62 protein-coding genes and 2 pseudogenes (2 of these 64 cut by a window edge) are annotated in these 53,204 nt (G+C 63.9%); 32 read left to right on the top strand and 32 right to left on the bottom strand.

Going from position 1 to position 53,204, the window contains the following annotated elements:
- Together BRAD3257_RS29115 and BRAD3257_RS29110 are read right to left on the bottom strand one after the other, a co-directional pair.
- Positions 1–91: the beginning of a DUF6496 domain-containing protein gene (locus tag BRAD3257_RS29115; RefSeq protein ID WP_122404733.1), read on the bottom strand. Its footprint begins 185 nt before the window's first position; only the first 91 of its 276 coding nucleotides appear in the window; the start codon lies at positions 89–91; its stop codon lies beyond the left edge, outside the window.
- Positions 92–179: 88 nt separating this feature from the next.
- Positions 180–374: a DUF3072 domain-containing protein gene (locus BRAD3257_RS29110; RefSeq protein ID WP_122404732.1), complete on the bottom strand. Its 195-nt coding sequence runs from the start codon at positions 372–374 to the stop codon at positions 180–182.
- A 118-nt stretch (positions 375–492) separates the two neighbouring features.
- On the opposite strand from BRAD3257_RS29110, the gene BRAD3257_RS29105 reads away from it, so the two are divergent.
- Entirely contained in the window at positions 493–714 is a 222-nt protein-coding gene (locus BRAD3257_RS29105; protein ID WP_122404731.1) for a hypothetical protein, read from the top strand.
- A 188-nt stretch (positions 715–902) separates the two neighbouring features.
- On the opposite strand, the gene BRAD3257_RS29100 is transcribed toward BRAD3257_RS29105, so the two are convergent.
- A complete protein-coding gene (locus tag BRAD3257_RS29100) occupies positions 903–1,145 on the bottom strand; it encodes a hypothetical protein (protein ID WP_122404730.1) in 243 nt (80 codons plus the stop codon).
- A gap of 93 nt (positions 1,146–1,238) precedes the next feature.
- Positions 1,239–1,496 carry a hypothetical protein gene (locus tag BRAD3257_RS29095; protein WP_122404729.1) on the bottom strand — a complete coding sequence of 86 codons (258 nt, stop codon included), beginning with the start codon at positions 1,494–1,496 and terminating at the stop codon, positions 1,239–1,241.
- A gap of 141 nt (positions 1,497–1,637) precedes the next feature.
- On the opposite strand from BRAD3257_RS29095, the gene BRAD3257_RS29090 reads away from it, so the two are divergent.
- Positions 1,638–1,859 (top strand): hypothetical protein, encoded by a 222-nt coding sequence (locus BRAD3257_RS29090; protein ID WP_122404728.1) that lies wholly within the window; start codon positions 1,638–1,640, stop codon positions 1,857–1,859.
- On the opposite strand, the gene BRAD3257_RS29085 is transcribed toward BRAD3257_RS29090, so the two are convergent.
- The gene (locus tag BRAD3257_RS29085; protein ID WP_122404727.1) at positions 1,856–3,343 is read right to left on the bottom strand and encodes an HWE histidine kinase domain-containing protein; all 1,488 of its coding nucleotides are present in this window, start codon (positions 3,341–3,343) and stop codon (positions 1,856–1,858) included. The genes BRAD3257_RS29090 and BRAD3257_RS29085 overlap by 4 nt on opposite strands.
- A 13-nt stretch (positions 3,344–3,356) precedes the next feature.
- Entirely contained in the window at positions 3,357–9,653 is a 6,297-nt protein-coding gene (locus BRAD3257_RS29080; RefSeq protein WP_122404726.1) for a HAMP domain-containing protein, read from the bottom strand.
- Positions 9,654–9,940: 287 nt separating this feature from the next.
- On the opposite strand from BRAD3257_RS29080, the gene BRAD3257_RS29075 reads away from it, so the two are divergent.
- Complete coding sequence (locus BRAD3257_RS29075) at positions 9,941–10,237, top strand: hypothetical protein (RefSeq protein WP_122404725.1); 297 nt, start codon at positions 9,941–9,943, stop codon at positions 10,235–10,237.
- 6 nt (positions 10,238–10,243) lie between these two features.
- On the opposite strand, the gene BRAD3257_RS29070 is transcribed toward BRAD3257_RS29075, so the two are convergent.
- Entirely contained in the window at positions 10,244–10,756 is a 513-nt protein-coding gene (locus tag BRAD3257_RS29070; RefSeq protein ID WP_122404724.1) for a DUF4142 domain-containing protein, read from the bottom strand.
- A gap of 93 nt (positions 10,757–10,849) precedes the next feature.
- Between BRAD3257_RS29070 and BRAD3257_RS41290 the strand changes: the two genes are divergently transcribed.
- The 3 genes from BRAD3257_RS41290 (at position 10,850) to BRAD3257_RS29055 (ending at position 11,555) form a co-directional block, all read left to right on the top strand.
- Positions 10,850–11,047, top strand: a complete 198-nt coding sequence (locus tag BRAD3257_RS41290) for a hypothetical protein (protein WP_122406813.1) — start codon at positions 10,850–10,852, stop codon at positions 11,045–11,047.
- Between the two features lie 99 nt (positions 11,048–11,146).
- A complete protein-coding gene (locus tag BRAD3257_RS41810; RefSeq protein WP_283809902.1) occupies positions 11,147–11,281 on the top strand; it encodes a hypothetical protein in 135 nt (44 codons plus the stop codon).
- Positions 11,282–11,351: 70 nt separating this feature from the next.
- Positions 11,352–11,555 carry a hypothetical protein gene (locus BRAD3257_RS29055; protein WP_122404722.1) on the top strand — a complete coding sequence of 68 codons (204 nt, stop codon included), beginning with the start codon at positions 11,352–11,354 and terminating at the stop codon, positions 11,553–11,555.
- A 133-nt stretch (positions 11,556–11,688) separates the two neighbouring features.
- On the opposite strand, the gene BRAD3257_RS29050 is transcribed toward BRAD3257_RS29055, so the two are convergent.
- The gene (locus BRAD3257_RS29050) at positions 11,689–11,931 is read right to left on the bottom strand and encodes a hypothetical protein (RefSeq protein ID WP_160118869.1); all 243 of its coding nucleotides are present in this window, start codon (positions 11,929–11,931) and stop codon (positions 11,689–11,691) included.
- Between the two features lie 171 nt (positions 11,932–12,102).
- Here BRAD3257_RS29050 and BRAD3257_RS40445 point away from each other — a divergent pair, with 171 nt between their 5' ends.
- Complete coding sequence (locus BRAD3257_RS40445) at positions 12,103–12,270, top strand: hypothetical protein (RefSeq protein ID WP_164936955.1); 168 nt, start codon at positions 12,103–12,105, stop codon at positions 12,268–12,270.
- Here BRAD3257_RS40445 and BRAD3257_RS29045 read toward each other — a convergent pair.
- The 7 genes and pseudogenes from BRAD3257_RS29045 to BRAD3257_RS29015 form a co-directional block, all read right to left on the bottom strand.
- Positions 12,267–12,752 (bottom strand): hypothetical protein, encoded by a 486-nt coding sequence (locus BRAD3257_RS29045; RefSeq protein WP_122404721.1) that lies wholly within the window; start codon positions 12,750–12,752, stop codon positions 12,267–12,269. The genes BRAD3257_RS40445 and BRAD3257_RS29045 overlap by 4 nt on opposite strands.
- Positions 12,752–13,099: a DUF3147 family protein gene (locus BRAD3257_RS29040; protein ID WP_122404720.1), complete on the bottom strand. Its 348-nt coding sequence runs from the start codon at positions 13,097–13,099 to the stop codon at positions 12,752–12,754. Before BRAD3257_RS29040 ends, BRAD3257_RS29045 begins: the two co-directional genes overlap by 1 nt.
- A complete protein-coding gene (locus BRAD3257_RS29035) occupies positions 13,096–13,683 on the bottom strand; it encodes a phosphatase PAP2 family protein (protein WP_122404719.1) in 588 nt (195 codons plus the stop codon). The genes BRAD3257_RS29040 and BRAD3257_RS29035 overlap by 4 nt, the downstream gene beginning before the upstream one ends.
- Positions 13,684–13,772: 89 nt before the next feature.
- Positions 13,773–14,113, bottom strand: a pseudogene (locus BRAD3257_RS42295) (hypothetical protein); the annotation flags it as partial.
- Positions 14,022–14,573 (bottom strand): DUF4142 domain-containing protein, encoded by a 552-nt coding sequence (locus BRAD3257_RS29025; RefSeq protein WP_122404718.1) that lies wholly within the window; start codon positions 14,571–14,573, stop codon positions 14,022–14,024. The gene BRAD3257_RS29025 and the pseudogene BRAD3257_RS42295, both read right to left, overlap by 92 nt.
- Positions 14,574–14,661: 88 nt before the next feature.
- Positions 14,662–14,889 (bottom strand): hypothetical protein, encoded by a 228-nt coding sequence (locus BRAD3257_RS29020; protein WP_027570944.1) that lies wholly within the window; start codon positions 14,887–14,889, stop codon positions 14,662–14,664.
- An 8-nt stretch (positions 14,890–14,897) separates the two neighbouring features.
- Entirely contained in the window at positions 14,898–16,685 is a 1,788-nt protein-coding gene (locus tag BRAD3257_RS29015) for a thiamine pyrophosphate-requiring protein (protein ID WP_122404717.1), read from the bottom strand.
- A gap of 146 nt (positions 16,686–16,831) precedes the next feature.
- Between BRAD3257_RS29015 and BRAD3257_RS29010 the strand changes: the two genes are divergently transcribed.
- The 4 genes from BRAD3257_RS29010 (at position 16,832) to BRAD3257_RS29000 (ending at position 20,349) form a co-directional block, all read left to right on the top strand.
- The gene (locus BRAD3257_RS29010; protein WP_122404716.1) at positions 16,832–17,206 is read left to right on the top strand and encodes a PRC-barrel domain-containing protein; all 375 of its coding nucleotides are present in this window, start codon (positions 16,832–16,834) and stop codon (positions 17,204–17,206) included.
- Between the two features lie 21 nt (positions 17,207–17,227).
- Positions 17,228–17,386 carry a hypothetical protein gene (locus BRAD3257_RS40440; protein ID WP_164936954.1) on the top strand — a complete coding sequence of 53 codons (159 nt, stop codon included), beginning with the start codon at positions 17,228–17,230 and terminating at the stop codon, positions 17,384–17,386.
- Positions 17,387–17,584: 198 nt separating this feature from the next.
- Entirely contained in the window at positions 17,585–18,739 is a 1,155-nt protein-coding gene (locus BRAD3257_RS29005; RefSeq protein WP_122406811.1) for an HlyD family secretion protein, read from the top strand.
- Positions 18,736–20,349, top strand: coding sequence for a DHA2 family efflux MFS transporter permease subunit (locus BRAD3257_RS29000; protein WP_122404715.1), 1,614 nt, complete (start codon positions 18,736–18,738; stop codon positions 20,347–20,349). The genes BRAD3257_RS29005 and BRAD3257_RS29000 overlap by 4 nt, the downstream gene beginning before the upstream one ends.
- Here BRAD3257_RS29000 and BRAD3257_RS42290 read toward each other — a convergent pair.
- Positions 20,346–20,473 (bottom strand): annotated as a pseudogene (locus BRAD3257_RS42290) (winged helix-turn-helix transcriptional regulator); the annotation flags it as partial. The gene BRAD3257_RS29000 and the pseudogene BRAD3257_RS42290 sit on opposite strands and share 4 nt — an antisense overlap.
- A 237-nt stretch (positions 20,474–20,710) precedes the next feature.
- Here BRAD3257_RS42290 and BRAD3257_RS28990 point away from each other — a divergent pair.
- The 5 genes from BRAD3257_RS28990 (at position 20,711) to BRAD3257_RS28970 (ending at position 25,684) form a co-directional block, all read left to right on the top strand.
- Positions 20,711–21,448 carry an SDR family oxidoreductase gene (locus BRAD3257_RS28990; protein WP_122404714.1) on the top strand — a complete coding sequence of 246 codons (738 nt, stop codon included), beginning with the start codon at positions 20,711–20,713 and terminating at the stop codon, positions 21,446–21,448.
- Between the two features lie 63 nt (positions 21,449–21,511).
- Positions 21,512–22,513, top strand: coding sequence for an NAD(P)H-dependent flavin oxidoreductase (locus BRAD3257_RS28985; RefSeq protein WP_122404713.1), 1,002 nt, complete (start codon positions 21,512–21,514; stop codon positions 22,511–22,513).
- A gap of 109 nt (positions 22,514–22,622) precedes the next feature.
- Entirely contained in the window at positions 22,623–23,042 is a 420-nt protein-coding gene (locus BRAD3257_RS28980) for a hypothetical protein (protein WP_122406810.1), read from the top strand.
- Positions 23,043–23,155: 113 nt separating this feature from the next.
- On the top strand, positions 23,156–24,721 hold the full coding sequence (locus BRAD3257_RS28975) for an alkaline phosphatase D family protein (protein ID WP_122404712.1): 1,566 nt from the start codon (positions 23,156–23,158) through the stop codon (positions 24,719–24,721).
- 144 nt (positions 24,722–24,865) lie between these two features.
- Positions 24,866–25,684 carry an aldo/keto reductase gene (locus BRAD3257_RS28970; protein WP_122404711.1) on the top strand — a complete coding sequence of 273 codons (819 nt, stop codon included), beginning with the start codon at positions 24,866–24,868 and terminating at the stop codon, positions 25,682–25,684.
- 42 nt (positions 25,685–25,726) lie between these two features.
- Here the strand turns inward: BRAD3257_RS28970 and BRAD3257_RS28965 are convergent, their stop codons facing one another.
- Positions 25,727–26,179, bottom strand: coding sequence for a hypothetical protein (locus BRAD3257_RS28965; protein WP_162500395.1), 453 nt, complete (start codon positions 26,177–26,179; stop codon positions 25,727–25,729).
- 160 nt (positions 26,180–26,339) lie between these two features.
- Here BRAD3257_RS28965 and BRAD3257_RS28960 point away from each other — a divergent pair, with 160 nt between their 5' ends.
- Positions 26,340–26,612: a helix-turn-helix domain-containing protein gene (locus tag BRAD3257_RS28960; protein ID WP_162500394.1), complete on the top strand. Its 273-nt coding sequence runs from the start codon at positions 26,340–26,342 to the stop codon at positions 26,610–26,612.
- 2 nt (positions 26,613–26,614) lie between these two features.
- On the opposite strand, the gene BRAD3257_RS28955 is transcribed toward BRAD3257_RS28960, so the two are convergent.
- Together BRAD3257_RS28955 and BRAD3257_RS28950 are read right to left on the bottom strand one after the other, a co-directional pair.
- Positions 26,615–27,847, bottom strand: coding sequence for an aminotransferase-like domain-containing protein (locus BRAD3257_RS28955; protein ID WP_122404708.1), 1,233 nt, complete (start codon positions 27,845–27,847; stop codon positions 26,615–26,617).
- 86 nt (positions 27,848–27,933) lie between these two features.
- Positions 27,934–28,461: a DUF3124 domain-containing protein gene (locus tag BRAD3257_RS28950; RefSeq protein WP_162500393.1), complete on the bottom strand. Its 528-nt coding sequence runs from the start codon at positions 28,459–28,461 to the stop codon at positions 27,934–27,936.
- Between the two features lie 67 nt (positions 28,462–28,528).
- On the opposite strand from BRAD3257_RS28950, the gene BRAD3257_RS28945 reads away from it, so the two are divergent.
- The 4 genes from BRAD3257_RS28945 to BRAD3257_RS28930 all read left to right on the top strand — a co-directional run bounded on the left by BRAD3257_RS28945 (position 28,529) and on the right by BRAD3257_RS28930 (position 33,944).
- Positions 28,529–30,259 carry a cation:proton antiporter gene (locus BRAD3257_RS28945; protein WP_122404706.1) on the top strand — a complete coding sequence of 577 codons (1,731 nt, stop codon included), beginning with the start codon at positions 28,529–28,531 and terminating at the stop codon, positions 30,257–30,259.
- Between the two features lie 176 nt (positions 30,260–30,435).
- Positions 30,436–31,512 carry a 3,4-dihydroxy-2-butanone-4-phosphate synthase gene (gene ribB / locus BRAD3257_RS28940; RefSeq protein ID WP_122404705.1) on the top strand — a complete coding sequence of 359 codons (1,077 nt, stop codon included), beginning with the start codon at positions 30,436–30,438 and terminating at the stop codon, positions 31,510–31,512.
- A gap of 130 nt (positions 31,513–31,642) precedes the next feature.
- Positions 31,643–32,857, top strand: a complete 1,215-nt coding sequence (locus BRAD3257_RS28935) for an acyl-CoA dehydrogenase (protein ID WP_024340297.1) — start codon at positions 31,643–31,645, stop codon at positions 32,855–32,857.
- 166 nt (positions 32,858–33,023) lie between these two features.
- Positions 33,024–33,944 carry an MBL fold metallo-hydrolase gene (locus BRAD3257_RS28930; protein WP_122404704.1) on the top strand — a complete coding sequence of 307 codons (921 nt, stop codon included), beginning with the start codon at positions 33,024–33,026 and terminating at the stop codon, positions 33,942–33,944.
- Between the two features lie 112 nt (positions 33,945–34,056).
- On the opposite strand, the gene BRAD3257_RS28925 is transcribed toward BRAD3257_RS28930, so the two are convergent.
- On the bottom strand, positions 34,057–34,911 hold the full coding sequence (locus BRAD3257_RS28925; protein WP_122404703.1) for a DUF1499 domain-containing protein: 855 nt from the start codon (positions 34,909–34,911) through the stop codon (positions 34,057–34,059).
- 227 nt (positions 34,912–35,138) lie between these two features.
- A complete protein-coding gene (locus BRAD3257_RS28920; protein ID WP_122404702.1) occupies positions 35,139–36,767 on the bottom strand; it encodes a fatty-acid--CoA ligase in 1,629 nt (542 codons plus the stop codon).
- 65 nt (positions 36,768–36,832) lie between these two features.
- On the opposite strand from BRAD3257_RS28920, the gene BRAD3257_RS28915 reads away from it, so the two are divergent.
- Positions 36,833–37,966, top strand: coding sequence for an extensin family protein (locus BRAD3257_RS28915; protein WP_122404701.1), 1,134 nt, complete (start codon positions 36,833–36,835; stop codon positions 37,964–37,966).
- Between the two features lie 137 nt (positions 37,967–38,103).
- Here BRAD3257_RS28915 and BRAD3257_RS28910 read toward each other — a convergent pair whose 3' ends face one another.
- A complete protein-coding gene (locus BRAD3257_RS28910) occupies positions 38,104–38,790 on the bottom strand; it encodes a L,D-transpeptidase (RefSeq protein WP_122404700.1) in 687 nt (228 codons plus the stop codon).
- A 336-nt stretch (positions 38,791–39,126) separates the two neighbouring features.
- On the opposite strand from BRAD3257_RS28910, the gene BRAD3257_RS28905 reads away from it, so the two are divergent.
- Both BRAD3257_RS28905 and BRAD3257_RS28900 read left to right on the top strand, forming a co-directional pair.
- On the top strand, positions 39,127–40,104 hold the full coding sequence (locus tag BRAD3257_RS28905; protein ID WP_122404699.1) for a magnesium transporter CorA family protein: 978 nt from the start codon (positions 39,127–39,129) through the stop codon (positions 40,102–40,104).
- Positions 40,105–40,310: 206 nt separating this feature from the next.
- Positions 40,311–40,529: a hypothetical protein gene (locus BRAD3257_RS28900; RefSeq protein WP_122404698.1), complete on the top strand. Its 219-nt coding sequence runs from the start codon at positions 40,311–40,313 to the stop codon at positions 40,527–40,529.
- A gap of 152 nt (positions 40,530–40,681) precedes the next feature.
- Here the strand turns inward: BRAD3257_RS28900 and BRAD3257_RS28895 are convergent, their stop codons facing one another.
- Positions 40,682–41,434, bottom strand: coding sequence for an SDR family NAD(P)-dependent oxidoreductase (locus BRAD3257_RS28895; protein WP_122404697.1), 753 nt, complete (start codon positions 41,432–41,434; stop codon positions 40,682–40,684).
- 50 nt (positions 41,435–41,484) lie between these two features.
- A complete protein-coding gene (gene pdxH / locus BRAD3257_RS28890; RefSeq protein ID WP_122404696.1) occupies positions 41,485–42,126 on the bottom strand; it encodes a pyridoxamine 5'-phosphate oxidase in 642 nt (213 codons plus the stop codon).
- Positions 42,127–42,239: 113 nt separating this feature from the next.
- Between pdxH and BRAD3257_RS28885 the strand changes: the two genes are divergently transcribed.
- A complete protein-coding gene (locus tag BRAD3257_RS28885; protein WP_162500392.1) occupies positions 42,240–42,647 on the top strand; it encodes an RT0821/Lpp0805 family surface protein in 408 nt (135 codons plus the stop codon).
- A 106-nt stretch (positions 42,648–42,753) separates the two neighbouring features.
- Positions 42,754–43,716 (top strand): DnaJ C-terminal domain-containing protein, encoded by a 963-nt coding sequence (locus BRAD3257_RS28880; RefSeq protein WP_122404695.1) that lies wholly within the window; start codon positions 42,754–42,756, stop codon positions 43,714–43,716.
- Positions 43,717–44,113: 397 nt separating this feature from the next.
- On the opposite strand, the gene BRAD3257_RS28875 is transcribed toward BRAD3257_RS28880, so the two are convergent.
- Both BRAD3257_RS28875 and BRAD3257_RS28870 read right to left on the bottom strand, forming a co-directional pair.
- Positions 44,114–44,884, bottom strand: a complete 771-nt coding sequence (locus tag BRAD3257_RS28875; RefSeq protein ID WP_122404694.1) for an anti-sigma factor family protein — start codon at positions 44,882–44,884, stop codon at positions 44,114–44,116.
- 105 nt (positions 44,885–44,989) lie between these two features.
- A complete protein-coding gene (locus BRAD3257_RS28870; RefSeq protein ID WP_122406808.1) occupies positions 44,990–45,478 on the bottom strand; it encodes an RNA polymerase sigma factor in 489 nt (162 codons plus the stop codon).
- 173 nt (positions 45,479–45,651) lie between these two features.
- Here BRAD3257_RS28870 and fabI point away from each other — a divergent pair, with 173 nt between their 5' ends.
- The 3 genes from fabI to aroC all read left to right on the top strand — a co-directional run bounded on the left by fabI (position 45,652) and on the right by aroC (position 48,308).
- Positions 45,652–46,467: an enoyl-ACP reductase FabI gene (gene fabI, locus BRAD3257_RS28865; protein WP_027554293.1), complete on the top strand. Its 816-nt coding sequence runs from the start codon at positions 45,652–45,654 to the stop codon at positions 46,465–46,467.
- Positions 46,468–46,479: 12 nt separating this feature from the next.
- Complete coding sequence (locus BRAD3257_RS28860; protein ID WP_122404693.1) at positions 46,480–47,079, top strand: histidine phosphatase family protein; 600 nt, start codon at positions 46,480–46,482, stop codon at positions 47,077–47,079.
- Between the two features lie 140 nt (positions 47,080–47,219).
- Entirely contained in the window at positions 47,220–48,308 is a 1,089-nt protein-coding gene (aroC, locus tag BRAD3257_RS28855) for a chorismate synthase (protein WP_122404692.1), read from the top strand.
- A 29-nt stretch (positions 48,309–48,337) separates the two neighbouring features.
- Here the strand turns inward: aroC and BRAD3257_RS28850 are convergent, their stop codons facing one another.
- A complete protein-coding gene (locus BRAD3257_RS28850) occupies positions 48,338–49,174 on the bottom strand; it encodes a TetR/AcrR family transcriptional regulator (RefSeq protein ID WP_244607732.1) in 837 nt (278 codons plus the stop codon).
- Between BRAD3257_RS28850 and BRAD3257_RS28845 the strand changes: the two genes are divergently transcribed.
- From BRAD3257_RS28845 to BRAD3257_RS28835, 3 genes are read left to right on the top strand one after another with little or no spacing between them, the layout of a single operon-like run.
- The gene (locus tag BRAD3257_RS28845; protein ID WP_244608033.1) at positions 49,154–49,495 is read left to right on the top strand and encodes an ester cyclase; all 342 of its coding nucleotides are present in this window, start codon (positions 49,154–49,156) and stop codon (positions 49,493–49,495) included. The two genes, BRAD3257_RS28850 and BRAD3257_RS28845, sit on opposite strands and share 21 nt — an antisense overlap.
- A gap of 29 nt (positions 49,496–49,524) precedes the next feature.
- The gene (locus BRAD3257_RS28840; protein WP_122406807.1) at positions 49,525–49,929 is read left to right on the top strand and encodes a hypothetical protein; all 405 of its coding nucleotides are present in this window, start codon (positions 49,525–49,527) and stop codon (positions 49,927–49,929) included.
- A gap of 31 nt (positions 49,930–49,960) precedes the next feature.
- Positions 49,961–51,151 carry an adenylate/guanylate cyclase domain-containing protein gene (locus BRAD3257_RS28835; protein WP_122404689.1) on the top strand — a complete coding sequence of 397 codons (1,191 nt, stop codon included), beginning with the start codon at positions 49,961–49,963 and terminating at the stop codon, positions 51,149–51,151.
- Between the two features lie 43 nt (positions 51,152–51,194).
- Here the strand turns inward: BRAD3257_RS28835 and clpS are convergent, their stop codons facing one another.
- The 5 genes in view from clpS to BRAD3257_RS28810 are tightly spaced (at most 42 nt apart) and all read right to left on the bottom strand, a layout consistent with a single transcriptional unit that may run on beyond the window.
- Positions 51,195–51,500 (bottom strand): ATP-dependent Clp protease adapter ClpS, encoded by a 306-nt coding sequence (gene clpS / locus BRAD3257_RS28830; RefSeq protein ID WP_122404688.1) that lies wholly within the window; start codon positions 51,498–51,500, stop codon positions 51,195–51,197.
- A 42-nt stretch (positions 51,501–51,542) separates the two neighbouring features.
- A complete protein-coding gene (locus BRAD3257_RS28825; RefSeq protein ID WP_122404687.1) occupies positions 51,543–51,884 on the bottom strand; it encodes a DUF190 domain-containing protein in 342 nt (113 codons plus the stop codon).
- 2 nt (positions 51,885–51,886) lie between these two features.
- Positions 51,887–52,318, bottom strand: coding sequence for a fluoride efflux transporter CrcB (gene crcB, locus BRAD3257_RS28820; protein ID WP_122404686.1), 432 nt, complete (start codon positions 52,316–52,318; stop codon positions 51,887–51,889).
- 6 nt (positions 52,319–52,324) lie between these two features.
- A complete protein-coding gene (crcB, locus tag BRAD3257_RS28815; protein ID WP_122404685.1) occupies positions 52,325–52,723 on the bottom strand; it encodes a fluoride efflux transporter CrcB in 399 nt (132 codons plus the stop codon).
- A 10-nt stretch (positions 52,724–52,733) separates the two neighbouring features.
- Positions 52,734–53,204 carry the final stretch of an MFS transporter gene (locus BRAD3257_RS28810; RefSeq protein ID WP_162500625.1) on the bottom strand. 732 nt of this gene lie beyond the right edge of the window, so the window shows 471 of its 1,203 coding nt (coding positions 733–1,203); the start codon falls outside the window, past its right edge; the stop codon is at positions 52,734–52,736.

Here is a 53,204-nt window from a genome sequence, read left to right as displayed (position 1 = left end):
TCGCGGTGCCCTTCTTGTAGCGCCGCATCTCGCTTTCGACATCGCCGCCGGCGCTGCGTGAGTAACGGCGTTTCTTTGCCTTACGTGCCATGCATGTTCTCCCTTGGCCGAAGAAAAACCATTCGGCACGGCCATGGTTCCGGGAGCGCCTATGCAATGTTCCAAACGCGAACCGCTGCCTAGAAGGAATTCGCCAGCTCTATCTCCGCTTCGAGGGCCTGGATGCGCCGTGCGGCCTCGCTGAAGGACAGATCCCGTGCGTATTGGGCGGGTTGATAGGCCTCTTCACTCAGCCGTTTCAGCCTGAGGCCCTGCGCTCGCGTCATCTGCTCGCTCAGGAAAGCCCTGGCATCGTATTGACCTTGAACCTGCATGTCCTCTCGCCTCCGTCCAGAAATCGTGACTTGACTATATGTTCTTATTTTGTTCTAACAGGGCATGGACAACAGAATTAATGAAATTCGACGTAAAATCAGAGCCTTGAGGCTTGAGATGGCCGACGTCGAGGCGTCGGTGCGCGACCTCGTCGAGCGCGATCACGACTGCACAGAAAGGGCCCTGGCGCAGATGGATCTGCGCCGGAAAATCAACCTCCTGATCGACGAATGGAGGGCGGCTGGTGGCAGCGACGTTCTGCCTGATGTCCGCGACCGGGTGCGCCTTCGTCCCGTGAAGCCAGTCGGCAATCCCGTCCACGCAATCGGACGCCGCTGAGATCTTTGGAAGCGTATGGCGGAGGAAGAGCAGGACCCATACCGGATCTCGCAACTGCCCGTCGAACCGCGATGGCGTTGAGCGTGCGTCCCGGGTGCCGGAAGCGCGTGGATGCCGAATCCTGACAGCTCGGAGCGTCGAGCGAGGGCCCCGCAGTGGCGGAGCCCTCCATGGATTACGGGGAGCGGCTATTTGGTGTTGGTCATGCCGCCTTTGTTCGTCATGGTGCCGCCCTGATCGGAGCCGGGACCAGAGCCGCCTTGGCCGGAAGGATCAGCGCCCCGGGTAGACTTGGTATTGGCGCCGGTGGTCTGCGACGATGACATCGAGGATCCGTGCTTGGCCTTATGCGACTTCGCCTGGGCGGCGAACGGCGCGGCGGCTAGGCCGGTTGCCAACATTACGGCGAGAGCGAGCTTGGTCGTCTTCATGCGGGAAACTCCCTGAGTTGAATTGACGCAGGCAGCCAACCGCTATTCGCCGCAGGAGTTCCCAACAAAGCATTTCCCCGCGCCACGCACGCTTCAAGATTGCTTGTCCTCTGCGAGGATGAACACGACGCCAGTGAGCGTTGCGCCGATCGCGAACGTCGTCACCAAGGTGAGGGCGAAGACCGCAACGGCTTGGCTTCCGCCGTTATTGAGCAGGTTGGCCACGGCCGGATTGGACAGGACGAGCGCGAGGCTGAAGATGAGGCCGAGGGCTGCGCCCATCATTGCATGCGTCATCAGCTTGATAAGGCCGCTGGCAGAGATCAGCTCAGACGACTTCTTGGTGCGCATGGGACTGAATCCCGAACTGGCATGCCAACGCACGCGCAATTCCCGGGTTCCAGCCGATCGAACGAATTTGTCGTCACTCGCTTCATCCGACGTTCATGCCGGGCTTGCGAGGATGGGTGTCATCAAAACGGGAATATCGATATGGGTAAGGTAGTCTTTCTTTACCGCTCGCTGGCCTATCGTAGCGCGGCCGTGGACATCTTGCGTAAAGCCCGCAGGCTGCCGCGCGGAGCAGAGCGAAATGCGGCACGCCGCTACGCCAGGGCGTTGCGCGATCTCGCCCGAACGGAGGCCTGGCTGGAAGGACGGGTCGCGCGCGAACCGCGGATGGCCCGGCGCGTGACGAGCGCAGCGTCCGGTTAGCCGGATGCGCGCTGCAATTCGGCGGAGCCAGCGGTATCGAATTTGCCGGGTGCGCTGGTCGCCGTCTTGCGTGTCAACGGCACCTCCAGGCGGCACAACAGGCCTTCGGCTCGCCAATCGAACTGCGCCTGTCCGCCAAGCTGGGACTCGATGCTCGCAAGCAGGCTCCGCGTGCCGAAGCCGCGCGATTTCGGTGTCATGACCAGCGGACCGCCCGACTCCTCCCAACACAGCGTGAGCAGTTCGTCCTCGACCTGCCAATCGATCGCGAGCCGTCCCGATCGGGTCGAGAGCGCGCCATACTTTGCCGAGTTGGTGAAGAGCTCATGCAGTGCGAGCGCCAGTGTCTGGGCCGTTGCCGGCATCAACTGAACTTCGGGACCTGCCAGTCTGATCTGGTCGCCGAGCGAATAGGGCGCAAGCTCCTCGTCGATCAACTTGGAGAGCTCAGCGCCCTGCCAACTCGACAGCGACAGGATGGTATGCACGCGCGCCAGTGCATTGATGCGCCCCTCCACCGCGTTGACATAGGCCTTGACCTCGTCGGCCCGCGTGAGGCGCACGATCGACTGCGCCAGCGCCAGCGCATTCTTGGCGCGGTGATCGACTTCCCGCGCGAGCAGGTTCTGCCGCTCTTCGGCGCGCTTGCGTTCTGTGATGTCGACGGTGACGCCGCTGACGCGCACCACGCGCCCGCTCTCGTCGACCGTCGCGGCCGCCGTGCCGACGCACCAGCGCACCTCGCCGTCGGGCCGCACGATGCGGAACTCTGTTTCATAGGCGCGCGTGCCCTTGTTGAATTCGGCGATCGCTTTGCGCAATTGATCGACGTCATCGGGGTGCAACAGCGCCTGAACGTTGGCCGGATTGACCTCGAAGCTCTCCGGGCTGACGCCGAAGATGCGGTATTGCCCCTCGTCCCACATCCAGTCGCCGCTGATCCAGTCCCAATCCCAGGACCCCATCTTGCCGGCAGCGATCGCCATGCTGCGCCGCTGCTCACTCTCGCGCAGCTTCGCGGTGGAGCTCTCCAGTTCCGCGGTGCGTGCGCGGACGCGGTCCTCCAGCTCATGATTCAGCCGTTCGAGCTCGCGCGTCTTGCGGTAGAGCTCGGCAAACACCTTGATCTTGGCGCGCAGCACTTCCGGCACGACCGGTACCGGCACGTAATCGACCGCTCCCATCTCGTAGCCGCGCAACCGGTCGATGTCGCTGACCTGGATGGCCGAGATGAAGATCATCGCGGTCTTCTGGAAGCGCGGATGCTCGCGGATCATCGCGGCGAGCTCGAAGCCATCGAGCTCGGGCATGCAGACGTCGACCAGGATCACCGCGATCTCGGTCTTGAGCAGAACCTCCAGCGCCTCGCGCCCCGAGGAGGCGATCACGAGGTTCTCGCCGAGATCCTTCAGAATCACCTCATAGGCGAGCAGCTTGGCGGGCTGATCGTCGACGAGGAGGATGTTGACCTTTTCGTGGTCCATTCGCGGATCCAACTCAGCGGTGCAGCCACATGCGGATCGCAAGCAGCAATTGGTCGGTGTTGACGGGCTTGGCGAGGTAGTCGGACGCGCCGGCTTCGAGGCACTTCTCACGGTCGCCCTTCATCGCCTTGGCGGTCAATGCGATGATCGGAACACGGGCGAAGGCCGGGTTCTCGCGGATCACGCCGATGGTCTGATAGCCATCCATCTGCGGCATCATGATGTCCATCAGCACGATCGCGATCTCCGGATTGGATTCGACCAGTGTCACCGCCTCGCTGCCGGTCGTCGCCGTCAGGACCTTCATGCCGCGTCGTTCCAGCACGCTCGACAGGGCGAAGATGTTGCGGGCGTCGTCGTCGACGAGCAGTGCGGTCTTGCCGATCAGGTCCTCGTCGGAACTGTTCAGCTTCTCCAGCATACGCTGCTTCTCGATCGGCAGTTCCGTGATCACGCGGTGCAGGAACAGCGCGGTCTCGTCGAGCAGGCGTTCCGGCGACTCCACCCCCTTGACCACGATGCTACGTGCCATGGTGTGGAGCTCGGCATCCTCTTCCGCCGACAGCTCGCGTCCGGTGAACACCACGACCGGAATGTTCGACAGCGTCTCGTCATTGCGGATCTGATCAAGCACCTCGAATCCGCTCATGTCGGGCAGCCGCAGGTCGAGCACCACGCAATCGCAGGGCTGCTCGCGCAGCGTCGAGAGCGCGCCGGCCCCGGTATCCGCGGCCAGGATCTCGATGTCGTCGTGGTGCAGGAGCTCGCGGATCGAGAGCTGCTCGGCCTCGTTGTCCTCGACTATCAGCAGCCGCTTGCGCCGCGGCCGCGCATATTCCTTGATCTGCGTCAGTGCGGCCGATACGCCCTCGGTGGTCGTCGGCTTGTTGACGAATGAGAACGCGCCGCGTGCCAGCGCATGCTGGCGGTCCTCGTCGAGCGTAATGATCTGCACGGGGATGTGGCGGGTGAGCGGATTGTGCTTGAGCTGGCTCAGCACGGTCCAGCCGAGCATGTCGGGCAGGAACACGTCGAGCGAGACGGCCGTCGGCTGGTACTGCTTGGCCAGATCCAGGGCTTCGGCGCCCCGGGCAGCGACCAAGACCTTGAAGCCCTTGTCACGGGCAAGATCGACCAGCACGCGGGCATAGTGTGGGTCGTCCTCGACGATCAGGAGGATGGTGTCGCCAGGCTCGAGGTTAAGCCGGTCGTCGGGAAGCTGCTCGATGACACGCTGCTGGTCAGGCACGGCCGGCTGTAGTGCCGGCGGCTGGCTGTATTGCTGTGACGCCGGCGCGGCTCGCGGCGCGAGCGTCGGGCCGGAATATTTCAACGGCAGATACAGCGTGAAAGACGAGCCCTTGCCCGGCGCGCTGCGCAGGTGGATCTCGCCTCCGAGCAGGCTCGCGAGCTCGCGGCTGATCGCGAGCCCGAGTCCGGTGCCGCCATATTTTCGGCTGGTGCCGGCGTCCGCCTGCTGGAATGCCTCGAAGATCAGCTTCTGCTTCTCCAGGGGAATGCCGATGCCGGTATCGGACACTTCGAAGGCGATCACGGCCGGCGCGGAGTTCAGCACCGGGTGGTCGATCCCCCAGCCGCCGACCGCGCCGGCGACCTTCAGGCGCACTTCGCCTTCGGCGGTGAACTTGAAGGCGTTGGAGAGCAGGTTCTTCAGGACCTGCTGCAGGCGCTTGGAATCGGTGACGATGCTACGTGGCAGGTTCGGATCGACATCGATCTTGAACGACAGATTGCGGTTGTCTGCCTCGTGCCGGAACGGCCGGCCGACGGTCTCGAGCAGGTTCGCGGTCAGGATCTCCTCGGCGTCGACCGTCACCGTGCCGGACTCGATCTTGGAGAGATCGAGAATGTCGCTGATGAGGTTGAGCAGGTCGGTGCCGGCGCCATGGATGGTGCGGGCGAATTCGACCTGTTTGGCAGAGAGGTTGCCGTCGGGGTTGTCGCTCAGCTGCTGTCCGAGGATCAGGATCGAATTCAGCGGTGTGCGCAGCTCGTGGCTCATATTGGCGAGGAATTCGGACTTGTATTTCGAGGTCAGCGCGAGCTCGGTCGCCTTCTCCTCGAGCGCGCGGCGGGCCTGCTCGATCTCCTGGTTCTTGCGTTCGACCTCGACATTGCGCTCGGCGAGCTGCTGCGCCTTCTGCTCGAGCTGGTCGTTGGTCTGCTGCAATTCGCGCTGCTGGGTCTGCAACTCGCCGGCGAGCTGCTGCGACTGCTTCAGCAGACCTTCCGTCTGCATCGTCGCTTCGATCGAATTGAGCACGATGCCGATGGAGTCGGTGAGCTGCTCCAGGAACGTCATTTGCGAGGTCGTGAAGGAGGTGAGCGAGGCGAGCTCGATCACGGCCTTGACCTGACCTTCGAACAGAACCGGCAGCACGACGAGGTTCTTCGGGGCGACACGGAACAATGCGGAATTGATCGGCACCACGTCCGCCGGAATGTCCGCAACGACCCGCGGGCGCCTGTCGAGCGCGCACTGGCCGATCAGGCCCTCGCCGAACTGCAGCACGCGTTGATAGGGAAAGACGCCGTCGCTGGCGTAAGAGGCGAGCAGCAGGAGCTGCGGGTTGTTCTCGTTCTCGACCTGGTAGATCACGCCGGTATGCGCGTTCACCAGCGGCGACAATTCGGTAAGCAGCAGACGGCCGACGGTGGTGAGGTCGCGCTGGCCCTGGAGCATGTTGGTGAATTTCGCCAGGTTCGTCTTCAGCCAATCCTGCTCGGTGTTCAGCTCGGTCGTGAGCCGCAGGTTGGTGATCATCGTGTTGATGTTGTCCTTGAGCTCCGCGACCTCGCCGCGGGCATCGACCTGGATCGAGCGCGTCAGGTCGCCCTTGGTCACGGCGGTGGCCACTTCCGCGATGGCGCGCACCTGTGAGGTGAGGTTGGCCGCCAGGAGGTTCACGTTGCCGGTGAGATCCTTCCAGGTGCCGGCTGCGCCGGGCACGTTGGCCTGGCCGCCGAGCCGGCCTTCGACGCCGACCTCGCGCGCCACCGACGTCACCTGATCGGCGAAGGTCGCGAGCGTCTCGGTCATGTTGTTGATGGTGTCGGCGAGCGCCGCGACCTCGCCCTTCGATTTCACAGTGAGGTTCTGCTTGAGGTCGCCGTTGGCGACGGCGGTCACCACCTTGACGATGCCGCGCACCTGCTCGGTCAGGTTCGCCGCCATGAAGTTGACGGTGTCGGTGAGATCCTTCCATGTGCCGGCGACGCCGGGCACCTGCGCCTGGCCGCCCAGCTTGCCCTCGGTGCCGACCTCGCGGGCCACGCGCGTCACTTCGCCGGCGAAGGCGTTGAGCTGGTCCACCATGGTGTTGATGGTGTTCTTCAGCTCGAGGATCTCGCCCTTCACGTCGACGGTGATCTTGCGGGAGAGGTCGCCGCGCGCGACCGCCGTGGTCACTTCGGCGATGTTGCGGACCTGCGTGGTGAGGTTCGCAGCCAGGAGGTTGACGTTGTCGGTGAGGTCCTTCCATGTGCCGCCGACGCCGGGCACGACGGCCTGACCGCCGAGCCGTCCCTCGGTGCCGACCTCGCGCGCGACGCGCGTCACTTCGGCGGCGAAGGAGCGGAGCTGCTCGACCATCGTGTTCAGCGTGTCCTTCAAGAGAAGGATCTCGCCGCGCACGTCCACCGTGATCTTCTTCGAGAGGTCGCCGCCGGCGATGGCGGTCGCGACCTCGGCGATGTTGCGGACCTGGGCCGTCAGGTTGGAGGCCATGAAGTTGACGTTGTCGGTGAGGTCCTTCCAGGTGCCGGCAACGCCGGGCACCTCGGCCTGACCGCCGAGCTTGCCTTCGGTGCCGACCTCGCGGGCGACACGCGTGACTTCGCCGGCGAAGCCGTTGAGCTGGTCCACCATTGTGTTGATGGTGTTCTTCAGTTCGAGGATTTCCCCCTTCACGTCGACGGTGATCTTGCGGGACAAGTCGCCGCGCGCCACGGCGGTCGTCACTTCGGCGATGTTGCGGACCTGGGCGGTGAGGTTGCCCGCCATCGAGTTCACGCTGTCGGTGAGGTCCTTCCATGTGCCGGCGACGCCGGGCACGTTGGCCTGACCGCCGAGACGGCCTTCGGTGCCGACCTCGCGCGCGACACGCGTGACCTCGCCCGCGAAGCGGTTGAGCTGGTCGACCATCGTGTTCAGCGTGTCCTTGAGCTGAAGGATCTCGCCGCGCACGTCCACAGTGATCTTGCGGGACAGGTCACCACCGGCGATCGCGGTCGCGACTTCGGCGATGTTGCGCACCTGGGCGGTCAGATTGCCCGCCATCGAGTTCACGGAGTCGGTCAAATCCTTCCATGTGCCGGCGACGCCGGGCACGTCGGCCTGGCCGCCGAGCTTGCCGTCGGTGCCGACCTCGCGGGCGACGCGCGTGACTTCGCCGGCGAAGGCGTTGAGCTGGTCGACCATGGTGTTGAGCGTTTCCTTCAGCTGAAGGATCTCGCCCGACACGTTCACCGTGATCTTCTTGGACAAGTCGCCCTTCGCCACCGCCGTCGCGACCTCGGCAATGTTGCGGACCTGACCGGTCAGGTTGGAGGCCATCGAGTTGACGCTGTCGGTGAGGTCCTTCCAGGTGCCGCCGACGCCGCGCACGACGGCCTGGCCGCCGAGCTTGCCTTCGGTGCCGACCTCGCGGGCGACGCGCGTGACTTCGCCGGCGAAGGCGTTGAGCTGGTCCACCATGGTGTTGATGGTGTCTTTCAGCTCCAGAATTTCGCCGCGCACGTCCACGGTGATCTTCTTCGACAGGTCGCCGCCGGCGACCGCCGTCGTCACCTCCGCGATGTTGCGGACCTGCGCGGTCAGGTTCGAGGCCATCGAGTTGACGCTCTCGGTCAGGTCCTTCCAGGTGCCGGCAACGCCGAGCACGTTGGCCTGGCCGCCGAGCCGGCCCTCGGTACCGACCTCGCGGGCGACGCGCGTGACTTCGCCGGCGAAGGCGTTGAGCTGGTCGACCATGGTGTTGAGCGTCTCCTTCAGCTGAAGGATCTCGCCCGACACGTTCACCGTGATCTTCTTCGAGAGGTCGCCGCTTGCGATGGCGGTGGCGACGTCGGCGATGTTGCGGACCTGCGCGGTCAGGTTCGAGGCCATGAAATTGACGTTGTCGGTGAGGTCCTTCCAGGTGCCGGCGACGCCCGGCACCTGGGCCTGGCCGCCGAGCTTGCCTTCAGTGCCGACCTCGCGCGCCACGCGCGTCACTTCCGAGGCGAACGAGTTGAGCTGGTCCACCATCGTGTTGATGGTGTCCTTCAGCTCCAGGATCTCGCCGCGCACATCCACCGTGATCTTGCGTGACAGGTCGCCGCGCGCCACGGCGGTGGTGACGTTGGCGATGTTGCGCACCTGCGCGGTCAGATTGCCGCACATCGCGTTGACGGAGTCGGTGAGGTCCTTCCACGTGCCGGCGACGCCGGGCACGATCGCCTGGCCGCCGAGCTTGCCGTCGGTGCCGACCTCACGCGCCACGCGCGTCACTTCGGAGGCGAACGAGCGGAGCTGGTCCACCATCGTGTTGATGGCTTCCTTGAGCTGAAGGATCTCGCCGCGGACGTCGACCGTGATCTTCTTGGAAAGGTCGCCGTTCGCGACCGCAATCGTCACCTCGGCGATGTTGCGAACCTGGTTGGTCAGGTTGTTCGCCATCGAGTTGACGCTTTCGGTCAGGTCCTTCCAGACGCCGGTCACCTCGGGCACCTGGGCCTGACCGCCGAGCTTGCCCTCGGTGCCGACCTCGCGCGCGACGCGCGTCACCTCGGAGGTGAACACGCCGAGCTGCTTGATCATGGTGTTGACGATGGTCGCCGACTGCAAAAACTCGCCGCCGAGCGGACGGCCATCGACGTCGAGCTTGACGGTCTGGAGTAGGTCACCTTGTGCGACGGCGGCGACCGCGCGAGTCACCTCGCGCGTTGGCCACAAGAGGTCGTCGATCAGCGTGTTGACCGAACCTTCCATGTCGGCCCACGAGCCTGAGGCGAGGCCGAACTTCACGCGCTGGCGGGTCTTGCCTTCGCGCCCCACCACCTGGCCGACCAGCTCGAGCTGCTGCGCCATGCGCTGGTTGGCGGCGATGATTTCGTTGAGAGTGTCGGCAATCTTGCCGTCGATGCCGAGATAGTCGCCGCTCATCCGCACCGAAAAGTCACCGCTGCGCATCGCCTGCAAGGCGAGCAACAGCTCCGCCCGGGAATCCGGCTCCGACGTACCGTTGGTTCTTGGCTTTGGGACGCGACGACCGGAGCGTGATGCAGTTCCGGGATCGAGGTCGCTCATACTGATTCCCCCGCAGGCGTCGGCCGAATCCGCGGCAAGACGCGTTTGGTCGAAATGAAAATAGAGCGTCAGCCAAATTCGAAATCAAGCACCAAGGTGCGGCGCTAGGAAATGGAACCCGCTTTGCTCAGCCCGGCCGAGATAACGATGATCATCCGAATTGGTTCCACGCCACTTAGAAGGAAAATGCGTCGGGCGCCCGTCGCTCTGCTGGACCATTCGGCATTCCCTGTTCGGAACGGAGCGCCGCGCCCCACGGTTAGCTCACAACGACAGGGAGAACAGAAATGAAAGCAGGATTTGCCGCCATCGCTGTCATCGTGTTTGCCGCGGGATCGGCTTTGGCGCAGGGCGGTGCGCCCAGCGGGCGCGGCGCCGCGACCGGCGACCCCGCCGCAAGCTCCGCCAACCCGCGGGCGGAAACGCCAACCACCGGGACGGCCGGCCGGTCGAATCCGAGCGGCAGCGGCACGTCATCTTCGGGCGGCAAGGACGACAATGGCGATGCGGGTTTGGACAAGATGCCCGAGAGCGACCGCACCGTGCGACAGCAGAGCCAGCAACATCATCCGAACGACAAGTAGAGGCGGCTATTTGTCCGCCATGGTGCGCTCCGCGTCCCTGACCTGCGAACGCAGCATCGGGAGCTGTTCGCGCGCGAACGCTGCGAGCGCCGCATTGTCGGGCGCCTTCAGATAGCGTTCAAGCAGGCTGATGATCGATTCGTACTCGGGAATCTGCGCGGCATAGAAGCTTCTGACGTAGGTTGGACCATCCGACATTTCGGGCTCGACGAGGCTCGCGGTCGAGGATGTCGCCCTGCCGATGTGCAGCTCCGCGCCGATTGCCTCCTGGATCTCCTTCAGACTCTTGTCGCGCTTGGCCGCTTCCTCGGCGCGCAGGGCGGCGAGATTCTTGACCTCCGCATTGCCCTTGAGGTCGGTGTTCTCAAGCAGCCCCTGTTGAAATCGGCTGAAATTGTAGACGCCGCTGATAACCTCGACGGCGGTCGGCTGCCGTTCGCCAGGCTTTCGCTCGCCGGTACTGTCGCCAAGTGCCGCGGTGCTGATGAATGCAAGGATGATCGCGGTAACGACTCGCATCGATGTTAATGACGAGCGGCGCGCCGAGTTCCCTGAGTATTACGATCCGGTAACCGGGTTGCGATGCGAGAGTTCCGTCGCCACGTCGTTCACATGAAACAGTCTGACATCTTCAGGGATAACGCCGATAACTGTCTTCAGCTTGCCGAGCGAGCCGAGGGGAAGCCCGCCCATAAGCGCTATTCGCGCATGGCCGAGGCCTGGACGGCGCTCGCGAACGAGCAGGATTGGCTCGACGGCGAGATTCCGCCCCTTCCGCTCCACACTGCTGCTCCGAAGCAAGACGTGTGAAATCTGCATGTGAGATCGCTCACGGAAGGCAAGCAACTGATTTGGGATGATCCGGGAACTGTCGATCGCGTCGATTTCCAGTTTCAGAAGGAGGTTTTGATGATGGCTCCACGTCTGGCTCTTCTTTCCCTCATTCTCGCCTTTGGCGTCTCGGTCGCCTTCGCGACGGTGACGACGCTACGGCAGGTGCATCTCGAGAACGCATCCACTACCGTTCACGCGACGCGCAGCTAATTCTGTATCGGAACATTCGACGCCGCAGTGCGTAAGCGCTCTGAGACACCAGGAGAAGCGAGAGCCCATCATGGCCCATTCCGACCATGGCATCGTCAAGGACAAGCGTGCGGAGGAGCAGCCGCGTGACAAGCGGCGTGCACAGTCCGTGCACAAGACGGATCCGAAAGGTTCGCCCTCGCGTGAAGCGACGCGCGATCCCAAGCTGAGCGACGATAGCAAGACGCCAGGATCCGGCGTGATGCCGGACGGCTCCAGCGACGCGACAGGCTAGTTCCCACCGGAACGAATTCCCGCGGGAAGAGTCGACGGATTGCTTCCGGTTGTCATGCCCCCGGTGCGCCGGAAGCAATCTCCAAGGACGGTCCTGGCACTCCCGTGCCGGGGCCGTTTGCTTATGGACCGAATCAGCTGCCGCTCTCTGGATCCCCCTGAGTATGTCCGTCAGGCCCGCGGCCGAACACGCCGAAGCTGCTTGACTTCACACCGGCGGCGGCATCGACGCCCGCAGCGGCCAGTCCGAACTTGAGGAGTTCGCGGACCGCTGCCGCCCGCGTTGGCATGCGGTGTTTGAACCGGAAATCGTCGATGGCGGCCAACTCTTCCGGCGATAGCATGACCTGAAGGCGCTCGGCGCGAAGGTCGTTCATGGCGATCACGCAAATTGAGTAGGTTGAGTAGTTTACTCAACGAACCAACTTGGAGGGGGTTCCTCTAGAGCCAGAAATGTCTCCAACTGAGTATAAATGTGTTGCAAATCAATGAGTTGTGTTTGAAACCTATTTTGCCATACCGCATTCTTCCCAAAAGGGAGAGAGGCCATGACGGATGAAGTCAGGCTACCTCGCAAGCTTTCCGAAGAGCCCGAAGCATCCGAGCCGGTGCGGCCAAGCCATCAGAAGGTCATCGATCAGGTCGAGCGCTGGGCCAACAGCCCGGGGCTCCAGCCGCCGCAATCGCAGAGTTCGAAGGAGCCGAAAGCGAGCTAAGGCTTCACGAAGCGAGAGCGCTTTGCCGATGGTGAGCGGGCTGGTCGGTGCGACCTGCGCGTGACACGAAGCTTACGCCTGACCCACCAAGCCGACACGGAAACGCTTGCCCAAACCCCCAACGCCGCAATGAAAGCGAATGCGATGCTTGCGCCGACGGTGGCATGGAAGATGGCGGCGAACGCCGCGAGGCCGATGCTGCCGAGCGCCGCACCTGCGGCATCGAGCGCCGCGGCCTTCTGTCCGCGGCGCCGTCCGCTCAGGCCGGCCTTCTCCTTGGCGTGACGCTCGTGGCTTTCGATCAGCGTCGCGCTGGCACAGAAGATTGCCGGAAGTGCAAGAAAGAGCCCGCCGACAGAAACACCGAATTGCGAGCCGATGGCTCCGGCGAGCACCGTCGCGCAGCCGCCGAGCACGAAGCGAATGGCGTATTCGTACCATCGCGTCTCTTTCAGCGCCGATGACGACAGCTTAACCAGCATCAGGCGGCACCTCCCAAGCCGGCGAGCAGACCGAAGGCGACCACGAGCCATACGACGAAAGCGAGGATCGTGGCGGGGAGCGCGCCGAGACGGAACCTCATCAACAGGTGGCAGACCACGAGGCTGTAGCAGGCGAGCGCGATGGCGCCATAGATCATCGTCCAACTCTCGGCGGCGGCATATTGCTGGCCGTGCTGGACCACGGCGATGCCGAGGGTGGCCAGCGCGACCGAGGGCGCCGCGCCGAGCAGCCCGGCAAAGCTTTTTGGCCGCAGCATGTCACCGAAGATTGCGAAGACGGATACGATCAGACCGCCGGCAACGAAGCGCACGAGATATTCCGTCATGGCCGTCCCCGCGAGGCTTCGGACGGCTGCTGCCGTGACTTCGCCAGCGTGAACGGCCTGAACAGTCGCTCCACGACGATGCCGAGCGTGAATCCTGCCACCACGTCGCTGGTCCAGTGCGCGAGCAGCGCCACGCGTGTCAACGACAGCGCTACGGCCAGCGAACGTGCCAAGCGGCGGGAGGCCGGAGGCAACAGGCCGGCGGCTGAGGCAAGGGCACCCATATGCACAGCGTGACCTGAGGGAAATGCGTCGCGGGGACGCCCCGAATAAGGAACACCGCGCCAGTGGCCGCTCACCGTCAGCCGGTCCGGCCTCGTCTGGTCGAACAAGGTTTTCAAGACATGCGGTAATACGGCCGTCACCAGCGAAACCATCAGGACGTGATCGGCAATGGGACGCTGCTGCGGATGCCGGAGGCGGGTGTAGAGCCATCCCGCCGCAGCGAGCGCGACCAGCACGTGCTCGTCGGCGCCCCAGGTCATTGCTTGGGCGGCGTGCTCGAGGTCTGAATTGGTGTTCTGTGCGATCTCGTTCGCGACCGCCGTATCGATACGGGTGGGTTTGACTGTTACGAGCGCCATCGGTCCGCCGGCGAGATGTCCTCCATGACGATTTTGTAAAGCCCGTAGATAAAGAAGGTTCCTGAGTTCCGACCGCGGGCATCGGCACCACCGGTGCGTCCTGTCCTTCTGATCAACGCGATCACCTCCTGCGCATCCGGCCCTTCAGCCAGCAGATAGTTGATGCCGACATGGGCGCCTTCGCGCGCATAGGCGATCGCGGCGGCGCGGCCCATGCCCGAAATCCCCGCCGGTGATCAGCGCCTTGCGGCCGGCAGCTGGAGCCCTTGTAGCTGGTCTCGCACGACGCGAAGGACGCCGGCCAGGCCGGCGTCCTCGTTGGATAGCGACTGAGGACCCTATTTGGATTGACCGACGCTCGGCGCCTTGCCGAGCTCCTTGGCCATGTCGAGATGGTGCTTGAGTGCCGGCAGGGTCTTGCCGGCCCAATCCTTCAGCGCAGCATTGTCGCCGCCCTTGGCGTAGCGTTCGAACAGCGACACGGCGTCTTCATGGGCGCTGACCTGGTAGGAGTTGTAGTCCGAGCTGAAATCCTTGCCGGTCGCGCCTTTGAGCTTGTCGAGCTTGCTTTGGTGCGAGCTGTCGAGTGCCGTCGGCAGCGTCGCCTGGACCTTGCCGTTGCCGACCAGTCCCTTCAGCTCGCCGCTGGTCTTGGTGTGATCGGTCACCATCTGCTGCGCGAAGGATTTCTCCTGCGCATTACCCTTCTGCTCGGCGAGCTTGCTCGACTCGATCTCGAACATGTCGCTGATGGCGACCTCCTTGACGAAGTCGGTTGTGGTCGGCGCGACCCCGAGCGCCGAGTTGACGCCGGTCTTCTCGCCCAGCGATTGGGCCAATGCGGGGCCTGCCAGAAGCACGCAAGCAACGGCAACGGCGGTTCGTTTCATGATCCGATCCCTCCAATTGGTCGTGCGGCCACTTGCCGCGTCATGTTGCGCCGATCAACACGTCGCGAAGGCGGAGGTTCCTAACGGACTAGTCCGTGGGATTCCGGCCGGTCCGCGGATTGATGGGATCCGTCGGCTTGCGTCGAAGCCGCTCGGGCAGAAACGGCTCGGCCGGCGTGGCGGTTGCGTCGGCCCGTACGTCGGCATGACGCTGCGCCCGCTCATGCGGCGTCCGGTTGTCGTTGAAATGCCACTTCACGTCGACGCCGTCGACGGGGTCGTTGACGCCGTGCTGGATATCGCGGAAGTCACTCATGGTTCGCCTCATTGCTTTCCCGGCAGGATCGATTCGAGCACCTGCCGCGCTGCTCCCTTGATCATCCCGCTTTCGTTCGGATCGCCCTTCATCAGGGCGAGTGAAAAATTCCTTGCCTGCTGGAGCGTGATATGCGGCGGCAGCGGCGGCACCTCGGGATCGGTTTTCACTTCCAGCACGACGGGGATCTCGCTCGACAGCGCTTGCTCCCAGGCTGAGCCGAGCAGCTGTGGGCTATCGACGAAGATGCCGCGCAGGCCGATCAGATCGGCGAAGCGCGAATAGGAGACGTCAGGAATGCGCTGCGAAGCCTCGAACTTGGGATCACCGTTGATGATGCGCTGCTCCCAAGTGACCTGATTGAGATCCTCGTTGTTGAAGACGCAGACGATGAAGCGCGGGTCCTTCCAATCGCGCCAGTACTTCGCAGCGGTGATCAGCTCGGCCATGTTGTTCATCTGCATGGCGCCGTCGCCGACGAGTGCAATCACAGGACGATCCGGACGGGCGTATTTGGCCGCGAGCGCGTAAGGCACCGCAGCGCCCATCGAGGCGAGGCCGCCGGAGAGCGAGGCCGCCATGCCGCGCCGCATCTTGAGGTCCCGTGCGAACCAGTTGGCGCAGGAGCCGGAATCGCTGGTGATGATGGCGTGGTCGGGCAGGCGGGGCGACAATTCCCAGGCGACGAGCTGTGGATTGACCGGCGCCGCGTGCTGATGCGCGCGGTCACCCAAGGTCTTCCACCATCTCGCAACGTCCTCTTCGATAGCTCTGCGCCAGCCGTCGTCGGCTTTGGGCTGGAGTCGCGGCAACAATGCGCGCAGCGTCTCGGCGGCGTCTCCGACGAGGCCGACCTCCATGGGAAAGCGGATCGACATCATGCTGGCATCGATGTCGATCTGCACGCCGCGCGCCGCTCCTTCCTTGGGCAGGAATTCGGCGTAAGGAAAGGCCGAGCCCACCATCAGCAGCGTATCGCATTCCATCATCATGTTGTAGCTGGGCTCGGTGCCGAGCAGGCCGATCGAGCCGGTGACCCATGGCAGGTCGTCGGGCAGCGCGGCCTTGCCGAGCAGTGCCTTGGCGCAGCCGGCCGACAGCCGGTCGGCGACCGCGATGACTTCGTCGGTCGCGTGAAGCGCGCCCGCGCCGACGAGCATCGCGACCTTTTTGCCGGAGTTGAGCACCTGCGCGGCGCGGTCGAGATCCGCCTCATGCGGCGTGATGCTGGGTGCGCTATAGCCGATGCCGGAATGCAGCGTGCCGTGTGCGCGGGGTGGATTCTTGTAAGCCTCTTCCTGCAGGTCGTTGGGCAGGATGATCACGGTCGGGGTCCGCCGCGCCAGCGCAATGCGTACCGCACGATCGATCAGGTGTCGCACTTGCGCGGGCGAGGATGCCTGCATGACGTACGCACCGGCGACGTCCTTGAACATCGAGAGAAGATCGAGTTCCTGCTGATAGTGCCCGCCGAGGGCGTTGCGCGACTGCTGGCCGACAATCGCCAGCACCGGCTGGTGATCGAGCAGCGCATCGTAGAGCCCGGTGACGAGATGGGAGGCGCCGGGGCCGGAGGTCGCAATGCAGACGCCGAGCTCGCCCGAGAACTTTGCGTAAGCGGTTGCCATGAATGCCGCCATCTCCTCATGCCGCGCCTGCACGAACCCGATCCTGCCTTCGGCCCGGTTCATTGCACCGAACACGCCGTTGATGCCGTCCCCGGGATAGCCAAAGATGTGGCGTACGCCCCATTGATGCAGACGCTGGACGATGAAGTCGGAGACGGTCTGGGACATTGCGTGTGGCCCTTGGTTCGCGGGTGCATGAAACTCAGAGAACCGCTCGTTTCGTGCGATGTTCCTGACCCGCTTAGGGAACATGCACCGGAACGATCGCGTGCCTCTCCGGTTGGTTTTGCACGTGGCTGAGTGGAGAATTTTCGATGCTGAACCAAAACGAACTGGAGCGCAGTGAGACGGGCCGTTTGATCGGCAGTGACAAGGTCGAGGGAACATCGGTCTATGGCGCCGATCGCAACCGCATCGGTTCAATCGAACGCGTGATGATCGACAAGATCAGTGGCCAGGTGTCATACGCCGTGCTCGGCTTTGGTGGATTCCTGGGACTCGGCAACGACCATTACCCATTGCCTTGGCAGTCGTTGAAGTACGACACCGAGCTTGGCGGTTATGTCACCGGCATCACCACCAAGGAGTTGGAGGGGGCGCCGAAATACGGCGCGCGAAGCGATTGGAACTGGAGTGACGACGCCGCGGTACGCGGCATCAACTCCTACTATGGCGTTCCCTTCGTTTGAGATTTGAGGAAAGGGAGATCGATGAGCAAGGAACGGCCCAATGACGATCCCCGGCAGCAGAACGACTGGGGCTCGCACCGGCAGACGGACAAGCCCTGGAAGGGCAATCCCGAGAAGGAGCAGGGCTCCGACGATGTGAAGCCCGATCTCGAGAAGTGGCACAAGACCAAGACGCACTGAGCCGAGTGCGCCACATTGACACTTCAGGCAAGCGCGGCGCGGAGAGTGCCGCGCTTGTGTTTTGAGCGGTGCAATCACGAATGGTGATGAGCTTCTTCAAAGCCGGAACCATGCCTCGGCGCTGCGGTTGAGCTCGCGGTGCGCGAGCTGCTCTTCTCTGCTCTCCCGCCGGTTTAGTCCGAAAGAAAGGTGTTCATCGTGGATGCTCAGACACGGCAGCGTGATCCGTTCGCGGAGCAGCCGCAGAGGGCGAACGAAGCGCCAAAAGCCTCCCCCGATCAGTCCCGCGACGCCGACGGCCAGAAGCCGGCGAAGACACCGTCGCTGCGCGAGCGGCTTCGTGAGCACTGGCTGCTGGCGACCGTCGGCACCGTCGTGCTGGTCGCGGCCCTGGTCGGCGGTCTGCTCTATTGGCTCGAGGTCCGCCACTACGAGTCCACCGACGACGCCTTCGTCGCGGCGCGCAGCTTTTCCGTGGCCTCGAAGGTCGGCGGCTACGTGATCGACGTGCCGGTCACCGACAACCAGCATGTCAATGGCGGCGATCTGCTGGCGAAGATCGACGATCGCGACTACCGGATCGCGGTCGATCAGGCCATTGCGCAGGTTGAAGTCTCCAAGGCAAACATCGCCAACGTCGAGGCGCAGATCGTCTCCCAGGAGGAGCAGATCAAGCAGGCCCAGGCGCAGCTCGAGCAGGCGCAGGCCCAGCTCCAGTTCGCGCAAGAGGAGTTCAACCGCGCAGAAGATCTCGTCGAGAAGGGGGCCGGCACCGTGCAGCGCCAGCAGCAGACCCGCTCAGACCTTCAGGCGCAGCAGGCCAACACCGAGCGCGCCAAGACCGCGGTAACGACTGCGCAGGTCGGAATCAAGACGCTGCAGGCCCAGCTCGAAGGCGCCAAGGCGCAGCTCGAACAGTCGCAGGCGCAGCTCGATCAGGCGAAGCTGAATCTGCAATACACCAGCGTCGTCGCGGCCCAGTCCGGCCGCGTGGTGAAGCTATCGGGCGCCAAGGGCACATTCGTCACGGCCGGCCAGAGCCTGATGATGTTCGTGCCCGACGAGGTCTGGGTCGTCGCCAACTACAAGGAGACGCAGCTCAACGACATGCGTCCGGGCCAGCCGGTCGAGATCCGCATCGACGCCTATCCCGGCCGCAAGCTGACCGGCCACGTCGATTCCGTGCAACCGGGCTCGGGCACCGCGTTCAGCCTGCTGCCGGCGGAGAACGCCACCGGCAATTACGTCAAGGTGGTGCAGCGCGTGCCTGTGAAGATCGTGGTCGACAACTGGCCGGCCGATCTGCCCGTTGGTCCCGGCATGTCGGTCGTGCCCTGGACCAGGGTGCGATGACGGATGTTACGCAAGTCGGGACCGCCGGCTGGTCGCCGGAGCGCTCGGCGGCCGGTGGGCACAATCCCTATCTGATCGCCTTCGTGGTCTCGATCGCGACCTTCATGGAGGTGCTTGACACCACCATCGCCAACGTCGCATTGCGCCACATCGCCGGCGGCCTCGCGGTCGGGATCGACGAGAGCACCTATGTCATCACCAGCTATCTCGTTGCCAATGCCGTCGTGCTCTCAATCTCGGGTTGGCTGTCGACCGTGATGGGGCGCAAGCGCTTCTACATGATCTGCGTCGCGACCTTCTCGGTGGCCTCGCTGTTGTGCGGACTTGCCTGGAGTTTGCAGTCGCTGGTGCTGTTTCGCATCCTTCAAGGCCTCGCCGGCGGCGGCATGGCCACCAGCGAGCAGGCGATCCTTGCCGACTCGTTTCCGCCGCAAAAACGCGGCCAGGCGTTTGCGATCTATGGCGTCGCCGTCGTGGTCGCCCCAGTGATCGGCCCGACGCTCGGCGGCTGGATCACCGACACCTATTCCTGGCATTGGGTGTTCCTGATCAACGTGCCGATGGGTCTGATCTCGCTGTTCCTCGTCGGCACGCTGGTCAAGGAGCCGTCGGGCGCGGAAGAGGAGAGGGCGGAGCTGCTGAGCAGAGGCCTGCGCGTCGACTACATCGGCTTCCTGCTGGTCGCGATCGGGCTCGGCGCGCTCGAATTCGTGCTTGACGAAGGTCAGCGCAATGATTGGTTTGGATCGAACATGATCCTGTTCTTTGCACTTCTTGCCGCCTTCTGCCTGGTCGCATTGATCCCATGGGAGTTGATGCGGGATGACCCGATCGTCGACATCCGCCTGATCGGCAGGCGCCAGTTCGGGTCCTGTTTCCTGGTCATGCTCGGCACATTTGCGGTGCTGATCTCAACGACGCAGCTATTGCCGCAGCTTTTGCAGACGGAGCTAGGCTATACCGCCATGCTTGCAGGATTGGTGCTGTCGCCGAGCGGCGTCGTGACGATGATGTTGATGCCGGTGGCGGGACGACTAGTCACGATAGTGCAGCCCAAATATCTGATCATGTTCGGCGCTGCGACTGCCGCACTTTCCATGTGGCATCTGACCGGGCTTACCGGGGAGATCACCTACGGCTATGCCGCGTTGGCGCGAATCTATCTCGCGGTCGCTCTTCCGTTCCTGTTCCTTCCGGTGACGACGGCATCCTATGACGGCTTGCCACCCGAGAAGACCAACCAGGCCTCCGCCCTAATCAATGTCGCGCGCAATATCGGCGGCTCGATGGGGGTTGCGCTGGCGCAGACGCTCCTGGCTCAGCGCCAGCAATTCCATCAGAGCCGCCTGATCGAGCACGCCGCGCCCTCGGATCTCGGCTATCAGCAGACCATCGACGCAATGACGCGCTACTTCCAGGCCCAGGGCTCCAATGCGAGCGATGCGGCGTCACAGGCGATCGCCTGGGTCGGGCGCACCTTGCAGCAGCAGGTCGATCTGCTCGCCTATATCGACGTGTTCTGGACGCTCGCGATCGTCGCTGTACTGATGATTCCCACGGCGGCGGTGTTGCGCCCGATCGATCTGAGGGCGCCAGTGCGAGGGCACTAGGTCGTTCCAAGACCTGCTTCCCTCCGCCCTGGCCCCGCATGCACGTGCACCTGCTTGGCATGCAGCACCTCGCGCATTCCGAGCACACCATCACGGGATCGAACAGCTTGCCGCAGCTCTTGTCCAGCGGTCGCCGACCACGGCGACGGTGCGGGAGAGCGAGCCGGGCTCTTCGTCCAGCGTGTCCCATTTCATGATGCGGTTCTCGCAAGTAGTCAGTCTGAAAAAAGGAACCAACTTGAGCCGTCAGGGATACTTTCACGTAAACTTGGCATTCGGTTGCCACTTCTATTTTAGAACTATAGCCTCCGGCACATTGCACACCGCACGCCCATAGTGCGGCTCACCGGAGGAGGCGATCTTGTCCAAGCGAAACGCCACTGCGGCCGTCATCGGGGCCGGCGATTTCATCGGCTCCGAGATCGCCAAGAAGTTTGCCGCCGAAGGGTTCTCGATCTTCGCCGGCCGCCGCAACGGCGACAAGCTCGCGCCGCTAGTGAAAGACATCGAGGCCGCAGGTGGCGAGATCCACGCGCGCTCGCTCGATGCACGGAAGGAGGACGAAGTCATCGCCTTCCTCAATGACGCCGACAAGCACGCGCCGCTGGAGGTCTGCATTTTCAATGTCGGTGCCAACGTCAATTTCCCGATCCTCGACACCACCGAGCGCGTGTTCCGGAAAGTGTGGGAGATGGCCTGCTATTCCGGTTTCCTTGCAGGACGAGAGGCGGCGCGGCTGATGCTGCCGCGCGGCGGCGGCAATATCTTCTTTACTGGTGCCACGGCCTCCTTACGCGGCGGCAGCGGCTTTGCCGCCTTTGCCAGCGCCAAGTTCGGCCTGCGCGCGGTGGCACAGGCGATGGCGCGCGAGCTCGGGCCGAAGAATATCCACGTCGCTCATCTCATCATCGATTCCGGGGTCGATACGGAATGGGTGCGTCAGCGCCGGCTCGAAGCGCTCGGGCCGAATGCGCTTGATAATCCCGATCTGCTGATGCCGCCGTCGTCGGTCGCCAATGCCTATTGGCAGCTTTATCAGCAGCCGAAGAGTGCCTGGACCTTCGAGATGGAGATCCGCCCGTTCGGAGAGAAATGGTGACCGCGGCGCAAAAGTCCGGCTAGACTGATCTCAACATCAAGCAAATTTCCGGGAGGTAGCTAAGTGAAGACCGCGATCACCGAACTATTCGGCATCGAGCACCCCATCATTCAGGGCGGCATGCATTTCGTCGGCTTTGCCGAGCTGGCTGCTGCCGTCTCCAATGCCGGCGGGCTCGGCATCATCACCGGTCTCACGCAGAAGACGCCGGAATTGCTCGCGAAGGAGATCGCGCGCTGCCGCGACATGACCGACAAGCCGTTTGGTGTGAACCTCACCTTCCTGCCGACCTTCTCGGCGCCGCCCTATCCCGAATACATTGCCGCCATCGTCGAAGGTGGCATCAAGGCGGTGGAGACAGCAGGCCGCAGCCCGGAAGCCTACATGCCGGCGCTGAAGGCCGCCGGCATCAAGGTCATTCACAAATGCACGTCGGTGCGCCACTCGTTGAAGGCGGAGCGCATCGGCTGCGACGCCGTCAGCGTCGACGGTTTTGAATGTGGCGGACATCCGGGCGAGGACGACATTCCCAACATGATCCTGCTGCCGCGCGCGGCCGAGGAGTTGAAGATCCCCTTCGTCGCCTCCGGCGGCATGGCCGATGGACGCAGCCTGGTCGCGGCGCTGTCGCTGGGTGCGGCGGGCATGAACATGGGCACGCGCTTCATCGCCACCAAGGAGGCGCCGGTGCATCAGAACGTCAAGAACGCGCTGGTCGCTGCCACCGAGCTCGACACCCGCCTGATCATGCGGGCGCTGCGCAATACCGAGCGCGTTCTCAAGAACGCCAATGTCGACCGCCTGCTCGAGATCGAGCGCGAGAAGGGCGACAAGCTCACGATCGGCGATATCCACGAGCAGGTCGCGGGCGTGTATCCCAGGATCATGCTGGACGGCCAGATGGATGCCGGTGCCTGGAGCTGCGGCATGGTCGCGGGCCTGATCCACGACATCCCATCCTGCAAGGAGCTCGTTGATCGCATCATGGGCGAGGCGGAAACCATCATCCGCAGCCGCCTGATGGGGTTCCTGGACGGAACGGAAGCGACGCGAAAGGTCGCCTGACATGTCAAACTTCTTAACCACGGCCGCATTTGGCCGCTGGAATTGCGCGCGACGCCTCCTAAATAAGGGGTAAATTACCCCTTTAATGAATCAATTTCAGGAGGCGTCCGTGGTCCTGAAAAGCGTTCCCTTCGCAATTGCCTTTGCCCTCGGGGTCGCAGGGAGCGGTATCGCGCGCGCTGACGACTACAAGCCCGACGAATATCTCGGCCTCGATCTCTCCAAGTCCGTGCTGTCGCCGAAGCGTCTTGGGCCGGAGACGCACTTCGCACCCGTCGCGCTCGAAGCGCGCGGCGGCAACGAGGCGCAGGCGCGCGCCGAGCCCATCGACGTGCCGAAGAAGGTCGCCGCTGAACGGGTCCGTGTGGCCGCGCCGGAGGTCGCGCACGCGAAGAGCAACCAGCCGCGTGGCGCAGCACGCACCAAGCTGTCGCATCGCCGTAGCAATCCGCTCGATGCACAGGCGATGGACACGCGCATTCAGACCTGGCCCTGTCGCTCCGGTGGCATCTGCAACTGGAAGCGCTAGCTCACAGGCGTCACGACAGTGTCGTAAAACCGTAGGCGCGGCGTCAAGAAACCGTAAGCTGGGAGTCAAGGAGCGCAGGCACCTTCCGTCGCGATTCGACGAAGGTCTCCTGAATGGCAACGCTCCGCGGCTCGCGCGCATGGACCCGGCGGCAGTTCCTGGTCCGCTCCGTCTCCAGCCTCACCATCGCCTCCCTTGCGAAGCCCCACCTGAGCCGCGCCGCTGATCGCCCGCAGATCGCAGGCGGCATCCAGTCCGGCGACATCTCCGACGTCTCCGCCGTGATTTGGGCGCGCGCCGACCGGCCTGCTCGGATGCAGGTGGAATGCTCGACCGTCGAAAGTTTCAAAACGATCATCGCGTCAGCGTCGGGCGATGCACTGCCCGACGCCGATCTCACCTCAAAACTACTGCTGAACGATCTGCCTCTCGGGCAGGACATCTTCTACCGTGTCCGCTTCGACGACATTGCCACCGGTCTTGCCGGCGAAAGCCGCGTCGGTCATTTCCGTACCGCGCCGGCAGCTGGCCAGTCGATCTCGTTCCTGTGGTCCGGCGACACGGCGGGGCAGGGCTGGGGCATCGACGTCTCCCGCGGGGGCTATCGCAGCTATCGGACCATGCTCGATAACCGTCCGGATTTCTTCATTCACTCCGGCGATCACATCTACGCAGATTGCGCGATTCCCGCCGAACAAAAGCTGCCGAACGGCGAGACATGGCGCAACATCGTCACCGAGGAGAAATCCGAGGTCGCGCACACGCTGGCGCAGTTCCGCGGCAACTACAGATACAACCATCTCGACGAGCACTTCCGCGCCTTTCACGCGGAGGTGCCGATGTTCGCGCAATGGGACGATCACGAGGTGACCAATGACTGGTCACCGATCGGCAGTTATGACGAGGCCGGCTATGAGAATGACGGCACGCCCCGCCTGGTCGCGCGTGCGCGCCGCGCCTTTTTCGAATTCATGCCGATCCGCGACATCGGCGCGCGAAAAGGACGCGTCTATCGCAAGATCGCCTACGGCCCGCTGCTGGATGTCTTCATGATCGACATGCGCAGCTACCGCGATGAGAGCTGGAACAAGAGCGATGATCACCGCGGCTGGATCCTCGGCGCCGAGCAGCTCGCCTGGCTGAAGCGCGAGCTCGCTGCCTCGCGCGCGACCTGGAAAGTGATCGCGGCCGATCTGCCGATCGGCCTGATCAGCCTGGATGCCATTGCGCTCGGCGATGGGCCGCCCGACCGGCGCGAGCACGAGATCGCCGATCTGCTCTCCTCCATCAAGCGCGCCGGCATCCGCAACATCGTCTGGCTCACTGCCGACATGCACTACACCGCCGCGCACTACTACGATCCGAACAAGGCCCAATTTCAGGATTTCGACCCATTTTGGGAGTTCGTCTCCGGCCCGCTGCATGCCGGCACCTGGGGGCCTGGCGAACTCGACGACACCTTTGGCCCAGTCGCGATGTACCAGCGTGGCTGTAGCCCCGCGCAGGGCGACAATCTGGCCCCGTGCTTCGGCCTGCAGTTCTTCGGCCGTATCGGCATCGATGGTGCGACCGGTGTGATGAGGGTGACCCTGAAGGACGTCGACAACCGCGACCTCTGGTCGGTCGACATCGTGCCGCAGCCGCAGGTGCCTCGGTCCGTAGTGGCGCAGCATTCGTAGGCTGCTAACCCGATCTTGATTGGCCGCCGCGCTCCTCCCGCGCTAGAGTGAGGCTTCCCGCCACTTCTCTTCCATCACCGAAAAGTCTGCTCACGCGGCGTCGCCGCGCGCATCCGGTGGGCTGAAATATCAGGAGCCTGTTTCATGGATCATCTGAAAACACAGGGCATCAGCATGCCCAAGCTCGGCCTCGGCACCTTCCGCATGCAGGGCGATGCCTGCCGCGCCGCGGTCGAGAGCGCGCTTGCGCTCGGCTATCGCCACATCGATACGGCCGAGATGTATGCCAATGAGGAGCCGATCGGCTCTGCCATCGCATCGTCCCGCGTGCCGCGCGGCGAGCTGCACGTCACCACAAAAGTCTGGCATGAGAACCTCGCCCCGGACGCGATCCGCCGCGCTTTCGACGCCAGCCTGCAAAAGCTCCGGCTCGACCATGTCGATCTCTATCTCGTGCATTGGCCGTCGGGGGCTGCGAACTGGGGCGCGGTGTTCGAGACCCTGATGAAGCTGAAGGAGGAGGGACGCACGCGGGCCATCGGCGTTGCCAATTTCACCACTGCGCTGCTCAAGGTCGCGGTCGAGGAGATCAAGGCACCGATCGCCTGCAATCAGGTCGAATATCACGCCATGCTCGATCAATCGAAGCTGCTGGCCTATCTCCGGGCCAAGTCGATCCCGCTGGTTGCCTATTGTCCGCTGGCGCAAGGACGTTTCGCGACCGATCCGGTGCTGGCCGAAATCGGCGCCAGGCACGACGCGACCGCCGCGCAGGTCGCGTTGAAATGGCTGCTCGACCAGGACGGCGTTGCCGCGATCCCGAAGGCCTCGCGCCGCGAGAGCCAGCAGGCCAATCTCGATGCGTTGAATATCACGCTCGACGATGCCGATCGCAAGAAGATCGCTGGGCTGACGAAGGACAAGCGCTGCGTCAATCCCGGCTTCGCGCCGGCATGGGATTAGGCCGGCGTTCTCCCTTTCCCCTTGTGGGAAAGGGAATGACAGCTAATCGCAGCGCTGCTGCGCCGGCGTTGGCGCGCCGGTGGTGACGTACTTGCCGTCCCTGATCGTATACTCGCCGCGCTCGCTGCGATTGTAGATCGCGCGCAGGCTGCCGTCCTTCTGCAACAGGAGTCCGAATTCACGCGTCTGGTGCAACGATGGGAAGTACACCATCACATTGAGCAGGCCCTCGGCGTTCACTGTGGCGGACACCACTTCGTTTTCGTCCCTGGCCTCGCCGAAATCGCGGCGGTACATCACCCGGCCGTCTTTCCGGATTTCGTAAGTCAGGAACGCGCCCCTGTCGCGGTCGGGCTGGGCCGCGCAGTCGACCGCCCACGAGCCGAACAGGCCCCATTGCTCCACGGTCGCAGCCAGCGTCTCGGCGCCGGCCATGGAGGTGAACGCGACCCACAGCACCGCAGCCGCGATCCAGCAGCCAAAACAACGCATCATGTCCTGAAAGACCCCGCCTCGAAGAATTCCAAAGTGTAGCATCACGCTCGCGGCCGTTCCAACGTCAGCCGCCGATCGCTCGCGAATTTGATCCGCGTCAATGAAGCTGGGCGTTTCGAGGGTAAGATTGCATTTCCCGAAGGCGAACGTGGACAGACCAATGCTGAATCAAGTGATGGATTTTGCGGGCCAAATGCTGCCGGGGAGTTGCGCCGTACCGCCTTATTCCGAGGCCGCGTTTCTGACCGAGCTGGGCGATCGTTTACGGTCCTCGCGCATGCGCTGCGACCTGTCGCGCCGGGAGCTTGCCCGCCGCTCCGGGATTTCCGAGCGCTACATCGCCCAGATCGAGGCCGGTAAGGGCAACGTCTCCATCGTCTTGTTGCTGCGGCTGGCCTCCGCGATCCACGGCAGCCAGCCCCAGGCGGCCTGATATCAGGCTCGCGTCTCCACATTGGCGCTCCGGGCGGGCACGCCGAATTCCTTGCGGCAGACTTCGGCCAGCACCGCGACGCCATCGCGGATCTGCTGATGCGTGGGGCTGGCAAAGCACAGCCGCAGCCGCGAGCTGGAATGTTCCTTGCTGGTCGACCATTCCGGCCCCGGATTGATCGAGACGCCGGCGGCGAGCGCGGCCTGATAAAGTCTCAGCGTATCGACCTGATCGGGTAGCTTCACCCAGAGGAAGATGCCGCCCTTCGGCTCATCGAATTCGGCAGCCGTCCCGAACTGTTCGTCGAGCGCTTCCATCAGCGTGTCGAGCTTGGTGCGCAGCGCCTTGGTCAGGGCCGGGACATGGCTTGCGAAATGCGGTTTGCAATAAGTCGCGAGCACCATCTGCTCCAGTGCACCGGAGCCCGCATCCGTCTTCAGCGCCAGCATCCGCGACATCACCTCCCAGGGCGCCACGACGAAGCCGACGCGCAGCGCCGGCGCGATCGACTTGGAGAACGAGCCGATATGGATCACGCCGCCGTTCGGGCTCATCGCGTAGATGGCGGGCGGCCGCTGCCCCGACCAGACGAGGTCGGCATAACAATCGTCCTCGAAGATGGGCACGCTGTATTCGGTCGCGAGCCGCACCAGTTCGGCACGCCGGCTCTCGGGCATGATGCTGCCGGTCGGGTTCTGCACCGTCGGAATGGTGTAGATGTATTTTGGGCGGATGCCGCGGCTCTTCAGGTCGGCCAGCGTCGTCGCCAGCACGTCCATGCGCATGCCGTCCTTGTCGAGGGGAATGCCGACCACTTTGACACCGAGCCGCGCCAGGCGGGTCAGTGAGCCCTGATAGCTCTCTTGCTCGAAAATCACGGTATCGCCGCGCGCCAGCAGCGTCGCGTTGACGAGATCGAGTGCCTGGAGCGAGCCGGATACGATCAGGAGATCGTCGACGGTACAGCTGATGCCGGCATCGCGCTCGAGCTTCGTCACCAGGAATTCGCGCAAGGGAAGGTAGCCCTGCGGACCATGCGCCAGCCCGTAAGTGGCGAGCGAGCGGCCCTCGCGCCGCAGCGCCGTGTTGGTCGCCTCGATCAGCTCGTCGAGCGGCACCTGTTCGGAATCGTTGTTGCCGCCGACGAAGTTGTATTTGGCAAGGCCCGTCCAGCGCGCAGAAGGGGCCGGCAGCCCTGCGGGAAACAGGGGCGCGAAATCGAAGCTGGACGTCATGGGAGCATTCCTCGTTTTGTTGTTGTTGAGCGTCGGGCTTTGCACCGGCCGCCTTACTTCTTGCCGGCCGTCCTGGTCGGGCGGCCTCACTTCTTTGTGGCCGTCCTGGTCGGACGGCCTTGGCTGATGAAAGCGTAATGCGCGTTGGCGATACCGCCAACCATCAGCGCTTCGACCACCGGCTCGGCGATCTCGCCCGTGGCGGCCCAGTCGACGAGAAAATTGGCTCCGGTCCCGCCGCGCACGTCGTCGGTCGGAATGAAGATCGAGACGGTGGCGAGCGGCCTCAACGCCACCGGCGTCTTCAGATAGCTCTCGACCTGCTTGCCTGCGGTGTCGAAATAGGCGATGCGTTTGATGACCAGCGGCTGGGTCTCGGAGGCGTTGTGCACGCTCAATGTCACCGAGAAGTCGACGCGCAGCTTGCCCTGGCTCATCGCGACGCTGGAATAGGCGGGCACGTAGAATCCGCCGGAGACGGCGAGGTCCTCCTTCGGCAGCGGGATGAGCGAATCGGCAAAGTTTTGTTCGATATTGACCTTGGATTGCGCGGCGGCGGGCACGGCAAAGGCGAGGGGAACTAGCAGCATGGCTGCGACGATCCCATTCCGCATGTGACGAATTGCTCGCTTGTCGCGCCGCAACCCGTCTCTAGGGTGCGGCAAAACGGACCAATTTGGCATGCACGAGCTCATTCGCGACATCACTCTCTGTATCCTGTTTGCCTGGATGCTGGGTCTGCTCGCCCATTTCTCCCGACAACCCTTGATCCTGGCCTACCTTATCGCCGGCTTTTGCATAGGTCCATTCGGCGCCGGCTGGGTCAAGTCGCAGGAATCGATCAGCGTCATCTCCGAGCTTGGCCTGATCTTCATGCTGTTCATGATTGGGCTCGAGATCGACCTGAAGAAGATCGTGCGGGCGGGCAAGGTGATCCTGTTCGCGGCGGGCGGGCAGCTCCTCGGCGGCTGTTTGCTCGGGGTTCTGTTCTTCGTCGGCATCGGCCTGTCGCTCGGCGGCGGGCATTTCGATGCGGTCTATCTCTGCGTCGCCTGCGCCCTATCGAGCACCGTCATCATCGTCAAGGTGCTCTACGAAAAGCGCGAGCTCGATACGCTGCCGGGTCGGATCACCCTCGGCATCCTGGTGCTCCAGGACATCTTCGCCATCCTGTTCCTGGCGGTGCAGCCGAGCCTGGCCAATCTGCAGGTCAGCGTCATCCTGCTCTCGATCGGCCGCGTCGCGGTGCTGGTCGCGGCCGCGCTGCTGGTCAGCCGCTATGTGCTGCCGCGCCTGTTCCATCAGATTGCCCGGCGGCCCGAGCTGATCCTGCTCGGTGCGCTCGCGTGGTGCTTCCTCGTCGCCGAGACCGCCGAGCGGCTCTCGCTGTCGCGCGAGATGGGCGCGCTGATCGCCGGCGTCTCGCTCTCGACCTTCCCTTACGCGCTCGACGTCACCGCCAAGGTCACCACACTGCGCGACTTCTTCATCACGCTGTTCTTCGTCGCGCTCGGCATGACCATTCCCGTGCCCGGCCTCTCTGTGATCGGCCTTGCCTTGATGATCGCGGCGTTCACGGTGGCGAGCCGCCTCGTCACGACGTTCACGCCGCTCTACCTGATGAAGCAGGGCCTGCGCGCCAGCCTGTTGCCCGCGCTCAACCTCGCGCAGATCTCGGAATTCTCGCTGGTGGTGATCCAGACCGGCGTCACCGACCATCACATCGCAGCCGAGACGGCGAATGCCGCCTCCTTCGCCTTCGTGGTGCTGGCGGTGCTCTCGACCTTCGTGATGACCCGCAGCGACGAGATCACCCGTTGGGCGATCGGGCCCTTGAAGCGGGTCGGCCTGCGCGATCTCGATCATGGCGACGGCCATGCCGAGGAGGGACACGGGGGCGGCCACGGCGAGGCTCGCCGCATCGTCATCCTCGGCTTTTTCCGTGCGGCGAGCGCGCTTCTAGCGGAGATCGAGCGGCAGACGCCGGTGCTGCTCGAGCAGATCACCGTCGTCGATTTCAACCCCAATGTGTACCAGACCCTGCTCTCGCGCGGTTTGCACGTGATCTATGGCGACATCAGCAATGTCGATACGCTGATTCACGCCGGCATTGGCAAGTCCGAGATGATCATCCTCAGCGTGCCGGATTCGCTGCTGAAGGGCGCTACCAACGAGAAGCTGGTCCGCCACGTCCGCGCGCTCAATCCGACCGCCCTGATCGTGGCCACGGCCGACCTGTTGGCCGACGTCGGTGCTCTCTACGAGGCCGGTGCCAGCTACGTCACGGTGACCCGGCTCAGCGATGCACATGAGCTGTTTACCGTGATCGAAGCCGCCCAGGCTGGTTTGCTCGAGGACAAGCGCGCCGAACTCGACCAGCGGCTCGGCGAGCGCCGCGAGGTGCTGCCCTGACGGCGTCCGGCCGGCTTCCTTGCGGGCAATCTGCGCCTATATCGCTGGTATGCCCGGTGCAAGCCTGAAACCCATCGGCAGGCCTGCCGTCTGGCATATGTGGTTGCGCTGGGGAGACTAGCGCCCCGACCCAAGTCCGGCTAAGCCTCCCGGCCATAACCGATAGAGATTGGGAAATGCCCGATAGCGTTCAGGAAGTCTTGCAGGCCTTTGCCCGGGGTGAGCTCGTGGTCGTCACCGACGACGAGGACCGTGAGGGCGAGGGCGATCTGATCGTTGCCGCCTCGCTCTGCACCGCCGAGAAGATGGCGTTCATCATCCGCCACACCTCCGGCATCGTCTGCGCGCCCGTGACCACCGAGGACGCGCGCCGCCTGCGGCTCGATCCGATGGTCGCCCACAACGATTCCGCGCACACCACCGCGTTCACGGTCTCGATCGACTACAAGCCCGATGGCGGCACCGGCATCTCCGCCGAGGAGCGAGCTTCGTGCTGCCGCGCGCTCGCCAATCCCAATGTCGGCGCCCACGATTTCGCCCGGCCGGGCCACATCTTCCCCCTGATCGCCAAGGACGGCGGCGTGCTCTTGCGCTCCGGTCACACCGAGGCCGCCGTCGATCTCTGCAAGCTCTCCGGCCTGCCGCCGGTCGGCGTCATCAGCGAGTTGATGAACGACGACGGAAGCGTGATGAAGGGTGAGCAGGTTGCCCGCTTCGCCGCCGAGCACAAGCTCAAGCACGTCACCATCGCGGACATGATCGCCTACCGCCAGGCGCGCGAGAAACTGATCGAGCGGGTTTCGACCTTCGTGACCGAGAGCCCGATCGGTCCCTTGCAGGGCTATGCCTACCGCTCGCCGTTCGATTCCATCGCCCACGTTGCCTTCGTCTATAACGGTGTCGGCGACGGCAAGAACGTGCTGACGCGCTTCCACAAGCCGAACATCGTCAAGGACACCTTCACCGGCCACAAGCGCATGGCGGTCGTGCTCGAGCATTTCAAGAAAGCAGGCCGTGGCGTGCTGGTTTACTTGCGCGACGGCGCGGCCGGCGTCCCCGTGGCCCCGCTGCCGGACGAGTCGTCGACCGAGGCCGACCGCAACCGGCAGTGGCGCGAGGTCGGCGTCGGCGCGCAGATCCTGCGCGATCTCGGCGTCACCTCGATCCGGCATCTCACCTCCTCGGTGCATGACTACAAGGGTCTGTCGGGCTTCGGCATCGAGATCGTTGCCAACGAGCAGCTCGAAAGCTGACCACCGCGACGAGGTGCGCGCCGCTGCGCCGCCCCGGAACGATCGAAACCAGGATGCAATTGAACTTGTTGCCGCGGCGCTTTAATTTGTCGGGCAATTATCGACGGAACCAGACGCGAAAGGACGTTTCATGAGCGTGCGCCCTCAGGCCAAGGACAAGCCGGCTGCGGCTTCTTTCCAATGGGACGATCCGTTCCTGCTCGACGAGCAGCTCACCGAAGACGAGCGCATGGTGCGCGACACTGCGCGCGCCTACGCCCAGGACAAGCTGCTGCCGCGCGTCTCCAAGGCCTATCTCGAAGAGAAGACGGACCGCGAGATCTTCAACGAGATGGGCGAGCTCGGCTTGATCGGCATCACGCTGCCGGAAGAGTATGGCTGTGCCAATGCGAGCTACGTCGCTTATGGCCTCGTCGCGCGCGAGATCGAGCGGGTCGATTCCGGCTATCGCTCGATGAATTCGGTGCAGTCCTCGCTGGTGATGTACCCGATTTACGCCTATGGCGACGAGAACCAGCGCAAGAAGTACCTGCCGAAGCTCGCCAGCGGCGAGTGGGTCGGCTGCTTCGGCCTGACGGAGCCCGACGCCGGCTCCGACCCGGCCGGCATGAAGACCCGTGCCGAGAAGGTCTCGGACGGCTATCGCCTCACCGGCAGCAAGATGTGGATCTCGAACGCGCCGATCGCCGACGTGTTCGTGGTCTGGGCCAAGTCGGCCGCGCACGACAACCAGATCCGCGGCTTCGTGCTGGAGAAGGGCATGAAGGGCCTCTCCGCGCCGAAGATCGGCGGCAAGCTCTCGCTTCGCGCCTCCATTACCGGTGAGGTCGTGATGGATGGCGTCGTGGTTCCGGAAGACGCCCTGCTGCCTAACGTCTCCGGCCTCAAGGGTCCGTTCGGCTGCCTCAACCGCGCCCGTTACGGCATCTCCTGGGGTGCGCTCGGGGCCGCCGAGGACTGCATGCATCGCGCCCGCCAGTACACGCTCGACCGCAAGCAGTTCGGCAAACCTCTCGCCGCGACCCAGCTGGTGCAGAAGAAGCTCGCGGACATGGAAACCGAGATCGCGTTGGGCTTGCAAGCCTCGTTGCGCGTCGGCCGCCTGATGGACGAGGGCAAGTTCGCGCCCGAGATGATCTCGATCGTCAAGCGCAACAATTGCGGCAAGGCCCTCGATATCGCCCGCACCGCCCGCGACATGCACGGCGGCAACGGCATCTCGATCGAGTATCACGTAATGCGCCACGTCCATAATCTGGAGACGGTCAACACCTACGAGGGCACCCACGACGTCCACGCCCTGATCCTCGGCCGCGCGATCACGGGCATTCAGGCGTTTTTCTGAGCGTCTGAGGGGCGAGGCGAGGAAACTCTTCTCCGTCACGGCCGGGCAAAAGCGCAAAGCGCGTCTTCGCGCTAGTTGTCCCGGCCATCCACGTCTCAGGCCGCGAGAAGAACGTGGATGCCGGCACGAGGCCGGGCATGACGAAGTCAGTAAGGTACGAGCAGCCATGTCCGACAATGACGACATCCCGTTCAACCGCAACTTTCCGCTGAAGCCGGGAATCGTCGAGGAGGTCCGCCCCGGCGTGCGGCGCGTGCTCTGCAACAATCCGAGCCCGTTCACCTTCACCGGCACCGTCAGCTACATCGTGGGCCGCGGCAATGTCGCCATCATCGATCCCGGCCCGGATGACGAGGCGCATGCGGCAGCGCTGCTCGATGCCGTGCACGGCGAGACGGTGACGCACATCTTCGTCACCCACACCCATCGTGACCATTCGCCGAACACCGCGCGGATCAAGCAGGCGACGGGTGCGCCGGTTTACGCCGAAGGCCCGCATCGCGCCTCCCGCCCGCGTTTCGAGAGCGAGAAGCACAATCCGGAGTCCGGCGCCGACCGCGATTTTGCGCCGGATGTCAACCTCGCACACGGCGACGTCGTGGAAGGCGGCGGTTGGCGGCTCGAGGCCGTGGCGACGCCCGGCCACACGGCCAATCATCTGGCATTCGCCTGGCCCGAGCGAAAGTTCAACTTCGTCGGCGATCACGTGATGGGCTGGTCGACCTCGATCGTGGCGCCGCCCGACGGCTCGATGACCGACTACATGGACTCGCTGGACCGGCTCGCGGCACGTGAGGAGGATCTCTATTTCTCAGGCCACGGCCCCGAGATCCCCGAGGGGCCGCGCTTTGCGCGGTTCCTGATCCGTCACCGCAAGGCGCGTGAGGCCTCGATCCTGCACCGCCTTGCCAAGGGCGAGACCGACATCCCGACGATGGTCCGCGCGATCTATATCGGTATCGATCCGAGGCTGACGACGGCCGCCGGCTATTCCGTGCTGGCGCATCTGGAAGACCTCGTCGCCCGCGGCGTGGTGGCAACCGATGGCGACCCCGTGATTGGCGGGACCTACAGGATGGCGAGCTAATCCGTCGTCATTCCGGGGCGATGCGAGGCATCGAGCCCGGAATCCATTCATCCACCAAATCTGCAGCCCGATGGGTTCCGGGCTCGCGCTATCGCGCGCCCCGGAATGACGACTATTTCTTCACCGTCTTCGCTGGCGCCTTGGGCGGCGCGACGGGCGTCTTCTTCACCGGCTTGAGCGCGTCGGCATCGGCGGCGGTGTTGAGATCGTCGATGAATTTTTTGACGCGCGCGGCGTTGCTGCCGAGATCACTGTCGAAGTTGCGCGAAGCAGAACGGATATCGACGCGGGAATCATCGCCGTCCGGCACGACCCTTATCGAAACGTCCTCGCGAAAACCCATGATCGGCGTGCGCGCGACCGCTTCAATGCGGCCGATGCGGCGCGGTGGCTGCGGTGCGCGCTCATCGATCACGATCCATTTGCGCTTGTGCACGAGCTGGAGCGCGATTGCATAGGCACGGTCGGCCGAAATCTCCAGCTCGACGGGCTCGATGTCGGGATAGAAGTGGCGCTGCTGCTCCGCCGAATAGAGGCCGGCGTAAACCGCGGTGTTGGTGCCCTCGCCGGTGCGCAGGCGCGCCAGCGCGTCGAAGCGCGGCGGATCGATCGGGTCGGTGGTGATGTCGTAGATCGGCGGCAGCTTGCGATATTGAAAGGCCAGATAGGCGGGGTAGGCGAGGATCGCCCCGTCGATCAGGAAGGCGAGCAGGATGCGCGCCATGCCACGCGAGCCGTTCTGCCAGATCGCAGCAAAGCCGGCGAGCCCGAACAAGATCGAGAGGCCGGCGATCGCGAGCCCGCCGAAGAAAGTCACAAGCGCCGGCTTCGGCTCCAGGAAATCGAAGCGCACGATGATGATCGACACCACCACCGCCGCGACCGCGAACACGGCCAGATTGCGCGCCCAGCTCGCGAGGCTGGACACGGGCTCCGACTGGTAGGGGGCGGAAAACCTGCGGACCATCGGGTGAGCTCTGCCGGATGTTGAGGGCGGCGCCGGCGATCTGGCGCGACGATGCGCCGTTGAGACCACGGCCCGGAGGCAAATTCAAGGGAGGCCGGACTCTGGACCGTCATTCCGGGGCGATGCCAACGGTATCGAACCCCGGTGCGCCCTTGCGCACCTGGGAATCTCGAGTTCCGGGTCTGGTCCTTCGGACCATCCGGAATGACAGTGCGTGCCCTCGTGCGCTACGCCGCCGCGTTCGGGAAGCGATAATCCTTGAATTGGTCGCGCAGTGCCGTCTTCAGGATCTTGCCCGTCGCGGTATGCGGGATGCCGTCGACGAAGACGACATCGTCGGGCATCCACCATTTGGCGATCTTGCCATCCATGTATTTGAGGATGTCCTCGCGGCTGGCCTGCTGGCCCTGCTTGAGTTGTACGATCAGCAGCGGCCTCTCATCCCATTTGGGGTGGAACACGCCGATCACGGCGGCTTCCGCGACGGCCGGATGACCGACCGCGAGGTTTTCGAGGTCGATCGAGGATATCCACTCGCCGCCGGACTTGATCACGTCCTTGGAGCGGTCGGTGATCCGCATGTAGCCGTCCTCGTCGATGGTCGAGACATCGCCGGTGTCGAAGAAACCTTCCTCGTCGAGGATGTTGGTGTCGACGTGGTAATAGGCCTTGGCGACGGCGGGCCCGGAGACCTTGAGGCGGCCGAAGGTCTTGCCGTCCCAGGGCAGTTCCTTGCCGGCGTCGTCGGTGATCTTCATCTGCACGCCGAAGGGCGCGTAGCCCTGCATCTGGAGCACGTCGAGTTTGGCATCGCCCGTTGCATTCTGGAACGGCGGCTTCAGCGCCGCGACGCTGCCGATCGGGCTCATTTCGGTCATGCCCCAGGCGTGACGCACGTTCGAGCCCATGTCGAGGAAGGCCTTGATCATCGAGCGCGGCATCGCTGAGCCGCCGCAGATCACCATCTTCAGATCCGGCAGCTTGAGATTGTTGGCGGCCATGTGCTGCAGCAGCATCAGCCAAACCGTGGGCACGCCGGCGGTGTGCGTCACCTTCTCGGTCGAGAGCAGCTCATAGACCGAGGCGCCGTCGAGCTTGGCGCCGGGCATCACCAGCTTGGTGCCCTGCGAGGGCGCGGAGAAGGCAATGCCCCAGCTGTTGGCGTGGAACAGCGGAACCACCGGCAGCATCGTCTCGGCGGCGCTGGTGCCGAGCGCGTCGACATTGTTGGCCATCAGCGCGTGCAGCACGTTGGAGCGATGCGAGTACAGCACGCCCTTCGGGTCGCCCGTGGTGCCAGACGTGTAGCACATCGCGGCCGCCGTGTTCTCGTCAAAGTCCTTCCATTTGAATTTGCCGTCGGCCTGCGCAATCCAGTCCTCGTAGGCGACCGCATTCTTCAGCGTGGTCTCGGGCATATGCGCCTTATCGGTGAGCACGATGTAGCGCTCCACGCTTGCCAGCTTGTCGGCGATCTTCTCCAGGATCGGAACGAAAGTGATGTCGGTCATCACGATGCGGTCCTGTGCATGGTTGATGATCCAGGCGATCTGCTCGGGGAAAAGCCGGGGATTGACGGTATGGCAGATGGCGCCGATCCCCATGATGCCGTACCACGCCTCGAGATGGCGCCAGGTGTTCCAGGCGATCGTTGCGACGCGGTCGCCGAGCTTGATGCCGTCGCGCTCCAGCATCTGGGAAACCTTGAGCGCGCGCTTGTGGATCTCGGCGTAGTTGGTGCGATGGATCGGTCCCTCGACCGAGCGTGTGACCACCTCCTGCTTGCCATGAATCCTGGCGGCGTGTTCGATGATCCGGTGGCAGAGCAGGGGCCAATCTTGCATCAAACCAAGCATTCCGACGTTCCTCCGAGAAGTCGCTGGGCGCTTTGTCGCTCTCAGCGTTGGGCCAAAGAATTGTCATGACTTTTAGCCTGCCGGACTTTCGCCGCAAATGGTCTTGTCGCGGCTATATGTCCGCTGGCGCGGCAATGGTTACCGCTGCGCTCGGGCTGTTGCTCGTGCCTGCCGAGAGGGCAGAGGCGCGGAAATATCCTGTGCCACTCGATGTCTTCGGCCTTGGCACACCACGGCCGCGCGCGGCCGTTCATGCCGCCAGGATTCCGCTGCCAAAACCGCGCCCCGCGGAGGCTCCCAAGGCGCTGGAAGGGGCACTGGAAGGGGCACCGGACGAGGCCCCACCGGAAGCGGAGGGAAAGCCGTCCCACCCGCCGAGCGCGGATAAGCCTGCCGAGGCAGCCTCGCCACCCAAGAAACAAGCCTCAGCCTGCCGCCTCGCGCTGACCGAGGAGATTGCGATCGCGCCCTCAATTCCGGATATCCGCGGCCCCGGCGGCTGCGGCGGCGAGGATCTGGTGCGGCTGGAAGCCATCGTGCTGCCGGACAAGCGCAAGGTGACGGTCAAGCCGGCGGCGATCCTGCGCTGCACCATGGCATCCGCAATCGCCGACTGGGTGCGCAAGGACATGGTGCCGCTGGCCGCGAGCCTCGGCTCGCCCATCAGCGACCTCGACAATTTCGATTCCTTCGAATGCCGCGGCCGCAACCGCGTCGCTGGCGCGATGCTGTCCGAGCACGGCAAGGCCAATGCCATCGACATCCGCGCCATCAAGCTCGCCAATGGGCAGTCGATCGGCCTCACCGACCGCGCCATATCGCGCGAGGTGCGTGAGCGCGTGCTGCACTCGGTGTGCGCGCGCTTCTCCACCGTACTCGGCCCGGGCTCGGACTGGTACCACGAGGACCACATCCATCTCGACCTGGCGCAGCGCCGCAACGACTACCGGATCTGTCAGTGGAACGTGTGGGACCCGCTGCCACAGGTTGCTCCGCTCTTGCCGGCGGAGCGCCCTGAGGAGGCGCCGCCGCGCGAGGTGGCGGCGAAGCCCGAGGCAAAGGAAGGTGCTGATGATGAGGCGGCGGAGAGATCCTCTCCGCCCGAGGACAAGCCAGCGCCCAAGCAGAAGGCTCAATCGTCCAAATCGGCAACAAACAAGCCGGCAGCAAACAAGCCGGCAACAAAAAAGCGCCGGTGAAACCGGCGCTTCTGGATGTCTAAAGCGCGATGAGATTTGGATGAATCGTCATCGCGCTTTAGCTTGTTGTTTACGCATGATCTTTCCGGAAAACCGCTTCGCACTTTTCCGGATCATGCTTTAGGGCTCGGAGGCGATCAGTAGCTGCCCGCTTGGCCGGTTTGGCTGGTGCCGAGCGCCAGCCGCGAGTTGTACGGCGAGTCGCCATGCTTGGGCTCGAGCACCACGACGATGGTGCCGACCTTGACCCGGTTATAGAGGTCGATTGCGTCCTCATTGGTCAGGCGGATGCAGCCTGACGAGATCGAGGCGCCGATGTATTCCGGCTGGTTGGTGCCGTGGATGCGGAACAGCGTGTCCTTGCCGCCCGAATAGAGATACATCGCGCGGGACCCCATCGGATTGTCCGGACCCGGGGCGACATAGGTCGGCACGCCCAAGCGTGCAATCTCACCGGGCGTCGGATGCCAGGCCGGCCATTCGGTCATGCTGCCAACCTTGGCGATGCCTGACCAAGCCATGGCCTCTTCGCCGACCGTGATGCCGTAACGGATCGCTTTGCCGCCCTCCAGCACGTAATAGAGGTAGTGATTGTCGGAATCGACCACGATCGAGCCCGGGGCTTCCTTGCGGTGGTATTCGACGATGGCGCGGCGGAACGGCTCTGCGACGGGGGTATTTTCGTACCGGACCTTGGCCAGGAGTTCCTTGTCCTTTGGCTTGAAGGCCTTGGTGTCGGTCGCTTCATAGTGCGTGGCCTGCATGCAGCCCGACAGCATCAGGCCAGCGGCCAAAATCCCCAACTTAACTTTCAGCGACGACATGGTTTGGTTCCAATCAAAACAATACCGTGCGGAAGGCCTGAGCTTAGCGCCCAAGTTCCTCGACTCCGTTAATCTCATTATCGTCGAAATCTGCCACAATTCCAGCGCTGAAGCCTTTTTCCCGCGCTGCAAGACCCCAGCTGTGGCTTTTCTGCCGCAAATTTGGGGGTGTTGTGAGGGTTTTTTGGCCAGACGCGCCAGGCTGTCGATTCCGTGCCACAGTTGAGCCCCGGGGTCGCCACAAATGCAAACGCTCCGTTAATGTTGTTGTCATCGTGAACCTGTCAGAATCGCGCTAAGGGCTGTCATTCTGTCGCAGGTTCTCTGGAGCTTTTGATGTTTGCGGTGTTTGTTCCCTCCGAGTCCGCCCTCAAGAAGGCTGTCATCGAGGATCTTGCGGCGGTGCCGGAGAACGCCGTCTGGATCGACCTCGTCAATCCGAGCGCGGCCGAGGACAAGGCGGTGGAGCGGCTCGCGGGCATCGCCATCCCGACCCGGGAAGACATGCAGGAGATCGAGATCTCCAGCCGCCTCTATATGGAGAACGGCGCGCGCTACATGACAGCGACCCTGATGTGCCACTCCGATACCGACATGCCCCGGACCACGGCGGTGACCTTCATCCTCGGCGACCACCGCCTGGTGACGGTGCGCTACGACCTGCCGAAGCCGTTCGCCCTGGTCGAGGCCAAGCTGGCTCGCTCCTGCACGCCTTCCATCACCGGCGAGATGGTGCTGATGGAACTGCTGGACGCCGTGATCGACCGCTGCGCCGACATTCTGGAGCGTTGCGGCACCGAGATCGATCAGGTCTCGCACGACATCTTCGAGCCCGAGAGCGAGCGCCATGGGCAGGCAAAGCGATATTCCCAGATCTTGATCTCGATCGGCCGCAAGGGCGACTTGACCTCGAAGGTTCGCGAGAGTCTGGTGTCGATCGGCCGCGTCGTGACGTTCCTGTCCGCGGTCGTCGAGGGCGTGAAATGGTCGAAGGACATGCGCGAGCAGCTCAAGACCATGCAGCGCGACGTCGCCTCGCTGACCGACCACGCCTCCTATCTGTCCAACAAGATCACCTTCGTGCTCGATGCCATGCTCGGCGTCGTCAATCTCGAGCAGAACAACATCATCAAGCTGTTTTCGGTCATGGCAGTTGTCCTGATGCCGCCGACGCTGATCGCCTCGATCTACGGCATGAATTTCAAGGTGATGCCGGAACTCGAATGGGTGCACGGCTATCCGATGGCGCTGGTGATGATGCTGCTCGCCGCCATCGTTCCGTACTGGATCTTCAAGTGGAAGAAGTGGCTGTAGGTTGCCGGGCTCGAGCAAAGATACCTACCGAGACCTTACGCCGCTCGCTGAGACACGGTGAATCGTGTCGCAGAATAGATCGGGATTGCGGCGACGCGGTGATGTGTGCGTCGTGCCGCAATTCCTCCGGTAAAATTTGAGCGGTGGGCTGAACGTTTGCGCGAAACTTGTCTGCGATAAGCAGTGCGTAGCCGCGAGGAACAGCCATGGTTGAAAAACACATAACGTCGCCCCGCAACGTCATCGATCTGGCGAACTATCGTCAGGTCCTGGCGAGCGGCAAGGCGCCGTCGATGTCGGCACGCATGTGCCGGCACTGTGGTGCTCCGCTGCTCGATGGTGAGAACGACGACGACTGCTCGACTGCATTCAATGCCGCAGCCCCCAGGCTGCGCGATCGGTCACGTCGGATTCGAATCGATTGAGGAACGGAAGATAAGGGCAGGCGATCCAGATCTTGCGGCGGCGTTGTCTGGATCGCCTTGCTTCCCAATTCAAGCTACGGCGAAATCAGTTGATCAATTCATCCGTCATTCCGGGTTCGATGCTTCGCACTGCCCCGGAACGACGCTCACCGTCACACGTGCTGGCCGCCGTTGATGTGGATCTCGGCGCCGTTGACGTAGGACGAAGTATCCGTGCACAGCACGTAGATGATTTTTGCGACCTCGTCGGGCGTGCCGAGGCGGTGCATCGGGATCTGCTGCTCGACGATCTTCTCGGTGCCCGGCGACAGGATCGAGGTGTCGATCTCGCCCGGCGCGATCGCGTTGACACGCACGCCGACGCGGCCGAAGTCGGAGGCCATCTCGCGCGTCAGCGCGGCGAGTGCCGCCTTCGAGGTGGCATAGGCGGCGCCGGCGAAGGGGTGCACGCGCGAGCCCGCGATCGAGGTGACGTTCACCACCGAGCCCTTTGCCGCCTTCAATTCCTCGATCAGCCCGCGCGCCATCATGATCGGCGCGAAGAAGTTGACGTGGAAGACATGCGTCCAGGTGTCGAGATCGGTGTCGACCGAGCCGAGTCGGGAGCCACCGGGGCCCTTGGGCGAGATCGCGGCGTTATTGACCAGCGCATGCAGCGTGCCACCTTCGAGCCGGCGGCGGATTTCGCTGATTGCGCGCAAGGTGTCCCCGGGGTCGCCGAGGTCGACCTGGATGTGGTCCTCAGGGCCGGCGTCCCACGGACAGTCCTCCGGGAAAGGATGCCGCGAGCAGGTGATGACGCGCCAGCCCGCCGAGGAAAAGCGGATCACCGTGGCGTGGCCGATGCCGCGGCTGGCTCCGGTCAGAAGCAGCGTACGACGCGGTGCATTGGACGAATGCGGCATGGACATCTTTCAGGTTGGCCCAAAGCTCGAGACAAGATTCAAGATGAGGCTCAAGGATACATCCGCGTCTTGGACCATTTCTGACCGGCGGCGTCACGGCGAAATTCGATGCGGTCGTGGAGCCGAAACGGGCGGTCGTGCCAGAACTCGATACGCAAGGGCGTGATGCGCCAGCCGCTCCAGCCCGGCGGCCGCGGCACTTCGCCGATGACGTATTTGGCCGCAACCTTGGCGATGGCTTGTTCGAAGGCGAAGCGGCTCTCCAGCTCTTGCGACTGCTTGCTCGCCCAGGCGCCGATCTGCGCCTGCTTGGGGCGCGTCGCGAAATAGGCGTCGGCCTCCGCGTCGGTCACCGGCGTCACGTTGCCGCGGATGCGGACCTGACGGCGCAGCGACTTCCAGTGAAAAAGTAATGCTGCCTTAGGATTTGCGGCGAGCTCGCGGCCCTTCTGGCTGGCGATGTGGCTGTAGAAGACGAAACCATCGGCATCGAAGCCCTTCATCAGCACCATGCGCACATCAGGCAGTCCGTCAGGGTCGACGGTTGCGAGCGCCATGGCGTTCGGATCGTTCGGCTCGCTCTTGATCGCCTCGTTCAGCCAAGCCTCGAACAGCGCAAATGGCTCATCGGCAGCGGTGAAATCACCGGATGTTAAGGGTGTCTGGTGTTTCATCGAGGTCGTGTCGGTCATGTCTGGAGTCCGAGTTGCGTCCCGCGGCCCAAAACGCGTTGTTGTCCGCTACCGCCCTATATAGGGCATGGGGACGCGTTGGCCTATCGGCGATCCGGCCGTCCGGCTTCGTCATGACGATGATTCTGATCGGGGTTGGCACCGGCGGCTGCAGCTTTTCCCGCAACGACAGCAGCGCCTATGCCAAAGCCGATGACGGCGATCTCACCGGCTCGATCGCGCGGCCGGCGAAGGATGCCCCGCCGACCGAGACCGATCTCGCCTTCACCCGCAACGCAGCCTCCGACGTCCTGAGCAAGGGCGACAAGGATTCCAGCCAGCACTGGGAGAATCCGGAGACCGGGGCCCGCGGCTCGGTGACACCGATCGCGCAGTCCTATGCCGCCGAGGACGGCCGCAAATGCCGCGATTTCCTGGCAAGCTACGTCAATGGCCGCACTGAAAGCTGGCTCCAGGGCGCCGGTTGCCAAAGCAGCCGTGGCCGTTGGGAGATTCGTACGCTAAAGCCGTGGCGGAACTAGGTTCAGCGCAAGCTCCTAGTTGCAAAAATGCCACTCTCTTCCCACATGAACGGCAGGTGGGGTGGGGAGCCCTTAACAATTCGATTTCTTGAAGGAGACGTGACGAATGCGCGACCCCTACGAGGTCTTGGGGGTGCCGCGGAGCGCCAACGCTGCCGCCATCAAGAGCGCCTATCGCAAGCTGGCCAAGAAGCACCATCCCGACAGCAACAAGGGTGACCCGAAGGCCGCCGAGCGCTTTGCCGAGATCAACTCGGCCAACGAGATCCTCGGCGACGAGGACAAGCGCAAGCAGTTCGATCGCGGTGAGATCGACGCCGAGGGCAAGCCGCGCTTCCAGGGCTTTCCGGGTGGCGGCGGCCCACGCGGCCGCGCGGGCCCCGGCGGGTTCGAGAGCTATACGTTCCGGAGCGGCGGTGCGGGCGGCCCGGGCGGCGGCGCGTTCGAGGATATTCTCAACAGCATGTTCGGCGGCGGGATGCGGGGCGCGCGGCCGGGGGCCGGCGGCGGCGCACAGTTCGAGTTCGACACCGGCGGCATCGGGCTCGATCTCGATGTCAACGTGGCCATGTCCGTTTCGCTGGAGGAGTCGGCCAAGGGTGGCGAGAAGCGCATCCGGTTGCCGACGGGCAAGGAGCTCAACGTCAAGATTCCCGCTGGCGTCGCCGAAGGCCAGCAGATTCGGCTCCGGGGGCAGGGCGAGAGCGCGCCAGGCCATACGCCCGGCGATCTCCTGATCACGATCAACATCGTGCCGCACCCGTTCTTCAAGGTCGAGGGTGCCGACCTCAAGATCGACCTGCCGGTCACGCTTTACGAGGCGGTGCTCGGCGGCAAGGTCCGCGTGCCCACCCTCGGCAATGCCGTCGAGCTCTCGGTCCCCAAGAACACCTCCAGCGGCCGGACCTTTCGCCTCAAGGGCAAGGGCCTGCCGAAAGCCGGTGGAACCGGGGATCTCTTGGTGACCATCAGGATTATGCTACCAGACGGGAACGACGCCGAGCTCGAGGCATTGATGGAGAGGTGGCGGGACCAACATCCCTACAATCCGCGGAGTGGGCTCGGCTAAGCATGATCCGGACCCGGAGGGCCGCGCTAGCGCGAAAGTGCGCAGCGGTCTTCCGAAGAGGTCATGCGCAAACAACAAGAAGCGCCATTCCGAGGCCACATCGACGATCGGAGCATTCTCTTAAAGGATGATGCTCAACATACGGCTGAAGCGCGCATTGCGCTTCGACGCTGACATTTGAGACGTGTCGGCTGTCCGGCGGGGCAGCCGACAAAGGTGCGGCCTCGAGAGGGGGACCAGCGCGGTACCAAAAACCCCAATCGAGGCCGCCTGCGTCGATCGGCGGATCGAACGCCACTCATAATCGCGTGAACACCCGGTGCGATAATGAGACGCGTCGATGTCCTGATTCCAAATTTTCGATGACGGAATCTGGGCACCATGCTCATGCGGTTGCTCAGGTGCCGTTTTTCTCCGCCTGGTCGTAGACGGCCTGCGCCACCCTGGTCAGCCGGTCGCGGTCACTGCTGCCGCTGACGACGTAGCCGACGCCGCGGTCGGCCCAGAACAGCGCGCCGTCCTTGTCCGTTTTGGCGTAGCGCATTTGCGTTGCACCATTCTCGGTCTTGGCGGAGTAGATCGTGTACCGCTCGCCCGAGGCACCCTCATACATCAGGAACGACGCCGGGCCGTTCGGTCCCGGCAAGAGCCGGCCGCCAACCAGCTTCAGCCCGCTCGCCTCCAAATTCGGAGCGAACACGGTCCAGCCGCAACGCCGGGTCAGCCAGGCCTGCAAGTGGTCGCGCTCGTTGCCGCCGACCTCGACGGGGTGGCGGACCTCGACGACATAGAGCCGATGGGCGTCGAGCGCGTCCGCCGTAAAGCTCTGGAAGGTTGAGGGCGCATTGGCAGCACCATGCGCGACCCACCCGGCCGTGCCGCCGGCGACGAAAGCAACCAGCACGGCCGCGGCGGCGCCATAGAGCCATTGCCGCGGGCGGCGCTCCAGCCGCTCCAATTCCAGCCGCGCCGGCACCGGTTCCTGGGCGACGGAATCGTAGCGGGCGTGCAGCATCTCAGCCATGGCACGCCAGGACTGCACGCGCTCGGCCTCGTCGGGATGGGCGGCAAGAAAGGCCTCGACGTCGGCGCGGCGCTCGGCCGGCAGCTCGCCATCGACATAGGCGTGCAGTTCGTCCTCGGTCACTGGGATCTTGCGGTCGTTCATATCGGTCGTCTCTGGCTCTGCGGCCCAAAAAATCGTTCGTGGCTCAACTTCGCTCGCGTCCTCTGCAGTCTGCGGGCGCGCGAAACGTGATGCATCACCCTGTCCTCATTTCACCCGCCTGAGCGCCGGGCTCTCGCCCTCCAGCGAGGCTTTGACGTGGGCCCTGGCGCGCGCCAGGCGCGACATCACGGTGCCGATCGGCACGCCCTGGATGTCGGCGACCTCGCGATAGCTCATGCCTTCCAGCATCACCAGCAGCAGCACCGAACGCTGTTCCTCGACGAGCGTCGCCAGTGCCTTCTCGATGTCGCGTCCTTCGGCCTCGGTCCCGCTGGCATCCGGATTGTTCTCCGTCAGCGGGATGAATTGCGGGCGCCTTGCCAACGAGCGCCGCCGGTTCTTGTTGAGGTTGGTCAGGATCGTATAGAGCCAGCTCCTGACGTCGCCCCCGAGAAACAGCCGCTCGGAACGCAGCGCCCGTACCAACGTGTCCTGCACCAGATCGTCGGCCGCATCCGCATCGCGCGTCAGCGCACGGGCATAGCGGCGCAACGCCGGGATCATGGCTTCCACACTCTGGCGAAACGCATTCATTGAGGTCTTGACGTTCCTGGCGTTCGGCGCGAGCGCCTCAACCATCATAACACCCGAGCGGAACGGCTATTCCGGCACTCGAAACAGCGTTAACGCCGCGGATTAGGGCTGTACCGCAGGGGAGGGCTGGTGTACCTCCAGACCTCAACGAGAGCTCGACGGGACGTTCAAAAATGGCGCAGAATTCAGGTCTGATGCAAGGCAAGCGCGGGGTGATCCTCGGCGTTGCCAACAACCGCTCGATCGCCTGGGGCATCGCCAAGGCATGCCACGCCGCCGGTGCCGAGCTCGCCTTCACCTATCAGGGCGATGCGCTGAAGAAGCGCGTCGAGCCGCTTGCCGCCGAGATCGGTGGTCTCGTGCTCGGCCATTGCGACGTCACGGATGCCGCGACCATCGATGCCGCCTTCGCGGTGCTGAAGGAGAAGTGGGGCAAGATCGATTTCCTGGTGCATGCGATCGCCTATGGCGAGCAGCTCGACGGCCGCTACGTCGACACCACTCAGGAGAACTTTTCGAAGTCGATGCTGATCTCCTGCTATTCGTTCACCGCCGTGGCGCAGCGCGCCGAGAAGCTGATGACGGATGGCGGCTCGCTGATCACGCTCTCCTATTACGGCGCCGAGAAATGGATGCCGCATTACAACGTGATGGGCGTGGCCAAGGCGGCGCTGGAAGCCAGCGTGCGTTATCTCGCCGCCGATCTCGGCGAGAAGAACATCCGCGTCAACGCGATCTCGGCAGGCCCCATCAAGACGCTCGCCGCCTCCGGCATCGGCGATTTCCGCTACATCCTGAAGTGGAACGAATATAACGCGCCGATGCGGCGCAACGTCTCGACCGAGGACGTCGGCGGCAGCGCGCTGTATTTCCTCTCCGACCTCTCGCGCGGCGTCACCGGCGAGGTGCATCATGTCGATTCCGGCTATCATGTGCTGGGCATGAAGCGCCCGGACGCACCTGATATCGCGCTGGGTGGCAAGGATTAACGTTCAGCCGACATGCCGGTGCCCACGATCTACTTCCTTCGCCACGGCGAGACCGAATGGAACGCGCTCGGCCGGCTCCAGGGCACCAGGGACGTCCCGCTGAACGCACGCGGCCGCGGTCAGGCGGTGCATGCTGCCGGCGTTCTGGCCGATCTGTTCAAGCGCGAGGGCAAGGACAGAGCGGCCCTGCCCTATGTGTCGAGCCCGCTCGGACGTGCGCGTCAGACCATGGAGCTTTTGCGCGGAAAGCTCGCGCTACCGGCCGCCGATTATTCCCTCGACGACCGCCTGCGCGAGATCGGTTATGGTGTCTGGGAGGGGCTGACGCTGGCGGAAAGCGAGGCCTCAGATCCCGATGTCTATGCAAGGCGCCTTGCTGACAAGTGGACGGTGGCGCCAAGCGGCGGCGAGACCTATGCTGCCGTGCAGCTCCGCATGCTCGACTGGTACGACTCGCTTCTGGTCGATACCGTCGCGGTCGCCCATGGCGGTACCTGCCGCGCCCTGATGGTGGCCTTGGGCATCGAGACCCCCGCCAGCGCCGCCGAGCTCTATATCGAGCAGGGCGCCGTCTACGTGTTCCGCGACCGGAGGCTGGAGAAGTTTAGTTAAGCCTGAGTTTTTCGTCATTCCGGCTTCGCCCTTCGGGCGCCCCGGAATGACGGGAACGGGGTTGAACGCCATGCCCCTCAGGGCTACGAACGTTGACAAGCAACGTTTATGTAAAACGTCAACGCGAGGCGGCAGTTCGAATGTCCTTCAACACCTTCGGCCATATGTTCCGCGTCACCACCTTCGGCGAGAGCCACGGGGTGGCGATCGGCTGCGTGGTCGACGGCTGCCCGCCCATGATTCCGCTCACCGAGGCCGACATCCAGAAGGACCTCGACCGCCGCCGGCCCGGACAGTCGCGCTTCACCACCCAGCGCCAGGAGCCGGACCAGGTGAAAATCCTGTCCGGCGTCATGGCGCATCCGGAGACCGGCGTGCAGGTGACGACGGGGACCCCGATCGGGCTCCTGATCGAGAACACCGACCAGCGCTCGAAGGACTATTCCGAGATCAAGGACAAGTTTCGTCCCGGTCATGCCGACTTCACCTATGAGGCCAAATACGGCCTGCGCGACTATCGCGGCGGCGGGCGCTCCTCCGCGCGCGAGACCGCGATGCGCGTTGCCGCCGGCGCGATCGCGCGAAAAGTGCTGCCCGACGTGAAGGTGCGGGGCGCGCTGGTGCAGATCGGCCCGCACAAGATCGACCGCGACAAGTGGGACTGGGACGAGATCGCCAAGAATCCGTTCTTCTGTCCCGACAAGGACAAGGCCGCGTTCTTCGAGACGTATCTCGACGGCATCCGCAAGAGCGGCTCCTCGATCGGTGCCGTGATCGAGGTCGTCGCCGAAGGCGTGCCGGCAGGTCTTGGCGCGCCGATCTACGCCAAGCTCGATTCCGATCTCGCGGCTGCGATGATGACCATCAACGCCGTCAAGGGCGTCGAGATCGGCGCCGGCTTCGGAGCCGCCGAGCTCACCGGCGAGGAGAACGCCGACGAGATGCGCACCGGCAATGACGGCACGCGCTTTCTGTCCAACCATGCCGGCGGAGTCCTTGGCGGTATCTCCACCGGACAGCCGGTGGTGGTGCGTTTCGCGGTGAAGCCGACCTCGTCGATCCTGCAGCCGCGTCTCACCGTCGATCGGCAGGGCACCGATACCGAAATCTTCACCAAGGGCCGCCATGACCCCTGCGTCGGCATCCGTGCCGTCCCCGTCGGTGAAGCCATGATGGCCTGCGTGCTGGCGGATCATTTCCTGCGCGACCGCGGGCAGGTCGGGCGCTGATTTAGAGCGCTCCTTGGAAATACGCGCTCCTATTTGCGTCGCGCTTCCGCAGCATCGATCCGGGCCTGATTGACAAGCGCCTGTGCCGCCCAGGCGGCGGCAGCGAGTGCCTCTTCGACGCTGGCGCCGCCGATGTCGCGTATCGCCAGCGCGGCCTCGCTGCCCATCACCATCGATAGCGCGTGGGCGAGGCGTCGGCGTGCGGCGGATGACAGTTCCCCCTTCAGCGACTCGACGATTGGCAGGATGAATTTCATCCGCCGGCCGGGCCGTGGCGGCCGTGCGCCCGGATCGTTGTCGAGCCACACGGCCATGAACGAGCGCTCCATCACATGCAGACCGACTTCGTCGCTCAACATCAGCTTCATCATCTCGCGTGATGCACGCGAGATGCCGTCAATCGGATCATCGCCGGGCCGCCAGATGCGCTCCAGGGCCACAAGCCCGCGTTCTGTTGCCGTCTCGCTGATCAGGGCTTCGAGCGAAGAGAAATAACGATAGGCGGTGGCGCGCGAGACCAGCGCGCGCTCTGCCACTTCGGCAAATGTCGGGTTGCGTCCTTCGTCGCGAAACGCCATCGCGGCGTCGATCAGGGCCTGGCGCGTGCGGCGCTTCTGGTTTGCGCGGCTATCGGTCTCGATCTGAGTCCGATGCGCGCTCCGGCTTGACTTCCTGTCGGGCATATGTGAGACACGTGTCTTATTAAGGGACTTTGTCTCACTATAGCGAATTGTCCCAGCAAAGGGAAACCGATGAACGACGAATTGAAGAAAACCTTTGATCGCATGATCGACCGCCACTTTCATTTTGAGGCCGAAGACGACGTTGATGGCGTGTTGAGCACGATGGTCGATGACGTCGAGCATGACGTCGTCGGATATCCCACCGGCCCGGTCCACGGAAAGACCGCGGCGCGCGGCTTCTACGACGCTTTGTTCGCGGACCTTTCCGGCGAAAAGGTCACCACGCTGCGACGTTACTACGGGCCGGATTTCGTGGTCGACGAGAGCCTGTGGGAAGGAACGGCGCCCGGCGCGCCGTTCGGGATTCCTGGCCACGGACGCAAGCTGAGCTTTCGCCTGCTGCACGTGTTCGACATGGCGCCCGACGGGCAGATCAAGCGCGAAAACGTCTGGCTAGACTTCGCGGCGATCCTCAACCAGCTCAACGCACCGCAGGCCGCATGAGCAGGAGATCGATCATCGAGGAGGACCTCATGACCGACAATCCGTGTGCCCGCGCCTGGCTCCGGCTGGCGGCCATCTATTTCGCCGCCGGGGTCATCCTCGGCGTCGTGATGGGCGCGTCCGGCGACCATTCGCTGTTCCCGCTCCACGCCCATATCAACCTGCTCGGGTGGGTCTCGATGGCGTTATTCGGGCTGACAGCCAAGGCCTATCCGTCGGTCGCGACGGGACGCGCCGCCGGCGCGCAATTCTGGATGCACAATGTCGGTGTTCCCGTGATGCTCGGCGCGCTGCTGCTCAAGCTCTGGGGCATCAAGGCCGCCGAGCCCGTACTCGGCGCCGCATCCATTGTCGTTGGATTGAGCGTGCTGCTGTTCGCATGGCTTGTCATCACTCGCATCGGCACGGACAGCCGCGCGGCGAGATCGGCTTGACGCGGCCCGTCGTCCGTCGGCAAATGGGCTCATGGAAAGTTCCGAGCTCCAGCGCATCTCCAAGTGGCTGATCGACGGCGCCTGGTCGTCGGTGGAGCCGGCCGCGATGATCGCAGATTTCTGCGAACGTATGGTCGCCGCCGGCCTGCCGCTGTGGCGGTTCGGCATCTTCATCCGCACGCTGCATCCGGAGATCTTCGGCCGCAACTTCATCTGGCGGCAGGGTGAGGAGGTCGAAATCGGCAGTGTCGATTTCGACATTCTGGATGCCCCCGAATTCGCCCGCAGTCCGCTCCGCATCGTGTTTCAGCAGGGGCTGGAGGTCAGGGGACGGGTGAACGATCCCGACAGCAAGCGATTCCCGTTCATCGAGGAAATGCGCGCCGAAGGCGCGACTGACTATGTTGCCGTGCCGGTGCCTTTTCTCGATGGCTCCATCCACGCGACGAGCTGGGTCACGCAGGATCCCGGCGGATTCAGCGACGATGACATCGCGGCGATCCGAAGCATCATAGCGCCGCTCGCGCGCGTCAGCGAGATCATCAGCCTGCGCCGTACCGCCGAGATGCTGCTCGACACCTATGTCGGCAACCGCGCCGGCGCGCGCATTCTCGGCGGCCAGATCCGCCGCGGTCACACTGACACCATGCAGGCGGTGATCTGGCTTTCGGATCTGCGCGGCTTCACCGCACTGTCGGACCGGCTGCCGGCCGAGACCGTGGTCGAGATCCTCAACCAATATTTCGATTGCCAGGTCACCGCGATCCGCGGCCATGGCGGTGAGGTGCTGAAATTCATGGGCGACGGCCTGCTCGCGGTGTTTCCGATCGACGAATATGTCGGCGATGCCGCGCATGTCTGCGCGCAGGTGCTGGAGGCAGCGCGCGAGTCCCGCGCCAGCGTCGAGGCGCTCGCCTTTCCCGTCGGCGAGGTCGTCGAGCGCTTCCGCTTCGGCGTCGCACTGCATGTCGGCAACATTCTCTATGGCAATATCGGCGGCGGCAACCGTCTCGATTTCACCTGCATCGGCCCCGCCGTCAATCTCGCGGCACGGCTGGAGAAGATCACGGGTCGCCTGGGGCGGACCGTCGTCGCCTCGGAAGGTTTTGCCAATGTCTGCCGCCACGACTGGCGCGAGCTCGGCGAATTTCCGATCGCGGGATTTTCCAAGGCGCAGCGCGTTTATGGGCTCGCCGAGGAAACGCCGGTGGTGATGGCGTGACGTGCAATGAGCTGAATGTCGTTCATTGTCGCAAGACGAAGCGCTACTCTTCCGGCTCCGTCGTGAACAGCAGCGGATAGCCCTTGGCGCGGCCGGCGTCGGTGGCGCGCGTGGCCTTGGTCTCGGCGACGTCCTTGGTGAACACGGCGACGACGCAGGCGCCAAGCTTGTGGGCGGTAATCATCACCTTGTAGGCCTGATCCTCGGTCATGCGGAATTCGGCCTTCAACACCATGGTGACGAATTCGCGCGGGGTGTAGTCGTCGTTGATCAGGATGACCTTGTGCAGCCGCGGCCGCTCGACCTTGGTCTTCGTCCTGGTTTTCGGCTTGGTGACGGCGTCGTTCATTCCGCCTCCTGGACACGGCGGCTTGGGTTCCCTGCCGGGCGATCAGCCTGCGGCTTTCGTACCATATTGCAGGACCTGCACCTTCTCCAAGGTGATCAGCCCGCTCGACATCATGCCGTCCAGGATGGGCAGGAATGCGTTGATGTTATCCTCGCTGTCGACGATCTCGATCAACAGCGGCAGGTCTTCCGACAGCCGCAGGATCTTCGAGGTGTGCAGCCGGCTGGACTTGCCGAAGCCCATGGGACCACGCAGCACGGTGGCGCCGGCGAGGTGCCGTTCGCGCGCGGTCATCACGATCGCTTCATGCAGCGGCTTGCCGTCGAAATGATCGCTCTCGCCGATGAAGATGCGCAATAAAACAGCCTGATCGGGGATTTGCATGGTCAGCTCCTTGCCAAGCGGCTATAGCGTCTTGCCATCATATGGCCTGCCCAGACCGATACCAGCCAGCAGATGACGGACGCCGCGATGTAAGAGAGCGCCGTCCATTTCATGCCGGCGTGAAACAGGCGGAAAGTTTCCAGGCTGAAGGTCGAAAACGTGGTGTAGCCGCCGCAAAAGCCCGTCATGACGAACTGCCGGTGCTCAGGCCGCGCCAGCACGCGTCCGTCGGGGCCGGTCAGCGTGGCGTAGAAGCCGATGATCAGGGATCCCGTCGCGTTGATGAAGAGCGTCGCGAAGGGAAAGCCGCGGCCGTTATCGAGCGCGAGCCCCACAAGATAGCGCGTCACCCCGCCGACGATGCTGCCGGCAGCAACCCAGGCATAGAGCACGAAGCTGCGCCAGCGTTCGGCAAAAGGGGAAGGGGAGCTCATCAGCCTCTAGCCTCCCAGACGATCCGCAAGGAGGAAGCCGCAGCTGACGGCGGCGAGGCACAGCCCGACCGAGGCGGCGACATTGCCGAGCGCCGAGAGCGGCTCGCCGCCACGCGCGAGCGTCAGCGTTTGCAAGCTGAATGAGGACACCGTGGTGTAGCAGCCGAGAAACCCTGTTACCGCGAACAGCCATGGTGTGGGTGATGCGAAGACCGAGCCCGGATGCGCCGCCAGTGCGCCAAAAACACCGATCAGGAAGGCGCCCGTGACGTTGATGGTCATGGTGCCCCACGGAAACGTTTCGCCCAGCCGCCGCGCGATCGCACCGGAGACGAAATAGCGCGCGCAGCCGCCCAGCGCGCTGCCGATCACGATCGCAATTGCTCCGCTCAGCAAGATGAACAGCCCCCCGTCATCACTTCTCCCCTACTGCCAGATCCTTGCCGACGGCGAGCAGCCCCACCAGCGAGACCAGCGCGAAGCCGAGCCCCGCAAGGAACGTTCCTACCGGACCATAGGCGTCCCACAAGGCGCCTGCGATCACGCTCGCGGCCAGCAAGGCGAGCCCGGTGAACAGGTTGAAATAGCCGAACGCGGTGCCGCGCAGATCCGGCGGTGCCGCATCCGCGACGAGGGCGGAGAGCAGCCCTTGCGTCAATCCCATATGCAGGCCCCACAGCACGATGCCGAGCGCAAGGCCGGCCAAATTCGGCAGCAGCGCCAGCGCAAGGTCGGCGCCGGCGAGGAAAACGAGGCCGAACGCGAGCAGGCCGGTCCGGTTGATCCGGTCCGACAGCACGCCGGCCGGATAGGCCGACAGGGCATAGACGATGTTCATCAGCACCAGGACCGCCGGGACCCACATCGCATTGAGCCCGATGTTCTG

It is taken from the genome of Bradyrhizobium vignae, from assembly GCF_900324035.1.
GTDB lineage: Bacteria > Pseudomonadota > Alphaproteobacteria > Rhizobiales > Xanthobacteraceae > Bradyrhizobium > Bradyrhizobium vignae.
Note: the sequence above shows the minus strand (reverse complement) of the source record. Positions and strands in the feature narration are given on the sequence as shown.

Coding starts and splice junctions, on each gene's coding strand:
- BRAD3257_RS29000 (WP_122404715.1), top strand. CDS start 18,736: ATGACGGATGTTACGCAAGTCGGGACCGCCGGCTGGTCGCCGGAGCGC.
- BRAD3257_RS29110 (WP_122404732.1), bottom strand. CDS start 374: ATGCAGGTTCAAGGTCAATACGATGCCAGGGCTTTCCTGAGCGAGCAG.
- BRAD3257_RS29055 (WP_122404722.1), top strand. CDS start 11,352: ATGGCCCATTCCGACCATGGCATCGTCAAGGACAAGCGTGCGGAGGAG.
- BRAD3257_RS28870 (WP_122406808.1), bottom strand. CDS start 45,478: ATGAATGCGTTTCGCCAGAGTGTGGAAGCCATGATCCCGGCGTTGCGC.
- BRAD3257_RS28965 (WP_162500395.1), bottom strand. CDS start 26,179: ATGATGCGTTGTTTTGGCTGCTGGATCGCGGCTGCGGTGCTGTGGGTC.
- BRAD3257_RS40440 (WP_164936954.1), top strand. CDS start 17,228: ATGAGCAAGGAACGGCCCAATGACGATCCCCGGCAGCAGAACGACTGG.
- BRAD3257_RS29095 (WP_122404729.1), bottom strand. CDS start 1,496: ATGCGCACCAAGAAGTCGTCTGAGCTGATCTCTGCCAGCGGCCTTATC.
- BRAD3257_RS29075 (WP_122404725.1), top strand. CDS start 9,941: ATGAAAGCAGGATTTGCCGCCATCGCTGTCATCGTGTTTGCCGCGGGA.
- BRAD3257_RS28960 (WP_162500394.1), top strand. CDS start 26,340: ATGCTGAATCAAGTGATGGATTTTGCGGGCCAAATGCTGCCGGGGAGT.
- BRAD3257_RS29010 (WP_122404716.1), top strand. CDS start 16,832: ATGCTGAACCAAAACGAACTGGAGCGCAGTGAGACGGGCCGTTTGATC.
- BRAD3257_RS28845 (WP_244608033.1), top strand. CDS start 49,154: ATGGTCGATGACGTCGAGCATGACGTCGTCGGATATCCCACCGGCCCG.
- BRAD3257_RS28885 (WP_162500392.1), top strand. CDS start 42,240: ATGACGATGATTCTGATCGGGGTTGGCACCGGCGGCTGCAGCTTTTCC.
- BRAD3257_RS28950 (WP_162500393.1), bottom strand. CDS start 28,461: ATGCGGAATGGGATCGTCGCAGCCATGCTGCTAGTTCCCCTCGCCTTT.
- BRAD3257_RS28840 (WP_122406807.1), top strand. CDS start 49,525: ATGACCGACAATCCGTGTGCCCGCGCCTGGCTCCGGCTGGCGGCCATC.
- BRAD3257_RS29035 (WP_122404719.1), bottom strand. CDS start 13,683: ATGGCGCTCGTAACAGTCAAACCCACCCGTATCGATACGGCGGTCGCG.
- pdxH (WP_122404696.1), bottom strand. CDS start 42,126: ATGACCGACACGACCTCGATGAAACACCAGACACCCTTAACATCCGGT.
- BRAD3257_RS29100 (WP_122404730.1), bottom strand. CDS start 1,145: ATGAAGACGACCAAGCTCGCTCTCGCCGTAATGTTGGCAACCGGCCTA.
- BRAD3257_RS29080 (WP_122404726.1), bottom strand. CDS start 9,653: ATGAGCGACCTCGATCCCGGAACTGCATCACGCTCCGGTCGTCGCGTC.
- crcB (WP_122404686.1), bottom strand. CDS start 52,318: ATGAGCTCCCCTTCCCCTTTTGCCGAACGCTGGCGCAGCTTCGTGCTC.
- BRAD3257_RS41810 (WP_283809902.1), top strand. CDS start 11,147: ATGATGGCTCCACGTCTGGCTCTTCTTTCCCTCATTCTCGCCTTTGGC.
- BRAD3257_RS28850 (WP_244607732.1), bottom strand. CDS start 49,174: ATGCTCGACGTCATCGACCATCGTGCTCAACACGCCATCAACGTCGTC.
- BRAD3257_RS29090 (WP_122404728.1), top strand. CDS start 1,638: ATGGGTAAGGTAGTCTTTCTTTACCGCTCGCTGGCCTATCGTAGCGCG.
- BRAD3257_RS28975 (WP_122404712.1), top strand. CDS start 23,156: ATGGCAACGCTCCGCGGCTCGCGCGCATGGACCCGGCGGCAGTTCCTG.
- BRAD3257_RS29045 (WP_122404721.1), bottom strand. CDS start 12,752: ATGCTGGTTAAGCTGTCGTCATCGGCGCTGAAAGAGACGCGATGGTAC.
- BRAD3257_RS29105 (WP_122404731.1), top strand. CDS start 493: ATGGCCGACGTCGAGGCGTCGGTGCGCGACCTCGTCGAGCGCGATCAC.
- ribB (WP_122404705.1), top strand. CDS start 30,436: ATGCCCGATAGCGTTCAGGAAGTCTTGCAGGCCTTTGCCCGGGGTGAG.
- BRAD3257_RS28920 (WP_122404702.1), bottom strand. CDS start 36,767: ATGCTTGGTTTGATGCAAGATTGGCCCCTGCTCTGCCACCGGATCATC.
- BRAD3257_RS29040 (WP_122404720.1), bottom strand. CDS start 13,099: ATGACGGAATATCTCGTGCGCTTCGTTGCCGGCGGTCTGATCGTATCC.
- BRAD3257_RS28825 (WP_122404687.1), bottom strand. CDS start 51,884: ATGCAAATCCCCGATCAGGCTGTTTTATTGCGCATCTTCATCGGCGAG.
- aroC (WP_122404692.1), top strand. CDS start 47,220: ATGTCCTTCAACACCTTCGGCCATATGTTCCGCGTCACCACCTTCGGC.
- BRAD3257_RS29025 (WP_122404718.1), bottom strand. CDS start 14,573: ATGAAACGAACCGCCGTTGCCGTTGCTTGCGTGCTTCTGGCAGGCCCC.
- BRAD3257_RS28835 (WP_122404689.1), top strand. CDS start 49,961: ATGGAAAGTTCCGAGCTCCAGCGCATCTCCAAGTGGCTGATCGACGGC.
- BRAD3257_RS28915 (WP_122404701.1), top strand. CDS start 36,833: ATGACTTTTAGCCTGCCGGACTTTCGCCGCAAATGGTCTTGTCGCGGC.
- BRAD3257_RS28925 (WP_122404703.1), bottom strand. CDS start 34,911: ATGGTCCGCAGGTTTTCCGCCCCCTACCAGTCGGAGCCCGTGTCCAGC.
- BRAD3257_RS29015 (WP_122404717.1), bottom strand. CDS start 16,685: ATGTCCCAGACCGTCTCCGACTTCATCGTCCAGCGTCTGCATCAATGG.
- clpS (WP_122404688.1), bottom strand. CDS start 51,500: ATGAACGACGCCGTCACCAAGCCGAAAACCAGGACGAAGACCAAGGTC.
- BRAD3257_RS28905 (WP_122404699.1), top strand. CDS start 39,127: ATGTTTGCGGTGTTTGTTCCCTCCGAGTCCGCCCTCAAGAAGGCTGTC.
- BRAD3257_RS29085 (WP_122404727.1), bottom strand. CDS start 3,343: ATGGACCACGAAAAGGTCAACATCCTCCTCGTCGACGATCAGCCCGCC.
- BRAD3257_RS28910 (WP_122404700.1), bottom strand. CDS start 38,790: ATGTCGTCGCTGAAAGTTAAGTTGGGGATTTTGGCCGCTGGCCTGATG.
- BRAD3257_RS29050 (WP_160118869.1), bottom strand. CDS start 11,931: ATGAACGACCTTCGCGCCGAGCGCCTTCAGGTCATGCTATCGCCGGAA.
- BRAD3257_RS28900 (WP_122404698.1), top strand. CDS start 40,311: ATGGTTGAAAAACACATAACGTCGCCCCGCAACGTCATCGATCTGGCG.
- BRAD3257_RS28930 (WP_122404704.1), top strand. CDS start 33,024: ATGTCCGACAATGACGACATCCCGTTCAACCGCAACTTTCCGCTGAAG.
- BRAD3257_RS28955 (WP_122404708.1), bottom strand. CDS start 27,847: ATGACGTCCAGCTTCGATTTCGCGCCCCTGTTTCCCGCAGGGCTGCCG.
- BRAD3257_RS29070 (WP_122404724.1), bottom strand. CDS start 10,756: ATGCGAGTCGTTACCGCGATCATCCTTGCATTCATCAGCACCGCGGCA.
- BRAD3257_RS28935 (WP_024340297.1), top strand. CDS start 31,643: ATGAGCGTGCGCCCTCAGGCCAAGGACAAGCCGGCTGCGGCTTCTTTC.
- BRAD3257_RS41290 (WP_122406813.1), top strand. CDS start 10,850: ATGAAACAGTCTGACATCTTCAGGGATAACGCCGATAACTGTCTTCAG.
- BRAD3257_RS28880 (WP_122404695.1), top strand. CDS start 42,754: ATGCGCGACCCCTACGAGGTCTTGGGGGTGCCGCGGAGCGCCAACGCT.
- BRAD3257_RS28895 (WP_122404697.1), bottom strand. CDS start 41,434: ATGCCGCATTCGTCCAATGCACCGCGTCGTACGCTGCTTCTGACCGGA.
- BRAD3257_RS28860 (WP_122404693.1), top strand. CDS start 46,480: ATGCCGGTGCCCACGATCTACTTCCTTCGCCACGGCGAGACCGAATGG.
- BRAD3257_RS40445 (WP_164936955.1), top strand. CDS start 12,103: ATGACGGATGAAGTCAGGCTACCTCGCAAGCTTTCCGAAGAGCCCGAA.
- BRAD3257_RS28875 (WP_122404694.1), bottom strand. CDS start 44,884: ATGAACGACCGCAAGATCCCAGTGACCGAGGACGAACTGCACGCCTAT.
- BRAD3257_RS29020 (WP_027570944.1), bottom strand. CDS start 14,889: ATGAGTGACTTCCGCGATATCCAGCACGGCGTCAACGACCCCGTCGAC.
- BRAD3257_RS28970 (WP_122404711.1), top strand. CDS start 24,866: ATGGATCATCTGAAAACACAGGGCATCAGCATGCCCAAGCTCGGCCTC.
- fabI (WP_027554293.1), top strand. CDS start 45,652: ATGGCGCAGAATTCAGGTCTGATGCAAGGCAAGCGCGGGGTGATCCTC.
- BRAD3257_RS28945 (WP_122404706.1), top strand. CDS start 28,529: ATGCACGAGCTCATTCGCGACATCACTCTCTGTATCCTGTTTGCCTGG.